We start from the raw sequence: 57,465 nt of genomic DNA on the forward strand, positions 1-57,465 counted from the left end.
GTCGTCGTCCTTTTGCTGGTGACCGCGATCGCGGCGTTCGGGTCGGGATACCTCAACTCGACGCACTGGAGCCAGCTGGCCAAGAACATCATCTACGGCGTCATCTGGGGCATCTGGCTGGTGATCGTCGGCTGGCTGACGCTGTGGCCGTTCTTGAGCTGGCTGACCACCCATTTCGTCGTGACGAACCGGCGGGTGATGTTTCGGCACGGGGTGCTGACCCGCACCGGAATCGATATCCCGCTGGCGCGGATCAACAGCGTGGAATTCCGCGACCGGATCACCGAGCGGATGTTTCGCACCGGGACGTTGATTATCGAATCGGCGTCACAAGACCCGTTGGAGTTCTACGACATACCGCGGCTGCGCGAGGTGCACGCGCTGCTGTATCACGAAGTCTTCGACACCCTGGGTTCCGAGGAGTCGCCCGGCTGAGTCAGCCGGCCGGCCCGGTTGCGCCAGGACCGCAGCAGCGTGACGTTGCCGCCCTCGATCTCGTCCTCGAGCATTTCGGCGATACCACCCGCGGTGAGGGCGGATTCCAGCGCCTTGTCCGGGTTGCGCGCGAACTCGTCGGGGAACACCCAGCGCCGGAACGCATAGAAGCGGAACGCCATCTGCAGCAGGTTGCCGATGATGTAGGCCGAGATGAAGTCGGCGATGTTCTCCACGGTCAGCGACACCATCGGCTCCCGCAGCTGCAGGACGTAGCTGGAGAACCACAGCGGCGCCATCGACAGCAGCACGCCCACCCCGCTGAACGCGAAGAACAGCAGCGCCTCGTGGTGACGCTCCCGGCCGCCGCGATCGCGGAAGCTCCACTCCCGGTTCAGCACGTAGGACGCGATGACCGCGACGATGCCGGCGATGACCTTCGCGGTGACCGGCTTGGAGTCCAGAATTGTCAGTTTCAGCGTGTAGAAAATCGCCGAGTCGATCACGAACGTGGTACCGCCGACGATGGCGAATTTGATCAGTTCGTGGTGGCGCAGCAAATAGGGCTGAATAAAGCCGGGCATGCGCTCGATTGCGGCGTCGGCGAAGGGCACAAGTGGTCAGTGTACGGACGGACACAAAATAGACGCAAAATCGTACATAACGATTCGGCGTCACCGCCGGTCAACACGCCGCCCGCGCCGTGACACCATGATGGCCGTGCCGAACATACGCCCTCCCGGGGCCGCACCCACGATAGCGCCGGTGGTCGCCATGGTCGGCGGCGGACAGCTGGCCCGGATGACCCACCAGGCCGCGATCGCCCTCGGGCAGACGCTGCGCGTGCTGGCCACCGCCGCCGACGAGCCGGCCGCGCAGGTCACGCCCGACGTCGTGATCGGTTCGCACACCGAGCTGGACGACCTGCGCCGGGTCGCGGCCGGGGCCCATGTGCTGACGTTCGACCACGAGCACGTGCCGAACGAGCTGCTGGAGAAGCTGGTTGCCGAGGGGGTGAACGTCGCGCCGCCGCCGGAGGCGCTGGTGCACGCCCAGGACAAGCTGGTGATGCGCCGGCGGCTGGACGCGATGGGCGCCCCGGTCCCGCGCTACGCCGGCATCGCGAATCTCGAGGAGCTGGACGCCTTCGCGCAGCTCGTCGGCGGCCCCGTGGTGGTGAAGGCCGTCCGCGGCGGCTACGACGGGCGCGGGGTGCGGATGGCGCGCGACCCCTCGCACGCCCGCGATATCGCGACCAGCTTCCTGGCCGATGGCGTGCCGGTGATGGCCGAGGAGCAGGTGAACCTGCGCCGCGAACTGTCGGCGCTGGTGGCGCGGTCGCCGTTCGGCCAGGGCGCGGCCTGGCCGGTGGTGGAGACGGTCCAGCGCGACGGGATCTGCGTCCAGGTGATCGCGCCCGCCCCGAACCTGCCCGAGCACGTGGCCGCGGCCGCGCAGCAGCTGGCGTTGCGGCTGGCCGCCGAACTCGGCGTGGTCGGGGTGCTCGCGGTGGAGCTGTTCGAGACCGTCCAGGGTGAGCTGCTGGTCAACGAGCTCGCGATGCGGCCGCACAACTCCGGGCACTGGACCATGGACGGGGCGCGCACCAGCCAGTTCGAACAGCACGTGCGGGCGGTGCTGGACTACCCGCTCGGCGACACCGATGCCATCGCCCCGGTGACGGTGATGGCGAACGTCCTGGGCGCCGCGCAGCGGCCGGCGATGACGGTCGACGAGCGGTTGCACCACCTGTTCGCGCGGATGCCCGACGCGCGGGTTCACCTCTACGGCAAGGAGGAACGGCCCGGCCGCAAGGTCGGCCACGTCAATTTCCTGGGCTCCGACATGGCGCAGCTGGCCGCGCTGCGGGAGCGCGCCGAGCTCGCGGCACACTGGTTGTCACACGGGCAATGGACGGACGGATGGGATCCGCATGACTAGCAACCCCAGGGTCGGCGTGATCATGGGCAGCGACAGCGACTGGTCGGTGATGAAGGACGCGGCCGAGGCGCTCGCCGAGTTCGACATTCCGGCCGAGGTTCGGGTGGTCTCCGCGCACCGGACCCCACAGGTGATGTTCGACTATGCGCGCGGCGCGGCCGACCGCGGCATCGAGGTGATCATCGCGGGCGCCGGCGGCGCCGCACACCTGCCGGGGATGGTCGCGTCGGCGACGCCGCTGCCGGTGATCGGGGTGCCCGTCCCGCTGGCGCGGCTGGACGGCCTCGACTCGCTGCTGTCGATCGTGCAGATGCCGGCGGGCGTGCCGGTGGCCACGGTCTCGATCGGCGGCGCCCGCAACGCGGGCCTGCTCGCCGTGCGCATGCTCGGGTCGTCCGACCCGGCGCTGCGGGCGCGCATCGTCGAGTTTCAGGGCCGGCTGGCCGAGAGCGTGCGGGCCAAGGATGAGGCGCTGCAAAAGCGCCAGGGTAAAGTTACTGGCTAGTAGCTAGAGGAGGCCACGATGGCTGGTTGGGCCGGAGACCCCACGTTCGATCTGTTCCAGTTGCCCGAGGAACACCAGGAGTTGCGGGCGGCGATCCGCGCGCTGGCGGAGAAGGAGATCGCCCCGCACGCGGCCGACGTGGATGAGAATGCGCGGTTCCCACAGGAGGCGCTCGAGGCGCTGAATGCGTCGGGGTTCAACGCCGTGCACGTGCCCGAGGAGTACGGCGGGCAGGGCGCGGATTCGGTGGCGGCGTGCATCGTGATCGAGGAAGTGGCCCGCGTCGACGCCTCGGCGTCGCTGATTCCCGCGGTGAACAAGCTGGGCACCATGGGGCTGATCCTGCGCGGCTCCGACGAGCTCAAGAAGCAGGTGCTGCCGTCGATCGCCGACGGCACCGCGATGGCGTCCTACGCCCTCTCGGAGCGGGAGGCCGGCAGCGACGCGGCCTCGATGCGGACCCGGGCCAAGGCCGACGGCGACGACTGGATTCTCAACGGCGCCAAGTGCTGGATCACCAACGGCGGCAAGTCGAGCTGGTACACCGTCATGGCGGTCACCGACCCGGACAAGGGCGCCAACGGCATCTCGTCGTTCATGGTGCACGCCGACGACGAGGGGTTCACGGTCGGTCCCAAGGAACGCAAGCTCGGCATCAAGGGCTCGCCGACCACCGAGCTGTACTTCGAGAACTGCCGCATCCCGGGCGACCGGATCATCGGCGAGCCGGGCACCGGCTTCAAGACGGCGCTGGCGACGCTGGACCACACCCGGCCCACGATCGGCGCGCAGGCGGTCGGCATCGCGCAGGGGGCGCTGGACGCCGCGATCGCCTACACCAAGGACCGCAAGCAGTTCGGCCGCCCGGTCAGCGACAACCAGGGCGTGCAGTTCATGCTCGCCGACATGGCCATGAAGCTCGAGTCCGCGCGGCTGATGGTCTACCACGCCGCCGCCCGCGCCGAGCGCGGCGAATCCAACCTGGGCTTCATCTCCGCGGCGTCCAAGTGCTGGGCGTCCGACGTGGCGATGGAGGTGACCACCGACGCCGTGCAGCTGTTCGGCGGCGCGGGCTACACCGTCGACTTCCCGGTGGAGCGAATGATGCGCGACGCCAAGATCACTCAGATCTACGAGGGCACGAATCAGATCCAACGCGTGGTCATGTCGCGGGCGCTGCTGCGCTGACCTATAGGATCTCCGTCGGTTAACCATCGGGGTGGTAGGGCCACACGTAAAGTCGAACAAATGTGTCTTACCGCGGCCAGGGGGTCTGAAGTGAACAGCGTGGCCACCTTGGCGCATCCCCGGACGACCGGGAATTGATGCCCGTGCGCGCACCAGTGACCCCGGCGGCGAGTTGGCAGTCATTGTCGTTGCTGTTGGTCGAGGACGACCGGGCGGACGCGGTGCTCGTGGAAGACCTGATCGCCGACGCCGTCGCCGATATCCGGGTGGTGTGGGCGCAGTCGATGGCCCACGCCGAACGCGAGCTGGCCTCCGCCCGGCCCGACTGCGTGCTGCTGGACCTGCACCTGCCCGACGCCAACGGCATCGACGCGCTGGACCGCATCGCCAAGCACGACGCCACCGTGCCGATCGTGGTGCTGACCGGACTGAACGACGAGTACTTCGGGGCGTCCGCGGTCGCTGCGGGCGCCCAGGACTATCTGGTCAAGGGCCGGGTCGAGCCGGAGATGCTGCGGCGCGCGCTGCTGTATGCGATCGAACGCAAGCGGGCCGAGCTGATCGCGGCCGACCTGCACGCGACCCGGCTGCGGGCGCGGGAGAACGCGCTGCTGGAGCGCGGGCTGCTGCCCTCCCCGCTGCTGCTGGACAAGCCGGGCGTCGATATCGTCGCGCGGTACCGCCCGAGCCGCGAGGACGCGTTGCTGTGCGGGGACTTCTACGACGTGGTCCAGACACCCGATCGGATCGTGCACGTCCTGATCGGTGACGTCGCCGGCCACGGGCCGCACGAGGCCGCCCTGGGTGCGGCGCTGCGGATCGCGTTTCGCGCGCTCACCTTCGCCGGCGTGCACGGGGTGGAAGTGATGCGGCAGCTCGAGCGGGTGCTGCACTCGGAGCGAACGGACACAGGCGTTTTCGCGACCGTGCTCAGCTTGGAGATCCCGCCCGACAGCACGCGCATCACCGCCATCCGCGCCGGCCATCCGGGGATGCTGTTGCAGCGCGACGGCGCCGTGGAATGGGTGGAGCCGCCGGGCGGTCCGGCGCTGGGCCTGCGCGCCGACGATGACTGGCCGCGGTTCGAGATGGACCTGCCCCCGGGTCAGGGGCTGCTGCTGCTGACCGACGGGCTGTTCGAGGGATATTCGGGACAAGGCATCCGGCGCCTCGGCGAGGACGGCCTGCTCGCGCTGGCGCGATCGCACGCGGCCAAGCCGGGCCCGGAGTTCGTCGATGCGCTCATCGACGGCGCGCAGCAGCTCGCCCAGTCGCACGGCGGGCTCACCGACGACATCGCGGTGCTGCGGGTGGAAAGGACCACCACGTGACCCCGAGGTTGCGCCGCCCGCGACTGTCGCAGCTCACCGTGCGCGGATGGCAGGCGCTCGTGTTGGTCAGCATGGGCGCGATGGTGCTCGCCGGCGCGGTGGTCGGTGCGTTGCTGCTGAATCGCACGGACCAGATGACGCGCGACCTCGTCGACAACATCCAGCCGGCGCGCGTGGCCGCCTTCCAGCTGCAGGCCGCGCTGCGCGACCAGGAGACCGGCATCCGCGGCTACCTGATCGCCGGAGACCGGCAATTCCTCACGCCGTACTACGACGGTCAGCACAGCGAACAGGCTGCGGTGGAAGAGATCCGGCGCCGGCTGGGCGGGCGTCCGGACCTGTTGGGTGACCTGGACGCGATCGAGGACGCGGCGGCCAGGTGGCGGGAAAGCTATGCCGAACCGGTGATCGCGACCGTGCTGCCGAACGGCAAGAACGTCAACAGCAAGCCGTCGGCCGAGCGCGGTAAGGCCGAATTCGACCATCTGCGAATGCTTTTCGATACCCAGAATGCGAACCTGTCAGCGGCCCGGGCGGCCGCGGCGGGCGAACTCAAACGCGTTGATGCCTGGCGCGACAGGGCTTTCGGTGCCATGGTGTTGTTGTTCTTCGTCACGGCCGGGATGCTGGGGTTCCTGATCCGGGAGACGGTCGCCCGGCCGCTCGCGGCGCTGGCCGCGGCGTGCCGCCGGATCACCCAGGGCGGCTTCGAGGAAAGCATCGCGGCGCCGAAGCGGCCCAAGGACGTTCGCGACATGGCGATCGACGTGGAGAACATGCGCAGGCGGATGGTCGAGGAGCTCGAGATCTCACACTCGGCGCAGGCGCAACTGGACGAGCAGGCGGCCGAATTGCGCCGGTCCAATACCGAACTCGAGCAGTTCGCTTACGTGGCGTCGCACGACCTGCAGGAGCCGCTGCGCAAGGTCGCCTCGTTCTGCCAGCTGCTGGAGCGGCGCTACGGCGATCAGCTCGACGAGCGCGGCATCGAATACATCGGCTTCGCGGTCGACGGGGCCAAGCGGATGCAGGCGCTGATCAACGACCTGCTCACCTTTTCGCGCGTCGGCCGGCTCGGCACCACGGAAACCGACGTCGACCTCGACACCACGCTGGACTCCGGTCTGGCCAACCTGGCCACCGCGATCGAGGAATCCGACGCCGAGGTCGTGCGACCCGACTCCCTGCCGCGGATCAAGGGCGACCCGATGCTGCTGACGATGCTGTGGCAGAACCTCATCGGCAACGCGGTGAAGTTCCGGCACAAGGACCGCAGGCCACGCGTCGTCATCGAGTGCGCACCGGGCACCGCCGCTCATGACCGCGAATGGGTGATCACCGTGTCGGACAACGGCATCGGCATCCCGGCGGAGTTCGCCGACAAGGTCTTCGTCATCTTCCAACGCCTGCACGGCCGCGACGTGTACGCCGGGACCGGCGTCGGCCTCGCGCTGGTCAAGAAGATCGTCGAGCACCACGGCGGCACCATCCGGATCGACACGACCCGCACCGAGGGCACCCGGTTCGAGTTCACCCTGCCCATGTCCATGCCCGAGCCCGAGCCCGTTGGCGAAGCAGACGCAGACGCAGACGCTTTGGAAGGAGCGCATCAATGACGTCAGAAGGTAGAGCGATCGACATCCTGCTCGTCGAAGACGACCCGGGGGACGAGCTGATCACGCGAGAAGCGTTCGAGCACAACAAACTCAACAACCGGCTTCATGTCGCGCACGACGGCGAGGAAGGCCTCGACTACCTCTACCGGCGCGGTCAGTTCTCCGACGCGCCGCGGCCCGACCTCATCCTGCTGGACCTGAACCTGCCGAAATACGACGGCCGTCAGCTGCTGGAGAAGGTCAAGTCCGACCCCGATCTGGCCCGCATCCCGGTCGTCGTGCTCACCACCTCATCGGCGGAGGAGGACATTCTGCGCAGCTACAAGCTGCACGCCAACGCGTATGTCACCAAACCCGTTGACCTGGACCAGTTCATGAAGGCCGTCCAGCAGATCGACGAGTTCTTCGTCCAGGTGGTGCGGCTGCCCAGCCAGTGACGGCTTAAGACGTGGTCTGCGGCGCGGTGAGGAACTCGTCGTTGTGCTGTCCCGGCGCGGGCGGCGGTTCGGTGGCCGCCGCGTCGAAGCTCGAGTAGCGCGCGGGCATACGGACCACCGTGACGGTGCCGTCGCCGTCGCCGACGCGCAGGGCGAGCTCGTTCTCGGCGAACAGCGGGGTGTCCACCACCTGCTTCCAGGTGTAGGCCAGGCAGGCCATCAGGCCGCCTTCTTGAAGCAGCTCGACCCATTCGGCCGCGGTCTTGGCGGCCAGCGCAGACTCGAGCTCCTCGGTCAGTTCGTGGTAATTCATTGCGCGTGAACGCTGGTCGATGAACCGTTGGTCGGTCAGCAGGTCGGGGCGGCCGATGATCTGGCACAGCTTCGCCCAGTGCTTGGGCACGTACGCGCTGATCACCAGGTACCCGTCGGCGGCCTTGAACGCGTCCGACGGCTGGGTGGCGAAGCCAACTCCCTTGCGCTTCTTGGCTTTCGGTGCCGCATCGGGTTTGGGCGCCTCGCTCGGCTTGTTCAGGTGGATCGTGAGCTGGCCGGCCTGCAGGTTGACCGCGACGTCGTACATTGCCACCCGCACCACGTCGGCCACCCCGTGGCGCTCCCGGTTGAGCAGCGCGGCCAGCACCGCCTGCGCCAGTACGTGACCGCTGGCGGCGTCGACGAGCTGGAACGGGATGATCTGGGGCTTGCCGGTCGGCGTGGGCATCCCGGTGGTCATGCCCGACTCGGCGGCGACCATCAGGTCGACGCCCGGCCTGCTGCCGTGCGGGCCGTTGCCGCCGTAGGCCGACAGCCGCGCGTAGATCAGCCTGGGGTTGCGTGCGCGCAGGTCATCGGGGCCCAGGCCCATGCGCTCCATCACGCCGGGGCGGAATCCCTCCAGCACGACGTCGGCCGTGTCGACCAGCCGCAGGATCTGCTGCTTGGCCTCGTCGTCCGTGAGGTCCACCGCCACCGACTTCTTGCCCCGGTTGTGCGGCAGAAACAACGTGGGCAGCGGCGGGCGCCCGGGCAGCACCGCGGTGATCTGCCGCGCCGCCTCACCGTGGGGCGCCTCCACTTTGATCACCTCGGCGCCCAGGTCGGCCAGCACCTGACCGGCCAGCGGCCCGGCGATGTTCTGGGTGAAATCGAGTACCCGGAATCCGTCAAGTGGCTTGGCGGGCGTGCTGTCTGCCATCGGTGGCCTTCCGTCAACGGGCCGCGTGCAACTCTGCGATGCAGTAGTAGTTCTGGGCGAACGGCGCACCGGGATCGGTGCGCTGCAAAGGTAACCCGTTGTCGGCCAACAGCTGATTCAGGGGTGTGCGAGTCGGGCGCCAGCCGTGCCGCTCCAGGTGGGTCGCCGCGTCGTTGCGCTCGCCCGGAAAGCCCAGGTCGCCGAGCGCGATGTCGAGGCCGTTGTCCCGCCACTTCTGGCTGGCGGCGTTCAGGGCGTCCCCGTTCGCGCCGGAATTGATGAAGACCTCGGCCACCAGCCGGCTGCCGGCGGCGCTCAGCGCGGTGATGTCGTCGAGCAGCCGGTCCTGCGCCTCGGGCGGCAGGAAGCCGAGCAATCCCTCGGCGGCCCAGGCGGTGGGTCGAGCGGTGTCGAATCCGGCGTTGCGCAGCGCCGATGGCCAATCGTGGCGCAGGTCGATCGGCACGGCGCGCACCTCGGCGGTGGGCCGGGCACCGAGCTCGGCGATGGTGGCGGTCTTGAACTCGATGACCTCCGGCTGGTCGATCTCGTACACCGTGGTGCCCGCCGGCCAGGGCAGCCGGTAGGCCCGCGCGTCCAGGCCGGAGGCCAGGATCACCACCTGGCTTATCCCCGCGGCGCCGGCCTCGGCGAAGAAGGCGTCGATGTAGCGCGTGCGGGCGGCCAGCATGTCGGTCATGCGTTGCATGCCCCACGGCGCCCCGGGCTCGTCGACGTCGGCGGAGTCCAGTTCGCCGGCCGCCCAGCGCGTCATGAAGTCCACCCCGACCGCCCGCACCAGCGGCTCGGCGAACGGGTCGTCGATCAGCCCGTCGCGGGTGGCCCGGGCCCGTCCGGCGGCCACCATGGTGGCGGTCGCCCCCACACTCGTGGCCAGGTCCCAGCTGTCGTTGTCGGTGCGCGTCATCGGCAATCGTCCCCTTCCGTCTAGTCGTTAGCCAGAATAACGATGGTGACGAAAGACCCCGTCCGTAGTGGCGTTGCGCCCTTATCCGGCGCGGTGTCGGGCGGCAGCATCGACGTGTGCAAATTCTTCGGCGCGCGGGTGCGGAAGCCCGGTCACTGCTCCTCTACGCCCGGTCCGGGGGATTGCGGTGGATACCGCCCGGCCGCGTCGCGCCGGTGCTGGGCGCCGTTCGGCGCTACGGCATCCTGGGTGCGGCGACGGCGATCGCCGCCGGACGGGACCCCGACGGGGTGGCGCTGATCGACGAGCGCGGCCCGCTGACGTTCGGTGAACTTGACCGCCGGACCAACGCGCTGGCCAACGAGTGGCGCCGGCGCGGCCTGGGCCCGGGTCACGGCGTGGCCATCCTGGTCGGCAATCACCGCGGCTTTCTGGAAGCCGTCTACGCCGCAGGCAAGTGCGGCGCCGGTGTCCTGCTGCTCAACACCGGCTTCGGCGCCCCGCAGCTGGCCGGGATGCTGGCCTCCGAACGCGCCGATCTCCTGGTCTACGACGAGGAGTACGGCGCCGTCGTCGCCGACGCCCGGCCGCCGCTCGGCCGCGTCCTGGCCTGGACGGAGACGCCCGATCCCGACTCGCTCGACGCGCTGATCGAGCGGGGCGATCCCGCCCCGCCGCCGGCCTCCGGCGGGCGGCCCAAGATCGTCATCTCGACCAGCGGGACGACCGGAACGCCGAAGGGCGCCGCGCGTTCGGAGCCCTACTCGCTGATACCGGTCGGCGGCCTGCTCGGGAAGGTCCCGTTCCGCGGCCGGGAAGTCACCGAATGCTGTGTGCCGCTGTTCCATTCGATGGGTTTCAGCCATGCGATGTACGGCATGGTGCTGGGCTCGACCCTGGTGCTGCGCCGCCACTTCGATGCCCGGGAGACGCTGGCCAGCCTGGCCGCACACCGGGCCAGCGCCATGATCGTGGTGCCGATCATGTTGCGGCGCCTGCTCGACCTGGGCCCCGCCGCCCTGGCCGAGCACGACCTGTCGGCGCTGCGCATCGTGTTCATCGGCGGCTCGCAGCTGGGCGCCGCGCTGGCCACTCGCGCGCTCGAGGCGCTCGGGCCCGTGGTCTACAACATGTACGGGTCGACCGAGGTCGCCTACGCCACCATCGCCACGCCCGCGGATCTGGCCGTCGCGCCGGGCTGCGTGGGTGCGGTGGTGCCCGGCTCGGTGGTCAAGGTCTTCACCGCCGACGGGCGTGAGGCGCCGCCGGGGACGCCGGGGCGCATCTTCGTCGGCAACGTGCTGGCCTTCGAGGGCTACACCGGTGGGGGCACCAAGGAGTCGATCCGGGGCCTGATGTCCACCGGCGACGTCGGTCACTTCGACGGCGACGGCCGGCTCTTCATCGACGGGCGCGACGACGAGATGATCGTCTCCGGCGGGGAGAACGTCTACCCGGGCGAGGTCGAGGAGGCGCTCTCACACCACCCCGACGTCCTCGACGTCGCGGTGGTCGGGGTCGGCGACGAGGAGTTCGGGCAGCGGTTGCGTGCCTACGTCGTGGTGCGGCCGGGCGCGACGCTGACGGAGGATGACGTCAGGCAGTACGTGCGGGACCGGCTGGCCCGCTTCAAGGTCCCCCGCGACGTGCTGTTCGTCGACGCACTGCCCCGCAACGCGGGCGGAAAGGTGCTCAAGCGGGTGCTGACCGGTCAGGTTTGACACGGTTGTGTTACTAGCTGGTGTCCGGGACTGCCGCCGGGCGCGATCGCCGCTAGCCTCGCGCCATGACCACCTTCTCGCTCACCGCCGGCGGCCAAGCCCTCGCCGCGGCGCGGGACGCCGGTTGGCGGCGCAGCGCCGAGTGGGCGCGGCGCCTGGCGTGGATCAGCCTGGTCGCGGTGCTGGTCGAGGGCGCCGTCGGGCTGTGGCAGGGCCTGGCGGTCGGGTCGGTGGCGCTGACCGGCTGGGCGCTCGGCGGGGTGTCCGAGGCGCTGGGCAGCGCGATGGTGGTGTGGCGGTTCAGCGGAGCCAGGACCTTCTCGGCAGACGCCGAGCGGCGCGCGCAACGCGGTGTCGCGGTGTCGTTCTGGCTGACCGCCCCGTACATCGCCGCGGAATCCGTCCGGGAGCTGATCGGTGAGCACCGCGCCGAGGCGTCGGCGATCGGGCTCGCGCTGACCGCCGCCGGGTTGCTGCTGATGCCGATCCTCGGCCGGGCCAACCGCCGACTGGGCGCGCGGCTGGACTCGGGCGCCACCGAGGCCGAGGGGATGCAGAACTACCTGTGCGCCGCCCAGGCGGCCGGGGTGCTCGTCGGGCTGGCGACGATGGCGCTGTGGTCCGGCGGCTGGTGGATCGACCCGGCGGTCGGGCTCGGGATCGCAGGCGTCGCGGCCTGGCAGGGTGTGCGGGCCTGGCGCGGCCACGACTGCGGCTGCTGCTGAGCTAGTCGAGCCGGTACCGGATCAGCCGGGAGCTGTTGGCCACCACCGCGACCGACGACGCGTTGTGCAGGATCGCGGCCAGCACGGGGGACAGCGCGCCGCCCGCGCCGATGATCAGCCCGGCGGCGTTGACCGCGATCGACATGCCGTAGTTCTCCCGGATGACGTCGACGGCCCGGGCGCCCAGATCCCGGACGTCGAGCAGGCGATGCAGGTCGTCGTTGGCCAGCGCCACATCGGCGGTCTCCACCGCGACGTCCGTTCCGGCCAGGCCCATCGCGATCCCGATGTCGGCCGCCGCCAGTGCCGGGGCGTCGTTGATGCCGTCACCGACCATGCCGACCACGTAGCCGTCGTTCTGCAGGCCGCGCACCACCTCGAGCTTGTCCTCCGGCATCACCTCGGCGCGCCACTCGTCGATCCCCAGTTCCTCGGCGACCACCTGGGCGATGTCGGGATGGTCGCCGGTGAGCATGACGATGCGGCGAATCCCATTGTCCCGCAACTGCTTAAGCACCTCGACCGCTTCGGTGCGCACCTCGTCGCGCAGGCTGATCAAGCCCACCAGCTTGCCGTCGACCGCGAGCAACAGCGGGGTCTCGGCCTGGCGCCGCAGCCTGTCCACCCACTCCGAGGCCTTCTTCGACACCCGCACCTTCTCGGCGCGCAGCAGGCCGGGGCTGCCGAGCAGCAGGGTGCGGCCGTCGGCCCAGGTGCGCATGCCCAGGCCGACCAGGACCTCGCACTCCTCGTGCGGCGGGATGGTGATGTGGCGCTCCTCGGTCGAGCGGATCACCGCCTCGGCCAGTGGATGGCGGGAGTGGATCTCCGAGCTGGCCGCGTAGGCCAGCACCTGCTCGGGCTCCCAATCCTTATGCAGGGCAATGATGTTGGTGACCACCGGACGGCCGACGGTCAGCGTGCCGGTCTTGTCGAACACGATCGCGTCCACCCGGCCGGCCTGCTCGAGGTGCGATCCGCCCTTGATCAGGATGCCGCGGCGCGCGCCGTTGCCGATCGCGGCGCTGATGGCCGTCGGGGTGGACAGGCCCACCGCGCAGGGGCAGGCGATCAGCAGCATGGTCATCGCGCGGCGCACGTCCCCGGTGACCGCCAGGGTGAGCGCCGAGACGATGAACGAGGTGGGAACGAAACGGCGGGAGAAGTTTTCGCCGACGGTCTGGATGGGCGCCCGGTCGTGCTGCGCCTCCTCGACGCGGGTGATGATGCGTCCGATCGCCGTCTGGTTGCCGACGGCCTCGGCCCGCACCACGAGGCGCCCGCGCACCACGACCGACCCGGCGTGCACGTGCGCGCCCACCGCGACCGAAACGGGCAGGTTCTCACCGGTGATCGCGGACTGGTTGACGATCGCCTCGCCGTCGACGACCTCGCCGTCGACCGGGATCGCGACGTGGTCGTGAATGATCACCTCGTCGCCGATCTCCACGCTGTCGATGGGGACCTGGACCTCCGCCCCGTCGGCGAGCCGGATCCAGGCCGTGTCCTGGCTGCCGCGCAGCAGCTCCGAGATCGCCCGCCGGGTGCGGCGCAAAGTCAGGTCCTGCAGGTACTCACCGATGTTGAGCAGCCACAGCACGGTGAGCGCCACCACGTTCTCGCGCAGCACCAGGCTCGCCACCGTCGCGGCCGACACCAGGGCGTCGGTGCCGGCCCGGCCCGAGCGCAACGAGCGCAGCGCCCCGCGCAGGAACGGGTAGCCGGTGAAGATGGTGACGCCGGTGGCCAGGATCCGGCCGTTCGGGCCCAACAGCGGCGGCCGGGCGAACACGTAGCGGCGCACGCCGAGCAGGGCCAGCGCCGCGCCGCCGATGACCATCCGCAGCACGTCGGTGTTGCGGATCTCCGACGAATGCGGAGCGCGGGCCGGGATCAGCTCGGCGGCGACGTGCGCGGCGGAGGCGATCGCCGCCAGCACCGCGGCGCGGTCACACCGCCGGGGCGAGTACCAGACGACGACCGATCCGGTGCGCGGGTAGGCGTGCACCACACGCACGCCGTCCTCCTTGGCGACGGCCTCCTCGACCGCCACCGCGCGCCGGGAGTCGCACCGCAGCCAGTCGACGGAAACCCGCATGCGCCCGGCCGCATCCGAAATGACCTGCAGCGCAGGGTCTTTCGAGCGGACCGGCTCGAGGGCGGTGGCGAGCGCCATCTAAACGGGATTCAGTGGTCGTGCTGGTGGACGTCGGCGACGGCCGGGGTGGGCGCTTCCTCGCCGATGCGCTCGCGGGCTTCTGCCATGACGTCGGCGATCTTGAGCCGGGCCGACTCGGCAGCCTCCTCGGCCTTGCGGGTTCCGCGCAGCCCGAGCTCCGCCGCCGACACCGCGGTCTCGTGCAGCGGCGCCTTGGCCACGGCCTTGCGCACCACCTCGTAAGCCGTCACGCCGACGAGGCCGGTGACCACAGTCGATGCCGCCTTTGCCAAGAGCGCGTACCCCGCCATTGCCCGGACCTCCTTGTCGTCGCCGCGTCAACCGACGCTCGCTCGACGTTAACATTGAAATATAGCGATATCAATATGAATCGCGCGTCCCTAGAGCACCCGGGTGACCTTCTCGGTCTCGATCCGGCGCGCCAGCGCCGACGGGTCGGGATGGGCGACCTGCACCAGCGACGCGCCGACGGCCAGGATCGCCAGCAGGCCGTCCACCAGTTCCCGGGGGCCCGGCCACGCGGCGGTGGAAAGCACCCGGTCCTTGGCGGTCAATTCCCTTGCGGCGGCGGAGCTTTGGCAGTCGGCCAGCACCTCGTCGACGGACCGGCCGGCCAGCGCCGGGCCGGGATGGCGTTCGGCGACGATTTGGTCGCCGTGCACGCGCACGGCGGTGGCGTAGTCGGTGACGCCGATCGGGAGGTCCCCGGCCGGACGACCGAACGGGTCCAGCGACAGCACCGCCACCTCACCGGCCATCGAGTCCGCCTCGTCCAGCCGCCCGGCGGTGCACAGCGCGATGTCCGCCGCGCCCGGTTCGAGCACCGCCTCGGCGCCGATCCACCACACGCCGAACAACACGGCCGCGGTCTGCCAGTGCGCCGGCAGCAGGATCGCGACCCGGCTGCCCGGCCCGGCGCCCAGCTCGTCGCGCAACAGGTTGCCGGTCTTGGCCGCCCAGTTGGCCAGCGTGACCGCGGACAACTCGATGCGCTCGCCGGTGGCGTCGTCGTAATAGGTGATGCGCGGGCCGACCGGATCGGCCCGCAGCATCGGGTCCAGGATGGCGCCGGAAAGCGTGCTCAGTTGATGCACTCGGGCTTGTCGGAACCGGCGGTCAGGATCGGCGAGGGCGCCGGGACGTTGGGGTCCGCCGCCACCGAACCGACGTTGGACACCCGGGCGGGCATCACCGTCCCGGTGCCGGACAGGCCCGAACCGGGGCCGCTGTAGTCGTTGCCCAGCACCACCCGAACCGAGCCCGGTGCCAGGGACGGATCAGCGACCACCGGCAACCCGCCCAGCTCCTTGGACACCTCCTGGGCGCCCACGTCGTCGGTCTTGGCGGCCCGCACCTGGCTGCCCTTGACGTGGCCGCCGTCGTTGTTGCCAACCGTGCCCGCACCAAATCCCTTGGACGTCAACACCTGTGACACCGCCGACGCCAGCCCGTTGATGTCGGTGTCGTTGACCACGCTGGCGGTGGTCTTCGCCGGGGTGTAGGCGATCTCCTCGGTCTTGCCCTGCTCCTGGTCGTGCAGCAGCCCGCTGACCCAGTCGGCGACCTGGTGCGGATCCACCCGCACCACGCTCTGCATGCCGTCGTCGCTCCAGCCGGCGCCGTCGAGCACCGGGATGGTGGCGAACGCGACATTGCCACCGGCCAGTTTCTGCATCTGCTGCACGAAGTCCATGACGTCCCAACCCGACGAGATCACCACCGAGCGCTGCACGGCCGCCTCGAGCCTCTTGACCGTGGTGGGGCTGGACAGCGTCTTGCCGGAGATGACCCGGTGGGCCAGCGAGGCCATCACCACCTGCTGGCGCACCACCCGGTCCAGGTCGCCGCGCGGCAGCTCGTGCCGCTGGCGGACGAAGCTCAGCGCCTCCGGCCCGTCGAGCCGCTGCGGGCCGGCCGGGAAGTCGGCACCCGAAAGTGGTTCGAACACCGGCTCTTTGAGGCAGACGTCCACGCCGCCGAGCGCGTCGGTGATCAACGAGAACCCGAGCAGGCCGATCTCGGCGTAGTGGTCCACGGTGACGCCGGTGAGGTCGGCGACGGTCTTGATCAGCGCTTCGCGCCCGGCCTCGGTGCCCTGCGCGGCGGCGTCCTCGGCCGAGTCGCCGGCCTTGACCAGGCTGGTGCGCTTGGCCTCGCGGGTCTGGCCGTAGACGCCGTTGATCTTCGTCTTGCCCAGGCCGGGGGCCGCGACGTAGGAGTCGCGGGGGATCGAGATGGCGGTCGCCGACTTCCCGTTGTTGGGGATCCGGATCAGGATGATCGTGTCGGTGTTGGTCGCTTCCTCGTCGCCGGCGCGCAGGGTGGCCAGTTCCTCCTGCGACAGCGGGTTGCCGTGGGCGTCGGTGCGGCTGTCGAGGCCGACCAGCAGGATGTCGATCGCGCCGTCGTCGCCGCCCTTGCCGAGCGAGGGTGCGGACATGTGGAAGATGCCGTCCTCGAAGGAGCGGACGTTGCTCCACGCCAGCCCGGTGCCGAGGACGACAACGAGCGTGAGCGCAGTGGCAATCACACGAACCACACGTTGCACAGGCATCCCACTAGGTTACTTGCGACACAGACGCTTCGCTGGTAGCGAACCCCCGCGCGCCCCGGCCGTCGCCCGCGCTTTTGCGCGCATGCCAAACTCAAACCATGTCGAGCAGGATCGTGATCGCCGGTGCCGGGGGCCAACTGGGCCGCTACTTGCGCTCGCTCGCGGCCGGTCAGGGCCGTGACGTGCTGGCCCTCACGTCGTCGGAGTGGGACATCACCGACCCCGCCGCCGCCGAGCGGATCGTCCGCGGTGGCGACGTGGTGATCAACTGCGCGGCGTACACCGACGTCGACGGCGCCGAGAGCGACGAGGCCGGCGCCTACGCCGTCAACTCCACCGGCCCGGAGAACATCGCCCGCGCCTGCGCGCGCGTCGGCGCCCGGTTCATCCACGTCTCCACCGACTACGTCTTCAACGGGGACTTCGACGGCGCCGACCCGCGCCCGTATGAGCCCAGCGACCGGACCGCGCCGTCGGGGGTCTACGGGCGCAGCAAGCTCGCCGGGGAGCAGGCCGTGCTGGCGGCGCTTCCCGAGGCCGTCATCGTCCGCACCGCCTGGGTCTACACCGGCGCCGACGGCAAGGACTTCGTCGCCGTCATGCGCCGGCTGGCCGCCGGGGACGGCCCGGTCAACGTGGTCGACGACCAGGTCGGGTCGCCCACCTACGTGGGCGACCTGGCGGAGGCGCTACTGCAGATCGCCGACGACGGCGTGCCCGGGCCGATCCTGCACGCCGCCAACGAGGGCGCGGTGTCCCGCTTCGAGCAGACCCGCGCGATCTTCGAGGCATGCGGCGCCGACCCCGAGCGCGTCCGGCCGGTCAGCACCGCCGAGTTTCCCAGGCCCGCGCCGCGCCCGGCCTACTCCGCGCTGTCGGGCCGCGAGTCCGCCGCGGCGGGCCTGCGGCCGTTACGGCCCTGGCGCCCCGCGCTTGTCGCGGCGCTCGCGGCCGCCGACCGACCGTTACCCTCGACGCGTGACTGACGTCCTGCCGGTCGTGACGGTGACCTACTCACCGGGCCCACACCTCGAGCGCTTCCTGGCCTCGCTGTCGCTGGCCACCGAGCGGCCCGTGTGCGTGCTGATGGCCGACAACGGCTCCACCGACGGGACGCCGGAGGCCGCCGTCGAGCGCTACCCGAACGTTCGGCTGTTCCACACCGGGGCCAACCTCGGGTACGGCACCGCGGTGAACCGGGCGGTCGAACAACTCGACCCGGGCGACGACTGGGTGATCGTGGCAAACCCGGACGTGCAATGGGGTCCGGGCAGCATCGACGCCCTGCTGGACGCCGCGACCCGCTGGCCGCGCGCCGGCGCACTCGGCCCGCTGATTCGCGACCCGGACGGCTCGGTGTACCCGTCGGCGCGGCACCTGCCCAGCCTGGTCCGCGGCGGCATGCACGCGGTCGTCGGCCCGGTCTGGAAGCGCAACCCGTGGTCGGCGGCCTACCGGCAGGAGCGGCTGGAGCCCACCGAACGCCCGGTGGGCTGGTTGTCCGGGTCTTGTCTGCTGGTCCGCCGGTCCGCCTTCGCCCAGGTCGGCGGGTTCGACGAGCGCTACTTCATGTATATGGAAGACGTCGACCTCGGGGACCGGCTCGGCCGGGCCGGCTGGCTGAGCGTCTACGTGCCGTCGGCCGAGGTGTTGCACCACAAGGGCCACTCCACCGGGGACGACCCGGCGAGCCACCTGGCCGCGCATCACGAGAGCACCTACCTGTTCCTGGCCGACCGGCACGCGGGGTGGTGGCGGGCGCCGCTGCGCTGGGTGCTGCGGGGCTCGTTGGCGTTGCGGTCCCGCCTGATGGTGCGCGGCGCGCTGCGGGATCGGAGACGGAAACTGGCGGAAGGGCGGCGCGCAAATGGCTAACCCGCAAGTCGATGCGGTGATTCTGGTCGGCGGCAAGGGCACCCGGCTGCGGCCGCTGACGCTCTCGGCGCCCAAGCCGATGCTGCCCACCGCCGGTCTGCCGTTCCTGACCCACCTGCTGTCGAGGATCGCCGCAGCGGGCATCGAGCACGTCATCCTGAGCACCTCGTACCAGGCCGCGGTGTTCGAGGCGGAGTTCGGCGACGGATCCAAGCTGGGCCTGCAGATCGAATACGTCACCGAGGACAGCCCCCTGGGGACCGGCGGCGGCATCGCCAACGTCGCCGGCCACCTGCGCCACGACACCGTGCTGGTGTTCAACGGCGACGTGCTCTCGGGCTCGGACCTCAACCAGATGATCGACTTCCACCGGGCCCAGCAGTCCGACGTCACGCTGCACCTGGTGCGGGTGGGCGACCCCCGGGCCTTCGGCTGCGTCACCACCGACGAGAACGGCCGGGTCACCGCCTTCGTGGAGAAGACGCAGGACCCGCCGACCGACCAGATCAACGCGGGCACTTACGTGTTCGCCCGCGGCATCATCGACCGGATCCCCCGGGGCCGCGAGGTGTCGGTCGAACGCGAGGTGTTCCCGGCCCTGCTCAAGGACCCGGACGTCAAGGTCTGCGGCTACGTCGACGCCACCTACTGGCGGGACATGGGCACACCGGAGGACTTCGTGCGCGGCTCGGCGGACCTGGTGCGCGGCATCGCGCCGTCACCCGCGCTGCACGGCCACCGCGGCGAGCAGCTGGTGCACGACGGCGCGGCGGTGTCGCCGGGCGCGGTGCTGGTCGGCGGCACCGTCGTCGGGCGGGGCGCCGAGATCGGGCCCGGCGTGCGGCTGGACGGCGCGGTGATCTTCGACGGCGTCAAGGTCGAGGCCGGCAGCGTGATCGAGCGCTCGATCATCGGCTTCGGCGCGCGCATCGGCCCGCGGGCGCTGATCCGCGACGGCGTGATCGGCGACGGCGCCGACATCGGCGCGCGCTGCGAGCTGCTGCGCGGCGCCCGGGTCTGGCCCGGCGTTGCGATCCCCGACGGCGGGATCCGCTACTCGAGCGACGTCTAAGGCGCACGCCCTCTTCCGCCGAGGGTCACGCCAGCGTGGCGCCCGGCGCCGTCGGTCACGCTAGCGTGACCCGCGCGACCGGGTGGTGCCCCGAGCGCGCGCGACCAAATACGCCAGCGCGTGGTCGGTCCCGTCCGGCAGGGCGTCGGCCGGCCACCACCGCAGGTCATCCGACTCGTCGCTGATCGCGATTCGCGCGCCGGCCGGCGCGTGCGCCACGAACTGCAGATCCAGGTGGCGGGTGGGCACGCCCAGCGAGCAGGTGACCGGGTGGACGTGCACCGCGGCCAGCCGGGGTTCGATGCGCAGGCCGTCGACGCCGGACTCCTCGGTGGCCTCGCGCAGGGCGGCGGCGGCGATGTCGCGGTCGTCATCGTCGCAGTGGCCGCCCAGCTGCACCCAGCGGCCCAGCCGCGGATGCAACGTCAGCAGCACGCGGTCGCCGGTGTGGTCGACCACCAGCGCCGACGCCGTGACGTGGCCGGGCACGCACTCGCGGCGGCACGCGTCGGGACGGGCGAGCACGAAGGCAAGCACCGCGTGCCGCAACGAATCCTGCCCGGCGTCGGGCGCCTGCCAGTCGGACAGCAGCGCGATAGCCGACTCCCGGACGCTCACCGGGCGCCCCGCCGCTTCCGGCGATCCCGCAGCGAGGCCCATGCCGCGCGGCACCGCGCCACCACCTCGGGTTGCAGACCCAGGCGGTCGATCAGGACGTGGCGGTCGACGAGGTCCAGCGCCTTATCGATCTCGTTGGCCCTCAACAGCAGGTCGACGTCGCCGGCCAGCCCCGGGCCGGCCAGCGCCGGTGGGGGAATGGGCAGCTGCTCGGCCTCGCGGGGTTCCAGCTCCAAGATCCCCCCGCCGTAACTGCGGCCGATGATCTCGGCGAAGGCGAACGTCACGCTGTTGTGGAAGGCGGTGGCCAGCGCGGCCGCCTCGACGCCGGGGGAGAGCCGGACCCGGTGCACGGTGTCGGTGCTCGTCGCGTCGGCGGCGTTGACGGTCAGCCGCGGCGCCAGGTGAATCTGTCGCAGCAGGAACAGATCCGGGACCCACGGCGACGGAGTGCTCCACCACGGCTTGCGGATCGAGCATTTGTAGCCCCGGTGCACGCCGGCGGACTCACCGGCCCGGATGTGTGCGATCAGCGCGGGGTCGTCCGGCTCGCGCGGCGCGTCGAGCAGCCAGGTCCGACGCCCGGCCGCGACATCGCCTGCCCGGCAGTCGGTGTCGTAGAACAGCCCGGATAGCTGCGCGCTGCGCGAGACGAGCGGCACGCAGTGGGGCAGCAGCGCGAGTTCGCGGGCCTGCGCGTCGGTGAACGTGAAGAAGCTGTTGCGGCCCGTGACGATGCCGACGTCCACGTCGGCGACCGAGCCGAGGCGGGTCATGGCCGCCGATCCCTTGAGCGTTCGCAGCGCCCGGATCGCGTCAGGGCGCAGAAAATATTTGGTCCACTTCTCGTTCTCGTGCAGCAGCGCGGGAGCCCAGTCGACGTCCAGGGCCGCGCGCGCGAGCGCGTCGGCGTCGGTGAGGTGCAGGGTGCGGATGCGGGCCGGCCCGGCGCCGGCGACCCCGCAGAACAGCACGACCTCCTGCAGGATGCCGTCGAACACCAAGCGCTCGAACGTCACCAGGGTGATGTCGCTGAACCGGCTCAGCAGGAACTCGCGCAGCTGCGCGGCGTAGGTGACCTGAAGCAATTCGGCCGGCAGCACCAGTCCCACCCGGCCGCCGTCGCGCACCAAGATCGAGCTCGCCACCACGAAGGGGACCCAGGCGTTGGTCAGGCGGCTGGGCCGCAGGCCCGCGCGCCTCATCAGTTCTAGCGCGGGCTCGCGCTGCTCGGCCGCCCAGTTGCCGAACCGGATGTAGGGCGGGTTCCCGGCGACGCCGTCCCAGGCGCCGGGTTCGGTGGTGGCGAGCCAGCCGAACAGGTTCGCGGCGTCGACGGGCGCGAATTGCCTTGCCTTGGCCGCCTCCTCGCCGACGAGTTCGACGCCGCGGGGCCGTCCGCCGAGGGCGGCCAGCTCGCGCAGGATGGCACCGTCGCCGCAGGAGGGTTCGACGATGCGCGGTCCGGCTTCGCGAACCCAGCCGGCCAGGAACAGGGCCACGGGCGCGGGCGTGTAGTAGCCGCCGCGGGCCTTGTCGGCGGACGCCGCCGCCTTGCCCGCGAATCTCATGGGGCCAGTATCACTTGCGGATCAACAAATCCCCGGCGTCCGCGGCGTCGCGCGGGCCGGCGGGTTCCTCGGGGTAACCGATCGCGATGGCGCCCAACGGCTCCCAATCGGCGGGCAATTCGAGTTCGGCGCGCACCAGGTCGGGGGCGAAGATGGTCGAGCCGATCCAGCAGCTGCCCACCCCCCGCACGGCCAGGGCGACGAGCAGGGCCTGCACGGCCGCCCCGACGGCGACGGTGAACATGGTGTGCTCGGCCTCGGTGCGGGCGGCGTCGGGGTACGTGTGCGCGCCGTCGCGAGCCAGCATCGGGATGACGACCTCGGGTGCGTCGTAGAGGATCTGGCCCCGCGCCACCCGGCGTTCCACCGAGTCGGCGGGCCGGCCGTCGCCGGCGAGGTCGGAGCGCCACTTGTCCTTCATCCGGTCCAGCAGCCGCAGCCGGACGTCGGGAGTCCGCAACCAGACGAACCGGACCGGGCGGGTGTGGTGCGGGGCCGGGGCGGTGAGGGCTTCTGCGACGGCGTCTTCGATCAGCCCGGGCGCGACGGGCTCGGCGCTGAACCGGCGCACGGACCGGCGCAGCAGCTGGGCCTGCCGGCGCCCCATGTCGAGGGCCTCGGCGGTGCCGAGCCAGAACAGGTCCTCCTCGCCGGGCCGCAACAGCTGCCGGGCCGTCGAGCCGTCGTCGGCCACCGTGAGGCCGCGCACCACGGCGACCGGCATGGCGGTCAGCTTGCCCTTCACCAGATCGGCCGCGGCCGCGACCTCGTCGGCGACCGCGATCTCGGTGACCACCAGCTCGTTGCCGTGCCGGTCGACGGCCCCCGAATACCCGTGCAGCACAGCCAGACCCGACGAGCCCACCGCGGCGTCGATCTGGCCGTTGCGCCAGGCGCGGCCCATCGTGTCGGTGATGACCACCGCCACGTCGACGCCCAGTCGCTCGCGCAGCCCGGCCCGCAGCGCCGCGGCGCTGGCGTCGGGGTCGACCGGCAGCAGCGCGAGTTCGTCGCGGCCCACGTTGGATCCGTCCACGCCCGCGGCGGCCTGGATCAGGCCGATGCGGTTCTCGGTGATCAGGGTGCGGCCCTTGCGCGCCAGCACCCGCACGGCCTCGTCGTCGACGAGCTTGCGCCGCAGTTCGTCGCGCTGCTCGGCGTCCTGCGGGGCCGGCACCAGCCGGCCCTCGCACTTGGACACCACCTTGCTGGTCACCACGACGACGTCGCGGTCGCGCAGCCAGGGCGCGGCCGAGGCCAGCGCCGCGCTCAGGTCGTCGCCGGGCCGGAACTCGGGAAGCCCGGTCACGGGCAGGATCTCGATCGCCGCGGCGGCGCCGTGTTCGGTCATGGGGTGACGCCCGCGAGCTCGAGACCGGCCCGCACCATCTCGGCCGTCGCCTTGGGGTCGGTCATCAACAGCGGCACGGCGGTCACCGCGACGCCGTCGACGTCGGCGTGATCGCCCTCGTGCACCAGCCAGCAGTCCAGTATCCCGGTGCCGCCGCGCGCCCCGTAGTGCCGGCCGACCGCCTCCGCGGTGGATTCCACCCCGATCACCGACAGGCACGCATCGGCCATGCCGCGCAAGGGTTTTCCACCGATGATCGGGGAGTAGCCGACGACCGGGGCGGTCGCCGAGCGCAACGCCGCGCGAATCCCGGGGACCGCAAGGATGGCGCCGACGCTGACCACCGGGTTCGACGGCGCCAGCAGGATGGCGTCGGCGTCGGCGATGGCCGCCACCGCTTCACTTGTGGCGGTGGCCTTTTCGGCGCCGACGAAGGCGAAGCTGTGCGTGGGCACCTCGGCCCGGTAGCGCACCCACCACTCCTGGAAGTGGATCGCGCGGCGGGTGCCGTCGTCGGGATCGGTGATCACCACGTGCGTCTCGCAGCGGTCGTCGCTCGCCGGCAGCAATCGAGCGCCGGGTTGCCAGCGGTCGCACAGCGCGGTGGTGATCTGTGACAGCGGGTAGCCGGCGTTGAGCATCTGGGTGCGCACCAGGTGGGTGGCGATATCCCGGTCGCCGAGCCCGAACCAGTCCGGCTGCACGCCGTAGCGCGCCAATTCCTCTTTGGCGTGCCAGGTTTCGTCGCGGTGACCCCACCCGCGCTCCGGGTCTACCCCTCCACCTAAGGTGTACATGCAGGTGTCCAAATCCGGGCAGACCCGCAGTCCATGAATCCAAGCGTCGTCGCCGATGTTGACGATTGCGTTAAGTTCGTGGTTGCCGGTTCCCGCTTCTGGGTGCTGTTGCGTTCCGAACGGACCGAGCCCGAGCAGCTGTTGAATCCCCAGCAGGAATCGGGCGCCGCCAACCCCACCGACCAGAACGGTGACCTTCACGTGGACGACAGTACTGCCCGGCGACCTTGCGGTGGCGGGGCCGTTACGCGGCCCTTAAGCGTAGTCGTGGTCGGTGTGATCGACACGCCGAATGCGCAAAACAACGGAAACGCCGTAATTCGGTCACGAGATGGTATGGAAATGCGCCGTAATGCTTGACCCGGCTGGTCAACCCGTGTCTAATCACAACAGTGTCATTTCCCGGTTGGCCGGCCGGTTCCGGTGTCGCAGACCGAGATTCGATCACTTGTTCGAATTGTCTGTACACATCAGAAATAGTGGGAACCACTCACTCTCTCAATCAAACTGAGGAGGCGGACGACCGTATGTCTTACGAACATCTTCGAGGAGTCATGGCGAGCACGCCGCACACCCCCATCGTCTCGGCGCCGGTCCGACCGGCCCGGCCGCACTTGACCGTGGTTCCTGATGCGCCAGTCGCATTCGAACCCGAGCCGATGCCGGCCCCCGTCGCGGACCAGTGGCAGGACCGGGCGTTGTGCGCCCAAACCGATCCCGAGGCGTTCTTCCCGGAGAAGGGCGGCTCCACCCGCGAGGCCAAGAAGATCTGCCTGGGGTGCGAGGTACGCCACGAGTGCCTGGAGTACGCCCTGGAGCACGACGAGCGCTTCGGCATTTGGGGCGGGCTCTCCGAGCGCGAGCGCCGCCGCCTCAAGCGCGGCATCATCTGACGCCGCGCCGCAACATCATTCGTCGTCGATCGTCGGGTCGATGATCGACGGCTCCACGTCGAGGTAGATGGCCACCTGGGCCACCAATATTTCGTGCAACAAATCACCGAGCTCGACGGTGTCCTTGGCCCGTCGCTCAATCGGCTTGCGGAACAGAACGATTCGCGCCCGCGTGGCGTTGCCGCGGACGTCGACACCGGCCGGGATCAATCGCGCCAGCGGGATCGGCCCGTCGGCGATGACCTCCGGCGGCCACTGCACGCTGTCGGGATCCTTGGCCGCGATGCGGGGAATCTCGTCGACCGCCACGTCGAGATCGGCGAGGCGCGCCTGCCAATTCCGCTCGATGGGTTCGTAGGCCTCCAGCACCGCCATGTCGAATCGCTCGGCCCGGCTGCGCCACCCGGGCACCGTCGGCGGCAGCAGCGGGCCGCGCACATCGCGGCCCCGGCGGGAGGACCGGTGGGAAGCGAATCGGCCCTGGGGCCGATCCCTCCGCGGGAAGCTGCGCGAATCGCCCACGCGCCGATGGTAACGGTTGAACATCGGGGGCCCGCCGGTTGCGCGTGTCCGGCGCTTCACCGGCGTTTGCGCACGATAGCCTTTCGCTCGTGAACGTTCCCCGTCGCTGTTGCCGGCCCGGGTGTCCGCACTACGCCGTGGCGACCTTGACGTTCGTCTACTCGGACTCGACGGCAGTGGTGGGGCCACTCGCGACCGCGCGGGAGCCGCATTCGTGGGACCTGTGCGTCGGCCATGCCGGCCGGATCACCGCACCCCGCGGATGGGATCTCGTGCGCCACGCCGGTCCCCTGCATGCTGAGCCCACGCACCCCGACGAGGACGACCTGGTCGCCCTCGCCGACGCGGTGCGCGAAGGCGGCCAGGTCGAGCGCGCCGTGCCCTATGGCGGCACCGGCACGCCCCTGAACGGCTTCGCGGACCCGCACATTCATCACGGCGGGGCCACCGCGCCAAGCAGCAGTGTGCTGGCGCCACCCGAGCATCGGTCGGGCCGGCGCCGCGGACACCTGCGGGTGTTGCCCGACCCCAAGGACTAGCCGTTCGGGTGTGGCGCGCGGCCCCCGCGCACCGCTGCGGCCCGTGTTTCCCTGGGGCCGATAGGCTGACGGCCAAGAGGCGAAGGAACGCGAACCCTTTCAAGGCGTCAGGAGGCCCCCGCATGTCTCGGCTCGCCGCGACCGTGCACCGCGTCGTCAAGGCTTACGACGTGCGGGGGTTGGTCGGCGAAGAACTCGACGAGCCGCTGGTCACCGCCTTGGGCGCGGCGTTCGCCAAGCTGATGCGCGACGAGGGCGCCCGGCAGGTGGTGATCGGTTACGACATGCGGGACAGTTCGCCCACGCTGGCCGCGGCCTTCGCTTCCGGTGTGACGGGCCAGGGCCTGGACGTGGTCCGCATCGGTCTGGCCTCCACGGATCAGCTCTACTTCGCCTCCGGGTTGCTGGACTGCCCGGGCGCGATGTTCACCGCGAGCCACAACCCGGCGGCCTACAACGGCATCAAGTTGTGCCGGGCGGCCGCGAAGCCGGTCGGCGCCGACAGCGGCCTGCGCACCGTCAGCGAGTCCGTGATCGCCGGGGTCGAGCGCTATGACGGACAGCCCGGAACCGTGAGCGACCGCGACGTGCTGGACGACTACGGGAAGTTTCTGCGCTCGCTGGTCAGCACCTCGGGGCTGCGCCCCCTGCGGGTGGCGGTGGACGCGGGCAACGGCATGGCCGGCCTCACCGCGCCCGCGGTGCTCGGGGCGATCGACTCGATCACGTTGCTGCCGTTGTACTTCGAGCTCGACGGCTCGTTCCCCAATCACGAGGCCAACCCGCTCGACCCGGCCAACCTGGTGGACCTGCAGGCCTACGTCCGCGAGACGGGCGCCGATATCGGTTTGGCCTTCGACGGGGACGCCGACCGCTGCTTCGTCGTCGACGAACGCGGCCGGCCGGTGTCCCCCTCGACCGTGACCAGCCTGGTCGCCGCGCGCGAGTTGAGCCGGGAGATCGGCGCCACCATCATCCACAACGTGATCACGTCCCGGGCGGTGCCGGAGTTGGTCACCGAGCGCGGCGGCACACCGCTGCGCTCGCGCGTCGGGCACTCCTATATCAAGGCGATGATGGCCGACACCGGCGCCATCTTCGGCGGCGAGCATTCGGCGCACTATTACTTCCGCGACTTCTGGGGCGCGGACTCCGGGATGCTGGCGGCGCTGTACGTGCTGGCGGCCCTGGGCGAGCAGGACCGGCCGCTGTCGGAGCTGACCGCCGACTACCAGCGCTACGAGTCGTCAGGCGAGATCAACTTCACCGTGGCGGACGCCGCGCTGTGCACCGAGGCGGTGCTGAAGTCCTTCGGCAGCCGCATCCACGCGATCGACCACGTGGACGGCGTGACGGTCGACCTCGGCGACGGCAGCTGGTTCAACCTGCGCAGCTCCAACACCGAGCCGTTGCTGCGGCTCAACGTCGAGGCGCGCAGCACCGACGACGTAGACGCGGTGGTCGCGCAGATCAGCGCTCAGATCCAGGCGCAGTCGGCGCCCGCCGGGGCCGCGCCGTGAACACCGTCCGGGCGATCGATCTCGAAGACACCGAGGGCCTGCTCGCCGCCGACCGGGACGGCCTGCTGCGCTCCGCGTCGTCGGCGGGCGCGCAGGTGCGCGCGATCGCCGCGGCCGTCGACGAGGGTGCCCTGGATCCGCTGCGGGCCGACGACCGGCCGCGCAGCCTGATCTGGGTCGCCGGCCGCGGGACCGCCGACAACGCCGGCGCGATGGTCGCGGCGACGGTGGCCGGAGCGGCCTCCGAGCCAATCACGCTGACCGCCGAGGTACCGCCGTGGATCGGCCCGCTCGACGTGCTGATCGTCGCGGGCGACGATCCCGGCGATCCGGCGCTGGTCACCGCGGCCGCCACCGGGGTGCGCCGCGGGGCGCGGGTCGTCGTCGTCGCGCCGTACGAGGGTCCGCTGCGGGACGCCACCGCCGGCCGCGCGGCGGTGCTGGCGCCGCGGCTTCCGATCCCCGACGAGTTCGGGTTGTGCCGCTACCTGGCCGCCGCCCTGGCGGTGGTGCAGGCGGTCGACCAGCGACCCAGCGTCGACCTGCGGGCGCTGGCCGACGAGCTGGCCGCCGAGGCGCTGCGCAACAGTGCGGCCCGCGAGCTGTTCACCAACCCGGCCAAGACGATTGCCGCGCGCATCGCCGATCGGCAGGTGGCGCTGGCCGGCGACTGCGCCGCGACGCTCGCGCTGGCCCGGCACGGCAGTTCCGTCCTGCTGCGGATCGCCCACCAGGTGGTTGCCGCGACCGGGCTGTCGGATGCCGTCGTCGCGCTGCGGGCCGGGGTCTCCGGCGGCTTCGCCGATCCCGCCGACGCGCTCTTCCACGACGAACAGATCGACGGGCCGCTGCCGCGGCGGCTGCTGGTGCTGGCCCTCACGTTGTCCGCCGAGCAGACCATCGTGGCGGCCCGGACCGCCGGGCTCGACGACGTGTACCTGCTCGCCGCCGAGGACGTGCCCGACGGTCCCGGCGGCTCTGCCGGGTCGACGGTCGCGCCCGCGTTGGGCGGCGCCATCAGCGCCGAGCAGCAACTGGCAGTATTGGCCGTTCGACTGGAGATGGCCGCGGTTTACGCGCGCCTGGCGCGGGGATAGATAACACAGTGGAACTGCTTCGCGGGGCCTTACGCACGTACGCCTGGGGATCGCGTACCGCCATCGCCGAATTCACCGGGCGGACGGTCCCGGCTGCCCATCCGGAGGCCGAACTCTGGTTCGGGGCGCATCCGGGCGACCCTGCCTGGCTGGAAACGGACGCCGGCGAGATCTCGTTGCTCGACGCGCTGGTCGCCGACCCGGAAGGCCAGCTGGGCCCCGGGGCCCGCGCCCGGTTCGGCGACGTGCTGCCGTTCCTGGTCAAGGTGCTCGCGGCCGACGAGCCGCTGTCGCTGCAGGCCCACCCGAGCGCGGCGCAGGCGGCCGAGGGTTACCTGCGGGAGGAGCGGCTGGGCATTCCGCTGAACTCGCCGGTCCGCAACTATCGCGACACCTCGCACAAGCCCGAATTGCTGGTGGCGCTGCAGCCATTCGAGGCGCTCGCCGGATTCCGGCAGGCCTCCCGCACGGTCGAGTTGCTGCGGGCGCTGTCCGTCTCCGACCTCGACCCCTTCATCGACCTGCTCAACGACCAGTCCGACGCCGATGGCCTGCGCGCGCTGTTCACCACCTGGATCACCGCGCCGCAGCCTGACATCGACGTGCTGGTGCCCGCGGTGCTGGACGGCGCCATCCAGTACATCAGCTCCGGGGCAACGGAATTCGCCGGCGAGGTCAAGACGGTGCTGGAGCTCGGGGAACGCTACCCCGGCGACGCCGGGGTGCTGGCCGCGCTGTTGCTGAACCGCATCACGCTGGCCCCGGGCGAGGCGATCTTCGTGTCGGCCGGCAGCCTGCACACCTACCTGCGCGGTTTCGCCCTGGAGGTGATGGCCAACTCCGACAACGTGTTACGCGGCGGCCTGACCCCCAAGCACGTCGACGTCCCCGAACTGCTACGGGTGCTCGACTTCACCCCGACCACCGAGGAACAGGTGCGCCCCCACGTGCGCCGCGAGGGCTTCGGCCTGATCTACGAGACTCCGGCCGAGGAATTCGCGGTCGCGCTGCTGGAGCTCGACGGCGACTACCTGGGCCACGAGGTCGACGCCTCGTGCAGCCACGAGGGTCCGCAGATCCTGCTGTGCACCGAGGGGTGCACGACGGTGCACGGCAAGTCCGGGTCGCTGACGCTGCAGCGGGGGATGGCCGCCTGGGTGGCGGCCGACGACGCCCCGATCCGGCTGGTCGCGCGCGAGCCCACCAAGCTGTTCAGGGCGACCGTAGGGCTGTAGGGGTGCGCCGGCGATCGCCACGGGCGGCCTGACGGCGTTCGCCCAGCCACAGCCGCAGATTGTGGGCGATCGTGCGGCCGACGATGCGCGGCGGCGGGACCATGTAGAGGCTGTCGAGCAGCGAGAACCGGCGCAAAAACCATTCGGCCAGAACGGGATCGGTCTCGGCGGCCCCGAGGAACTGGTCGAACAGCGCGCCCGAGGGCCGCCACCACCAGGGAATGGGCCCCTTGGTCTCGGCGTGGTGGAAGGTGACGTCGCCGATGGCGTTCATCGTCCACACCGGGAAGGTCGACTTGGCGGTGGCCCGACTGAGTTCGGCGGCCAGCTGGTCGTCGGGCAGTTTCAGCGCGCGACGCAGATGGCCGGCCTGCAGCGAGGTCATCGTCATGCCCTGCCCGAAGGTGGGGTTGAAGCTGGCCACGGCGTCGCCGAGGGGGATGATGCCGGCGGGGAAGCGGTCCAGCTTGTCGTAGCGGCGCCACTTGCTGGCCGGAAAGGCGTGGAACGCCGGCTCGCCGATGGGATCGGCCTGCTTCAGCGCCGCGTTGACGTGGGGCGGGACCAGCTCCTCGGCCAGTTCCAGCATCTCCGGAAACGTCTGCGGCGGCTTGACGTTCGCCACCCCGAACGTCGTCAGCACCCAGGTGCCGTCCTCGTAGCAGAGCATGCCGAGCCCCAGCGACTTGTCGTGCGACGCGCCGGCGACCACTACCTTCTCCGCTATCAAGCCGTCCGGGATGCGAAATTGCTGGGTCGCGTAGTAGATGCCGATGTCGAGGAGGTCTTCCCGCGGGCGCTCGTAGCCCCACTGCGTCAGCCACGTCGGCAGCCGGGTGCCCCTGCCTGCCGCGTCGACGACGAGGTCGGCCGCGACGAATTCCGGATCCTCGCCGTCGACGGGATCCAGCAGCACCCCGGTCACCCGCTGGCGCGCCGGGTCGAACCGCGGTTCGGCCACCGAGCGCCGCACCATCGTGACGTTGTCCGTGTTGCGGACGCGTTTGCGCAGCTGCCACTCCAGGTGCGGCCGGCTGGGCACGTACGCGGTGAATTCGTCACGCAGTGTGTGTCCGGTGCCGAGCACGTGGCCCGCGGCGCCGAGATGAATGCAGTCGGGCCGGTTCTCCAGCATGGGCACGCCCGCGGCCACCATGTCTTCCAGCAGCCCGGGGAAAAGGCTCTCGAACTCCATTGCGCCGCGGGCCATCAGCATGTGCAGGTGCCGGTCCTGCGGAACGGTCGCCCGGCTCGACGGTGTGCTCGGCAACTCGTCGCGCTCGTAGACCGTGACCCGGGAGAACGCATCCGAGAGCACCTGCGCGGCGCACAGCCCGGCGATGCTGCCGCCGATGACCACCGCATGGTCCCTGGTGTTTGCTTTGGTGTCCGCCATCTCGGCAGAGTACCCAGTACTGTGACGGACCAATGGGTCCCCTTCGTAGAGGGAAAGGGCGACGGATGGCCAACCGATGGCGCATGAAGTCGGTCGAACAATCGATCGCCGACACCGACGAGCCAGACACCCGGTTACGCAAGGAATTGACCTGGTTGGACCTGGTCGTCTTCGGGGTTGCCGTGGTGATCGGCGCCGGTATCTTCACCGTCACCGCGTCGACGACCGGTGACATCACCGGCCCGGCGATCTGGATCTCGTTCGTGATCGCGGCGGTCACGTGCGCGCTGGCGGCGCTGTGTTACGCCGAGTTCGCCTCCACGCTGCCGGTCGCCGGCAGCGCCTACACGTTCTCCTACGCCACCTTCGGGGAGTTCCTCGCCTGGATCATCGGCTGGAACCTGCTGCTCGAGTTGGCGATCGGCGCCGCGGTCGTGGCCAAGGGCTGGTCGAGCTACCTGGGCAACGTGTTCGGGTTTGCCGGCGGCACAACGCAGCTCGGTTCGGTCAGCCTGGACTGGGGCGCGCTGCTGATCGTCACCGGGGTTGCCGTGCTGATCGCCCTGGGCACCAAGCTGTCGTCGCGGTTCTCCGCGGTGATCACCGGCATCAAAGTGTCGGTGGTGCTGCTGGTCGTCGTCGTCGGCGCCTTCTACATCAAGGGCTCCAACTATTCGCCGTTCATCCCCAAGCCGGAGGCGGGGCACGAGGCGTCGGGCGTCAACCAGTCGGTGCTGTCGCTGATGACCGGGGCGCACAGCAGCCACTACGGCTGGTACGGGGTGCTGGCGGGAGCGTCGATCGTGTTCTTCGCGTTCATCGGGTTCGACATCGTCGCGACCATGGCCGAGGAGACCAAGCGGCCCCAGCGCGACGTTCCGCGGGGCATCCTGGCGTCGCTGGCGATCGTGACCGTGCTCTACGTGGCGGTCTCGGTGGTGCTGTCCGGGATGGTCTCCTACACCCAGCTCAAGACCATGCCCGGCCACAAGCCGGCCAACCTCGCCACGGCGTTCACCGCGAACGGCATCCATTGGGCCAGCAAGATCATCGCGATCGGGGCGCTGGCCGGATTGACCACCGTGGTGATGGTGCTGATGCTCGGCCAATGCCGCGTGCTGTTCGCGATGGCGCGCGACGGCTTGCTGCCGCGCCAGTTGGCGAAGACCGGCTCCCACGGCACCCCGGTCCGGATCACCGTGCTCGTCGCGGTGGTGGTGGCCGCGACGGCCTCGGTGTTCCCGATCGCCAAGCTCGAGGAGATGGTCAACGTCGGCACGCTGTTCGCGTTCGTCCTGGTCTCGGCCGGCGTGATGGTGTTGCGCCGCACCCGCCCGGACCTGGAGCGGGGCTTCCGCGCCCCGTGGGTGCCGGTCCTGCCGATCGCGTCGATCGCCGCGTGCGTCTGGCTGATGGTCAACCTGACTGCGCTGACCTGGGTGCGGTTCGGCGTCTGGCTGGCGGTCGGCACCGCGATCTATGTCGGCTACGGCTATCGGCACTCCGTGCAGGGCCGCCGCGAGGCGGAGGGCGTCGCACCGCCCGCCCGGGCCGAGCCCGACGCCGTGCCCTAGCGAATCCGTTTACAAAAGCACCTCTTGTGTCTAGACACGAGACGCTGATGGCGATATTGTCAATCTCCAACGTGGTGTGACTCACAAGGAGGTTTGGCATATGACCACACTCGAACGGCAGGCAGACGCCGAGGCGGTGGAGCCGCCCGTCTGGCGGGACAAGAAGCGACGCCTCTGGCTGATGGGACTGATCGCCCCGACGGCGCTCTTCGTGATGCTGCCGATCGTCTGGGGGCTCAACCAGCTCGGCTGGCACGCCGCCGCGCAGGCGCCGCTGTGGATCGGGCCGATCCTCGTCTACGTGCTGCTGCCGATCCTCGACCTGCGCTTTGGGCCCGACGGGCAGAACCCGCCCGACGAGGCGATGGAGCAGCTGGAGAACGACAAGTACTACCGCTACTGCACCTACATCTTCATCCCGTTCCAGTACCTCAGCGTGGTCTTCGGCGCGTACCTGTTCACCGCCTCCAACCTGAGCTGGCTGGGCTATGACGGCGCGCTGGGCTGGGCGGGCAAGCTGGGCGTGGCGCTGTCGGTCGGCGTCCTCGGCGGCGTCGGCATCAACACCGCCCACGAAATGGGCCACAAGAAGGACTCGCTGGAGCGGTGGCTGTCCAAGATCACCCTGGCGCAGACCTGCTACGGCCACTTCTACATCGAGCACAACCGCGGCCACCACGTGCGGGTGTCCACGCCCGAGGACCCCGCGTCGGCCCGTTTCGGGGAGACCTTCTGGGAGTTCCTGCCGCGCAGCGTGTTCGGCAGCCTGCGCTCGTCGCTGCGGCTGGAGGCCCAGCGCCTGCGCCGGCTGGACAAGAACCCGTGGAACCCCGCGACGTACCTGTCCAACGACGTGCTCAACGCGTGGCTGCTGTCGATCGTGTTGTGGGGCGTGCTGATCGCGGTCTTCGGCCCGGCGCTCATCCCGTTCGTCATCATCCAGGCCGTCTTCGGCTTCAGCCTGCTCGAGGCGGTCAACTACCTGGAGCATTACGGGCTGCTGCGGCAGAAGAACGCTAGCGGTCGCTACGAGCGGTGCGCACCGGTGCACAGCTGGAACTCCGACCACGTCGTCACCAACTTGTTCCTGTACCACCTGCAGCGGCACAGCGATCACCACGCCAACCCGACGCGGCGTTACCAGACGCTGCGCAGCATGGCGGGCGCGCCCAACCTGCCCAGCGGGTACGCGTCGATGATCTCGCTGACCTACGTCCCGCCGCTGTGGCGCAAGGTGATGGACCACCGGGTGCTCGAACACTACGACGGCGACATCACCAAGGTGAACATCCACCCGCGGGTGCGTAAGCGGGTGCTGGCCCGCTACGGGGTGAGGGCATGAGCGCCTACCGCTGCCCGGGCTGCGACTACATCTACGACGAGGCGAAAGGCGCTCCGCGGGAAGGCTTTCCCGCGGGCACGCCCTTCGCCGAGATTCCCGACGACTGGTGCTGCCCCGACTGTTCGGTGCGCGAAAAGATCGATTTCCAGGAGACAGGAGCCATCCGATGACCGATTACAAGCTCTTCATCTGCGTGCAGTGCGGATTCGAATACGACGAGGCCAAGGGCTGGCCGGAGGACGGCATCGCGCCCGGGACCCGCTGGGACGACATCCCCGAAGACTGGAGCTGCCCGGACTGCGGCGCGGCGAAATCCGACTTCGAGATGGTCGAGATAGCCCGGGCGTGATCGGCACCAACGGCATGGCCGAAGCGGCTATTGTCGCGCCTGTGAAGCGGATGCCCTACCCCGAGGCGTCGCGCGCCCTGCTGCGCGACTCGGTGCTGGACGCGATGCGCGAGCTGCTGCTGACCCGCGACTGGTCCGCCATCACGCTCTCGGACGTGGCCCGCGCCGCGGGCATCAGCCGGCAGACCATCTACAACGAGTTCGGGTCGCGGCAGGGTCTGGCGCAGGGTTACGCCCTGCGCCTGGCCGACCGGCTGGTCGACGCCGTCCATACCGCCATCGTCGCCAACGTCGGCAAGATCTACGAGGCGTTCCTGCAGGGCTTTCGGGCCTTCTTCGCGGAGTCGGCGGCGGACCCGCTGGTGATCTCGCTGCTGACCGGGGTCGCCAAGCCGGACCTGCTGCAGATCATCACCACCGACAGCGGGCCCATCATCACCCGGGCGTCGGAACGGCTGAGCACGGCGTTCACCCAGAGCTGGGTGGCCACCAGCGACGAGGATGCCGGCGTGCTGGCGCGGGCCATCGTGCGGCTGGCGATGAGCTACGTCTCGATGCCGCCCGAGGCCGACCATGACGTGGCGGCGGACCTCGCGCGGCTGATGACGCCGTTCGCCGAGCGTCACGGCGTCGTCAACGTCCCCTGACGACGGCCGGCGCCTGGGCCGCCGACTACAGTGGCGCAAGAGCGTATACCTAAGCTAAGTAATCCTCTTTCGAACCAAGCCGCAGAAGGAATGGAACTTTAATGACGACGACTGAAAGTTCGCTGACCGCCGACGTCCGCAACGGCATCGACTTCAAGGTCGCCGACCTGTCGCTCGCGGACTACGGTCGCCGGGACATCGAGCTCTCCGAGCAGGAGATGCCAGGTCTGATGTCGCTGCGCCGCGAATACGCCGACGTGCAGCCGCTCAAGGGGGCGCGGATCTCGGGCTCGCTGCACATGACGGTGCAGACCGCGGTCCTCATCGAGACCCTCGTTTCGCTGGGCGCGCAGGTCCGCTGGGCGTCGTGCAACATCTTCTCCACCCAGGACCACGCCGCCGCCGCGGTGGTCGTCGGCCCGTACGGCACGCCCGAGGAGCCCAAGGGTGTTCCGGTGTTCGCCTGGAAGGGCGAGACGCTGGAGGAGTACTGGTGGGCCGCCGAGCAGATGCTGACCTGGCCCGACGAGCCGGCCAATATGATCCTCGACGACGGCGGTGACGCCACCATGCTGGTGCTGCGCGGCGCGCAATACGAGAAGGCCGGCGTGGTGCCGCCCGCCGAGGAGGACGACCCCACCGAATGGAAGGTCTTCCTGGAGCTGCTGCGCAACCGCTTCGAGACCGACAAGGACAAGTGGACCAAGATCTCCGAGTCGGTCAAGGGTGTCACCGAGGAGACCACCACCGGCGTGCTGCGCCTGTACCAGTTCGCCGCGGCCGGTGACCTGGCGTTCCCGGCGATCAATGTCAACGACTCGGTGACCAAGTCCAAGTTCGACAACAAGTACGGCTGCCGGCACTCGCTGATCGACGGGATCAACCGCGGCACCGACGTGCTGATCGGCGGCAAGAAGGTGCTGGTCTGCGGCTACGGCGACGTCGGCAAGGGCTGCGCCGACTCGGTCAAGGGTCAGGGCGCGCGCGTCGTCGTCACGGAGATCGACCCGATCAACGCGCTGCAGGCCCTGATGGAGGGCTACGACGTCGAGACGGTCGAGGACGCGATCGGGACGGCGGACATCGTCATCACCGCCACCGGCAACAAGGACATCATCACCCTCGAGCACATGAAGGCGATGAAGGACTACGCCGTCCTCGGCAACATCGGGCACTTCGACAACGAGATCCAGGTCGCCCAGCTGGAGCGCTCCGGCGCGACCAAGACCAACATCCGGCCGCAGGTCGATGTGTGGACGTTCCCCGACAGCGGCAAGTCGATCATCCTGCTCTCCGAGGGCCGGCTGCTGAACCTGGGCAACGCCACCGGCCACCCGTCGTTCGTGATGAGCAACAGCTTCTCCAACCAGGTGATCGCGCAGATCGAGCTGTGGACCAAGAACGACGAGTACGACAACGAGGTGTACCGGCTGCCCAAGCACCTCGACGAGAAGGTGGCCCGCATCCACGTGGAGGCGCTCGGCGGAAAGCTGACCAAGCTGACCAAGGAGCAGGCCGAGTACATCGGCGTCGACGTCGACGGTCCCTACAAGGCCGACCACTACCGCTACTGAGTCATTGCTGGCCCGCCGAGCGTCGCGCCAGCGCGGCGTTCGGCGTCGCGCTTAGGCTGGCGCCGTGCTGATCGCGATCGAAGGGGTTGACGGCGCGGGCAAGCGGACGCTGTCCGACGGCTTGCGCAGGGCTTTCGAGGCGACCGGGAAGTCGGTGGCGATCATGGCCTTCCCCCGCTACGGGAAATCGGTGACCGCCGACGTCGCGGCCGAGGCCCTGCACGGCGACCACGGGGACCTGTCGTCGTCGGTCTACGGGATGGCGATGCTGTTCGCGCTCGACCGGGCGGGCGCCGTCGACGACATCGAGGCGTTGCGCCGCGACCACGACGTCGTGATCCTGGATCGCTACGTCGCCTCGAACGCGGCCTACAGCGCCGCGCGCCTGCACCAGGACGCGGGCGGGCCGGCGGTCGAGTGGGTGCGGCGGCTGGAATATGAGCGGCTGGGCCTGCCGTCGCCCGACTGGCAGTTGCTGCTCGGAGTGCCGGTCGAGCTCGCCGCGCGGCGCGCCCGGCACCGGGCCGAGCACGAGCCGGGGCGGGCCCGGGACAGCTACGAACGCGACGACGGCCTCCAGCGGCGCACCGGCGCCGTCTACGCCGGACTCGCCGAAGCGGACTGGGGCGGCCCGTGGCTGGTGGTCGACGCGGACGTCGATCCTGGCCGGTTGGCCGTCTCTTTGGACGCCGGTTAGCACAATTTGGTCTCGATTCGCCCTTATCGGGGAAGAAACACCCGTGTGGTGTCCGAGTTTTGTCCCGATCTGGTGACACCATGGACTCCATGAGGCAAAGGATTCTCGTCGTCGATGACGACGCTTCGCTGGCCGAGATGCTCACCATCGTGTTGCGTGGGGAGGGTTTCGACACCGCGGTCATCGGTGACGGCACCCAGGCCCTGACTGCGGTGCGCGAACTGCGCCCCGATCTGGTGTTGTTGGACCTGATGCTGCCGGGCATGAATGGCATCGACGTCTGTCGCGTGCTGCGCGCCGATTCGGGCGTCCCGATCGTGATGCTCACGGCCAAGACCGACACCGTGGACGTGGTCCTCGGCCTCGAGTCGGGTGCCGACGACTACATCATGAAGCCGTTCAAGCCCAAGGAGCTGGTGGCCCGGGTGCGGGCGCGGCTGCGGCGCAACGACGACGAGCCGGCCGAGATGCTGTCCATCGCCGACGTGGAGATCGACGTGCCGGCCCACAAGGTGACGCGCAACGGCGAGCAGATCTCCCTGACGCCGCTCGAGTTCGACCTGCTGGTCGCGTTGGCGCGCAAACCGCGGCAGGTGTTTACTCGTGATGTGCTGCTCGAACAGGTGTGGGGCTACCGGCACCCGGCGGACACCCGCCTGGTGAACGTGCATGTCCAGCGTCTGCGGGCCAAGGTTGAGAAGGACCCGGAGAACCCGACCGTGGTGCTGACCGTTCGAGGAGTGGGATACAAGGCCGGACCTCCGTGATCCGGGAGCGTCCTTGATTTGGCGCTCGCCGCGACGGACTAGGAGCCGCTGGGGGCGTTCGGGTCCCATGACCCGCGGCATGGGTGCGGTGAGTCGCGCCGTTGCCGTCGCGTGGCGCCGGTCGTTGCAGCTGCGCGTCGTCGCGCTGACGCTCGGAATGTCACTGGCGGTGATTCTCGCGCTCGGCTTCGTGCTGACTTCTCAGGTCACCAATCGGGTGCTCGACGTCAAGGTCAAGGCGGGCATCGAACAGATCGAGCGGGCGCGAACCACCGTCGGCGGGATCGTCAGCGGCGAGGAAACCCGCTCCCTGGACAGCAGCCTGCAACTGGCCCGCAACACGCTGACGTCCAAGACCGACCCCGCGTCGGGCGCCGGGTTGGCCGGCGCGTTCGACGCGGTGCTGATCGTGCCGGGCGATGGGCCGCGCGCGGCGTCCACGGCCGGACCCGTAGACCAGGTGCCCAATTCGCTGCGCGGCTTCGTCAAGGCCGGGCAGGCGTCCTACCAGTACGCGACCGTACACACCGACGGCTTCTCCGGGCCGGCGCTGATCATGGGCACCCCCGCCTCGTCGCAGGTGGCCAACCTGGAGCTGTACCTGATCTTCCCGCTGAAGAACGAGCAGGCCACCATCACGCTGGTCCGCGGCACGATGATCACCGGCGGCGCCGTGCTGCTGGTGCTGCTCGCCGGGATCGCCCTGCTGGTGTCCCGCCAGGTGGTGGTGCCGGTGCGGTCGGCGTCGCGGATCGCCGAACGGTTCGCCGAGGGGCACCTGTCCGAACGGATGCCGGTGCGCGGCGAGGACGACATGGCCCGGCTCGCGGTGTCGTTCAACGACATGGCGGAGAGCCTGTCCCGCCAGATCACCCAGCTCGAGGAGTTCGGCAACCTGCAGCGCCGGTTCACCTCAGACGTCAGCCACGAACTCCGCACGCCGCTGACCACGGTCCGGATGGCCGCCGACCTCATCTATGACCACAGCGCCGACCTCGACCCCACCCTGGCGCGCTCCACCGAGCTGATGGTCAACGAACTCGACCGGTTCGAGTCGCTGCTCAACGACCTGCTGGAGATCTCCCGCCACGACGCGGGCGTGGCCGAATTGTCCGTCGAGGCGGTGGATTTGCGAAGCACCGTGCAAAGCGCGCTCGGCAATGTGGGCCACCTGGCCGAGGACGCCGGCATCGAGCTGCTCGTCGACCTGCCCGACGAGGAGGTGATCGCCGAGGTGGACACCCGGCGGGTGGAGCGGATCCTGCGCAACCTGATCGCCAACGCCATCGACCACGCCGAACACAAGCCGGTGCAGATCCGGATGGGCGCCGACGAGGACACCGTCGCGGTCACCGTCCGCGACTACGGGGTGGGGCTGCGGCCGGGCGAGGAGAAGCTGGTGTTCAGCCGGTTCTGGCGGGCCGACCCTTCGCGGGTGCGCCGGTCGGGCGGCACCGGCCTGGGCCTGGCGATCAGCGTCGAGGACGCGCGCCTGCACCAGGGCCGGCTGGAGGCGTGGGGCGAGCCCGGCGAGGGCTCGTGCTTCCGGCTCACGCTGCCGCTGGTCCGCGGGCACAAGGTCACCACCAGCCCGCTGCCCATGAAACCCATCCCGCCGACCGCCAACACCGGCCCGCAACCCAAAGACCGTTCGCGGCAACGCGAACACGCGGAGAGGAGCGGATGATGCGCCGGCTGCTGGGCCTGCTGATGCTGGCCTTGCTGCTGGCCGGTTGCGCGGGCGTGCCCAGCTCGTCGGCGCCGCAGGCCATCGGCACGGTCGAGCGACCCGCGCCGTCGAACCTGCCCAAGCCGACCCCCGGCATGGACCCCGACGTCCTGCTGCGCGAATTCCTCAAGGCCACAGCCGATCCCGCGAACCGGCACCTGGCGGCCCGCCAGTTCCTCACCCAGTCGGCGTCCAACGCCTGGGACGACGCCGGTAGCGCCCTGCTGATCGACCACGTGGTGTTCGTGGAAACCCGTGCCGCCGAACGGGTTTCGGCGAATATGCGGGCCGACATCCTGGGGTCGCTTTCGGACATGGGGGTGTTCGAGACCGCGGAGGGGGTACTGCCCGACCCCGGCCCGATCGAGTTGGTCAAGACCTCGGGCGGGTGGCGGATCGACCGCCTGCCCAACGGGGTGTTCCTGGACTGGCAGCAGTTCCAGTCGACGTACAAGCGCAACACGCTCTACTTCGCCGACCCGACCGGCAAGACGGTGGTGCCCGATCCGCGCTACGTGGCGGTGGCCGACCACGACCAATTGGCGACCGAGCTGGTCTCCAAGCTGATCGGCGGGCCGCGCCCCGAGATGGCGCACACGGTGCGCAACCTGCTCGCCCCGCCGCTGCGGCTGCGCGGGCCGGTGACCCGGGCCGACGGCGGCAAGAACGGGATCGGGCGCGGTTATGGGGGCGCGCGCATCGACCTGGAGAAGCTGTCCACCACCGACCCGCACAGCAGGGCTTTGCTTGCCGCGCAGATCATTTGGACGCTGGCGCGGGCCGACATCAGGGGCCCGTACGTGATCAACGCCGACGGCGCCCCGCTCGACGACCGGTTCGCGGAGGGCTGGACGACCTCCGACGTCGCCGCCACCGACCCGGGCGTCGCCGACGGCGCGGGCGCCGGGCTGCATGCGCTGGTGAACGGGTCGCTGGTCTCCCTGGACGGCCAGCACTTCGCCAATGTGCCCGGGGCCTTCGGGCGGATGGGCGACCAGACCGGCGCCGCGCTGTCGCGCAGCGGGCGACAGGTCGCGTCCGTCGTCACCCTGCACCGCGGCGCGCCGGACGAGGCGGCCTCGCTGTGGATCGGCGACCTGGGCGGCGAGGCGGTCCAGTCCGCCGACGGGCACGGCCTGACGCGGCCCAGCTGGTCGCTGGACGATGCCGTGTGGGTGGTGGTGGACGGCAACAACGTTTTGCGCGCGATCCAGGAACCGGCGTCGGGGCAGCCCGCCCGCATTCCCGTCGATTCCGTCGCCGTGTCCACCCGCTTCCCGGGTCCGATCACCGACCTGCAGCTGTCCCGCGACAGCACGCGCGCCGCGATGGTGATCGGTGGCCAGGTGATCCTGGCCAGCGTCGAGCAGACCCAGGCCGGCCAGTACGCCCTGGCCTACCCGCGGCGGCTCGGCTTCGGGCTGGGCAACTCGGTGGTGTCGCTGTCCTGGCGCACCGGTGACGACATCGTGGTGACCCGCACGGACGCCAGCCATCCGGTGTCGTACGTCAACCTCGACGGGGTGAACTCCGACGCGCCGTCCCGGGGTCTGCAGATGCCGGTGCTGACGGTCGCCGCCAACCCGTCGACGGTCTACGTCGGGGCTCCCCAAGGGGTGCTGCAGTATTCGGCGGCCGCCGCCGAAAGCCAGCAGGGGTGGTCGGAGGTGCCGGGCCTGATGGTGTTCGGGGCGGCGCCGGTCCTGCCTGGCTAGTGGCGATCGCGAGCGCGGCGGAGCCGGGCGTGGCGGGTCGCCACCGTGGGGCTAGTGGCGATCGCGAGCGCGGCGGGTCGCCACCATCACCCCGGTTGTCGGTCCCGCCGGCGACACTGACCCCGTGCTGGATCTCATCCTGCCGCTGCAGTGCGGCGGCTGCGGGGCGCCGTCGACCCGTTGGTGCGCCGCCTGCACACGGGAGCTATCGGTGGCCGCCGACCAACCCCATGTGGTGACCCCGCGCGTCGATCCGCAGGTGCCGGTGTTCGCGCTCGGCCGCTACGCGGGCGCCCGCCGCCAGGCGATCTTGGCGCTCAAGGAGCACGGCCGCACGGATCTCGTCGGGCCGTTGGCGGGGGCGCTGGCCGCCGGTGTGCACCGGCTGCTCTCCTGGGGCATCGTCGAGCTCCCGCTGACCGTCGTGCCGGCCCCGACGCGCCGTTCGGCGGCGCGCCGACGCGGCGGCGACCCGGTCACCCGGCTCGCGCGCGCGGCGGTGGCCGGCCATCCCGCGATCGCCGTCGCCCCGGCGCTGCGGATGAGGGCGCTGGTGCGCGACTCGGTGGGCCTGGGCACCGCGGCCCGCGAGCGCAACGTCGCGGGCCGGGTGCGGCTGCGGCGCGCGGCGCCGCCCACCGAGGTCTTGATCGTCGACGACATCGTCACCACCGGGGCCACGGCACGGGAGTCGGTGCGGGTACTGCGGGCGGCGGGGGTCCGGGTCACCGCAGTGCTGACGGTCGCGGCCGCGTGAGGCTGTGCGGTCGCCAAGAGTATGTGAAGAACTCGCAACAGCTCCGCGAAATCAGTGGCATGGCGAGGCGAACAAGAGCTAACGTCGAGAACAACGTTAATCGACTCACTGGTCTGACTCACTGGTCGCGACATTCCCAGGTTGAGACCCCACTCGCGGGAAGGGGTGAGTATTCGACACCTTGCATCGGCGAGCAGCCTGCAGCGGTGATTCAGGTGAAAAGACCCGCTCTCCCCACCTCGTCGGCGCGTCGTCAGCAAGCCGGGCACGCAGGGCGCGTGCGACGTGAAAGAGAAACGAGTTGTCACGTATGTCAAGGCTATCCGTGGATTCCGGTCAAATTCTCGACCAACCGCCGACGCAAACCGACGGCCAAGTTCAACCGATGACCAACGCCGAAGTCGTCTTCAAGGGCCGCAACGTAGAAATCCCCGACCACTATCGGGTGTACGTCTCCCAGAAACTCGCCCGCCTCGAGCGGTTCGATCGCTCCATCTATCTCTTCGATGTCGAGCTCAAGCACGCGCCCAACCGGCGACAGCGCAAATCGTGTCAACGCGTCGAGATCACCGCCCGCGGCCGCGGGCCGGTAAGCCGGGCGGAGGCCTGCGCCGACAGCTTCTACGCGGCATTCGAGTCCGCGGTCGACAAGCTGGAGAACCGGCTGCGCCGCGCCAAGGATCGCCGCAAGGTCCACTACGGCGACAAGACGCCGGTGTCGCTGGCCGCCGCCACCGCGGTCGTGCCGCCGCCGGCGCAGGAACGTGCGCCCGAACCGCCGGCCGAGCATGACGGCGCCGAGGCCGGCCACGAGCCCGGTCGGATCGTGCGGACCAAGGAACACCCGGCTACGCCGATGACGGTCGACGACGCGCTCTACGAGATGGAGCTCGTCGGGCACGACTTCTTCCTCTTCCACGACAAGCAGACCGAGCGGCCCTGCGTGGTCTACCGGCGGCACGCCTACGACTACGGGCTGATCAGGCTCTCCTGAGGTACGACGGCCATCACGGCGTCGTCACCTACGATGGGAGTCGCCTTAAGAGAAGAGACTCCTAACCAACAGGGGACATAGCTGTGCTGTCGAAGTTGCTGCGCCTTGGCGAAGGTCGCATGCTCAAGCGTCTCAAGCGGGTGGCTGACTACGTCAACACCCTGTCCGACGAGGTCGAAAAGCTGACCGACGCGGAGCTGCGGGCCAAGACCGACGAGTTCAAGAAGCGGCATGCCGACGGCGAAAGCCTCGACGACCTGCTGCCCGAGGCCTTCGCGGTGGCCCGCGAGGCGGCCTGGCGGGTGCTCGACCAGCGCCCGTTCGACGTGCAGGTGATGGGCGCGGCGGCGCTGCACTTCGGCAACGTGGCGGAGATGAAGACCGGTGAGGGCAAGACCCTGACCTCGGTGTTGCCGGCCTACCTCAACGGCATCGGCGGCAAGGGCGTGCACGTCGTCACCGTCAACGACTACCTGGCCAAACGCGACAGCGAGTGGATGGGCCGCGTGCACCGCTTCCTCGGTCTCGAGGTCGGCGTGATACTCGCCCAGATGACCCCCGACGAGCGCCGGGTGGCGTATGCCGCCGACATCACCTACGGCACCAACAACGAATTCGGCTTCGACTACCTGCGCGACAACATGGCGCATTCGCTCGACGACCTGGTGCAGCGCGGGCACAACTTCGCCATCGTCGACGAGGTCGACTCCATCCTGATCGACGAGGCCCGCACCCCGCTGATCATCTCCGGCCCCGCCGACGGCGCCTCCAACTGGTACCTCGAGTTCGCCCGGCTGGCGCCATTGATGGAAAAGGACGTCCACTACGAGGTCGACCTGCGCAAGCGCACCGTCGGGGTGCACGAACTGGGTGTGGAGTTCGTCGAGGATCAGCTCGGCATCGACAACCTCTACGAGGCCGCCAACTCGCCGCTGGTCAGCTACCTCAACAACGCGCTGAAGGCCAAGGAGCTGTTCAACCGCGACAAGGACTACATCGTCCGCGACGGCGAGGTGCTGATCGTCGACGAGTTCACCGGCCGCGTGCTCTACGGCCGCCGCTACAACGAGGGCATGCACCAGGCCATCGAGGCCAAGGAGCACGTCGAGATCAAGGCCGAGAACCAGACGCTGGCCACCATCACGCTGCAGAACTACTTCCGGCTCTACGACAAGCTCGCCGGCATGACCGGTACCGCTCAGACCGAGGCGGCCGAGCTGCACGAGATCTACAAGCTGGGCGTGGTGCCCATCCCGACCAACAAGCCGATGGTCCGCACCGACCAGTCCGACCTCATCTACAAGACCGAGGAGGCCAAGTACATCGCGGTGGTCGACGACGTCGTCGAGCGCTACGAGAAGGGCCAGCCGGTCCTGATCGGTACCACCAGCGTCGAGCGCTCCGAGTACCTGTCGCGCCAGTTCCAGAAGCGCCGCGTCCCGCACAACGTGCTCAACGCCAAGTACCACGAGCAGGAGGCGGGCATCGTCGCCGTGGCGGGCCGCCGCGGCGGGGTCACGGTGGCGACCAACATGGCCGGCCGCGGTACCGACATCGTGCTGGGCGGCAACGTCGACTTCCTCACCGACCAGCGGCTGCGCGAGCGCGGCCTCGACCCGGTGGAGACGCCCGAGGAGTACGAGGCGGCCTGGCACGAGGAGCTGCCCAAGGTCAAGGAGGAGGCCGGCAAGGAGGCCGCCGAGGTGGTCGAGGCCGGCGGCCTGTACGTGCTGGGCACCGAGCGGCACGAGTCGCGGCGCATCGACAACCAGCTGCGCGGCCGCTCCGGCCGCCAGGGCGACCCAGGCGAGTCCCGCTTCTATCTGTCACTGGGCGACGAGCTCATGCGCCGGTTCAACGGCGCCGCGCTGGAGGCGATGCTCAACCGGCTCAACCTGCCCGACGACGTGCCCATCGAAGCCAAGATGGTCACCCGCGCGATCAAGAGTGCCCAGACCCAGGTCGAGCAGCAGAACTTCGAGGTCCGCAAGAACGTCCTCAAGTACGACGAGGTGATGAACCAGCAGCGCAAGGTGATCTACGCCGAGCGCCGCCGCATCCTGGAGGGCGAGAACCTCAAGGAGCAGGCGCTGGACATGGTCCGCGACGTGGTCACCGCCTACGTCAACGGTGCGACCGCCGACGGCTACGCCGAGGACTGGGACCTCGAGGCGTTGTGGACCGCGCTCAAGACCCTGTACCCGGTCGGCATCGACCACGAGACGTTGATGCGCGTGGACGCCGACTCCGACCGCGACGACCTCACCCGCGAGGAGCTGCTCGACGAGCTGCTCAAGGACGCCGAACGGGCTTATGCCGCAAGGGAAGCCGAGCTGGAAGAGATCGCCGGCGAGGGCGCGATGCGCCAGCTGGAACGCAACGTGTTGCTCAACGTCATCGACCGCAAGTGGCGCGAGCACCTCTACGAGATGGACTACCTCAAGGAAGGCATCGGGCTGCGCGCAATGGCGCAGCGCGACCCGCTGGTGGAGTACCAGCGCGAGGGCTACGACATGTTCATGGCGATGCTCGACGGCATGAAAGAGGAGTCGGTCGGATTCCTCTTCAACGTCACGGTCGAGGCGGTGCCCACCCCACAGGTCGCGCCGGTGGAAACGCCGGAGGGGCTCAAGGATCTGGGAACCGCGGCGGACCAGGGCGAGGCCGTCCCGCCCGCGCGGGAAGAGCCGCCAACCCAGTTGCGCGCCAAGGGGATTGACAACGAGGCGCCGGCGATGACCTACTCCGGCCCGTCGGAGGACGGCTCGGCGCAGGTGCAACGCAACGGCGGCGACGGTCAGCGGACGCCGGCGGGCGTGGCGGGCGGCGGTTCCCGGCGCGAGCGCCGCGCGGCCGCCAGGCAGCAAGGCCGCGGCGCCAAGCCGCCGAAGTCGGTCAAGCGCCGCTAGCGCGCGCCTTTCTCGCCGAGTGTGCGGCTAGCTTCACGCTCGGCGCCGAAGGTGCGGCTCGCTTCACGCTCGCCACGGCCCGGGGATTTGAGGCAGTCGCCCCATGCGTCGACGGCACCCCCGCGCGCACGATTCCCGCATGATCACTTCGCCTTTGGCGGCCGCCACGGCCGTCCTGCAGAACCCCCGCCTGCCGTCCGGAGACGACGAACGGTTCGTCGGCTTCGGCGTGATGGGCCTTCCGTTCGCCAGCGGACACTATCTGGCGTTGCGGGTATTTCCGGCCACGTCGTTTTCGCCCGGCTATCGGTCGGTGTGGCACCGCGACCCCGACGGCGCGTGGACCTTCTACGCAACGACGCCGGGCCCGCAGAGCTGCGCCCGGTTCTTCAGCTCGGCGACGCCCAACGATGCGGTGCAGTGCGACATCGACGTCGCCTGGGTCACCCCGTGGTCGCTGTTCGTCGAGATCCCGGGATTGCTGGCCTGGCACATCGATATCGGCACCACCGCGTCCACCCGACTGATGAGCACGGTCGGCGGGCGGTTGCCGGCGCGGGCGTGGACCAACCGCGCGCTGCTGGCCGCCCTCGGCCGGGCCGCGGGCCCGACGCTGAGGGCCGGCCGGGTCCGCCTGTCCGGCACCGCGCCCAACGGGCAGCGGTTCATGATCGCCCCCGCGCAAGTGTGGGCGGTGGCGGGTTCGCGCGCGGCATGGCGCGGGGTGGACCTCGGGCCGGTCGGGCCGCTGCCGCACCAACCGCGGCTGGCCGGTTTCCGGCCGCCGCAGCGCGGCCTGTTCGTGGTGGGTTCGGGCCATTTCGAAACCTTCGACGCCGGCCGCCATCACGCCGTCGGACGCACTGTGCCAATCGGCTGACCGCGGACCGATGAGCTGGGCACAATGAGGCCCATGTCGGAGCCCGAACTGCCGACCCGGGCGGAGCTGCTGGCCGCGCTGTCGGTGGCGATCGACCTGGGTTTGGGCCAGCCCGCCGAGCACATGCTCCGGGCGGCGCTGATCGCGACCAGGCTTGCCGACCGGCTCGGGCTCGACACCGACGAACGGGATTGCACCTATTACACGACCCTGATCATGTGGATCGGCTGTCACGCCGACTCCCACGAATACGCGCGGTGGTTCGGCGACGACATCGCCGTGCGCCACGACTCGTATCTCGTCGACTGGTCCGGGCTGCCCTACCTGCGGTTCCTGGCCGGCAACGTGGGGCGCGGCCAGCCGCTGACGCACCGATTGAGCGTCATGGCAACGCTTTTCGCCAACGCGCGCGGCCACATCTCCCGCCTGATCCACTCGCATTGCACCTCGGCGGCCGTCCTGGCCGACCGAATGGGGCTGGGGCCCGACGTGCAGGCGGCCGTGGCGTTCGCCTTCGAGCGCTACGACGGCGGCGGGTTGCCCGCAGGCGCCCGGGGCGACGAGATCCCGATCCAGATGCGCATCGCTCAGCTGGCCGACATGGTCGAGGTGCACCATCGCACCTACGGCGTCGCGGGGGCCGAGGCCATGGTGCGTGATCGGCGCGGCGGGCAATTCGACCCCCAGGTCGCCGACGCCTTCCTGCGTCACGGCGAGCAGATCCTGGCCGGCCCGCAGGCCGGCGACTCCTGGGCCGCGGCACTGGCCGCCGCGCCCGATCGGGATCAGCGGCTCGACGACCGGTCGCTGGACGCCCTGCTCGTCGCCCTCGGCGACTTCGTCGACCTGAAATGCCCGTTCACCCTTGGGCATTCGCGCGCGGTCGCCCGGCTCGCCGGGGACGCCGCGCGGGCCGCGGGCGTCGACGCCGACGCGGTGGCCCTGACGCGACGCGCGGGTCACGTCCACGACCTGGGCCGCATCGGGGTGTCGAACCAGATCTGGTCCCGGGAGGGGCCGCTGACGGCCTCGGAATTCGAACGCGTGCGGCTGCACCCGTATCTGACGGTCCGCATCCTCAACCAGGTGCCCGGCCTGCGGCAGCTCGCGGAGGTCGCGGGCAATCACCATGAATGCCTGGACGGTTCGGGGTATCCGCGTGGGCTCGCCGGCTCCGCGCTCGGTCTGCCGGACCGGATCCTGGCCGCCGCGGTCTGCTATCAGTCCGCCTGCGAGCCCAGGCCGTATCGCGAGCAGATGTCGCCGGACGCGGCGGCCAGGCGGCTGCGCGGCCGGGCGCGGGCCGGTGAACTGGAATCGGTCGCCGTCGAAGCGGTGCTGCACGCGGCCGGTCAACCCGCGCAGCGGCCCAAAATGCGGCCGGACGGGTTGACCCCCAGGGAGATCGAAGTGCTGTGCCTGGTCGCGCGCGGCGCCTCCAACAAGGACATCGCGGCGTCGCTGGTGATCAGCGAGAAGACCGCCCGCAACCACGTCGAGCGCACCTACGCCAAGATCGGCGTTTCGAACCGCATCGGCGCCAGCATGTACGCGCTGCGCAACGGACTGGTCAAAAATACCTAGTGCCCCGCCCGGGGAAGATGAGGCAAACGACCTATGGTCGAGCGCTCGCACGCGGCGGACACTTAGCCCATGAAGCGATATCTGACGCTTGGTTACGGCGCCGCGGCGTACCTGCTCTTCCTCGCGGCGTTCCTGTATCTCATCGGTTTCGTGGGCAATTTCGCGGTGCCCCGAAGCGTCGATCATGGGCTCGCCGCGCCCATCGTCCAGGCCATCCCGATCAACGCGGTCCTGGTCGCCCTCTTCGGGGTGCAGCACAGCGTGATGGCCCGGCCCGCGTTCAAGCGGTGGTGGGCACGCTTCGTGCCGTCGTCGATCGAGCGCAGCACCTACGTGGTGTTCTCGAGCGTCGTGCTCGCCCTGATGTACTGGCAATGGCGGACGATGCCGACAGTCGTCTGGGAGGTGCGGATGCCGGCGGCCCGCGCGCTGCTGTGGGCGCTGTTCTGGCTCGGCTGGGCGATCGCGCTGCTGGCGACGTTCCTGATCAACCACTTCGACCTGTTCGGGCTCCGGCAGGTGTACCTGGCATCGCGCCAACAGCCTTACACCAGCGTCGAATTCCGCGTCCGGCTCCTCTACCGCGTGGTGCGGCACCCCCTGATGCTCGGGATGGGCATCGCGTTCTGGGCCGCGCCCGTCATGACGGCCGGGCATCTGTTGTTCTCGGTCGGCATGACGCTCTACATCCTGGTCGCCACCCAGCTGGAGGAGCGGGACCTGGTCGCGTCGCTGGGCCACCAATACCTCGATTACCGCCGCGAGGTGTCGATGCTTGTGCCTATTCCGCGACGCCGAGCTGCGGGGATGGCGCGGCAGGGCTGAGTCTCTAGCAGTTCCGTAGGAGGTCGGCGATCCGGCGCCCGCGCCCCCGTCCCACCTGTCAGGATTGACGGTATGGATGTCAAGGAGGTGCTGCTGCCGGGCGTCGGTCTTCGCTACGAGTTCACCGATCACAAGGGCGACCGCATCGGCATCATCGCCCGGCGAGGCGGCGATTTCGAGGTCGTCGTCTACGCCCGGGAGGATCCCGACGAGGCCCGCCCGCTCCTGCACCTCAGCGAGGAAGAGGCCGAGGTGGTGGCCGCGATCCTCGGGGCGCCCCGGATCGCCGAGCGGTTCACCGAACTGGCCCGGGAAATACCCGGGCTCGAGACCGGGCAGGTTCACATCCTGGCCGGCAGCCCGTTCGTCGACCACCCCTTGGGCGACACCCACGCCCGCACCCGCACCGGCGCCTCCATCGTCGCGATCGTGCGCAACGACGAAGTGCTCGCCTCGCCCGGGCCGGCCGAAATGCTCCATGCCCGAGACGTTTTGATTGTCATCGGAACCCAGGACGGCATCGCCGGCGTCGAGCAGATAATCGACAAAGGCTGAGCCGGTGCAAATTTCGTGGGCGCTGCTGCTACAGCTCGGCGCCCTCCTGGCCACGCTGGCCGTATTGGGCGCCGTGGCAAGGCGATTCGCTTTGTCGCCGATACCGGTCTACCTGCTCGCGGGCCTGTCCCTCGGTAAGGGCGGCATCCTGCCGTTGGACGCGGGCGGCCAGTTCATCACGACGAGCGCGCCCATCGGCGTCGTGCTGCTGCTGCTGACCCTGGGCCTGGAGTTCTCCGCGGCCGAGTTCGCCACCAGCCTGCGCCACCACCTGCCGTCGGCGGGCGTCGACATCGTGCTCAACGCGGCGCCCGGCGCGGTCGCGGGCTGGCTGCTCGGACTGGACGGCGTCGCGATCCTGTGCCTGGCCGGCGTCACCTACATCTCCTCGTCCGGTGTGATCGCGCGCCTGCTGGAGGACCTGCACCGCCTCGGTAACCGGGAGACGCCGGCGGTGCTGTCCGTGCTGGTGCTCGAGGACTTCGCGATGGCGGCCTACCTGCCGCTGTTCGCCGTGCTCGCCGCGGGCGGCGGATGGCTGCACGCGGTCGGCGGCATGGTGGTGGCGGTGGCCGCGCTGCTGGCGGCGTTCGCCGCGTCCTACCGCTGGGGCCACCACGTGGGACGGCTGGTCGAACACCCCGACTCCGAACAGCTGCTGCTCCGCGTGCTCGGCATCACCCTGATCGTGGCGGCGTTGGCCGAGTCCCTGCACGCATCCGCCGCCGTGGGCGCGTTCCTGGTGGGGCTCACGCTGACCGGCGAGACGGCGGAACGCGCCCGTCAGGTGCTGGGCCCCCTGCGGGACCTGTTCGCCGCGATCTTCTTCCTGGCGATCGGCTTTTCGGTCGACCCGCACGCGCTGATCCCGATGCTTCCGGCGGCGCTGATATTGGCCGCGGTGACGGCGGCGACCAAGGTGGCCACCGGGATCTTCGCCGCCCGGCGCGACGGGGTGGCGCGGCGCGGGCAGCTGCGGGCGGGCACGGCGCTCGTCGCCCGCGGCGAATTCTCGCTGATCATCATCGGCTTGGCCGGCACGTCGATCCCCGCGGTCGCCGCGCTGGCGACGTCGTACGTGTTCGTCATGGCGATTCTGGGTCCAGTGCTCACCCGCTACACGCCGGCGGCCCGCTGACGCCCGCGGCCGGGCCTTGATCACCGGCGGTCAACCGATGTGGAGGGCCACCACCAGCCACCGGGCGCCGGCGTCGGCGGGCATCCGCTCGACACGGCAGGCGATGGCATGGACCCGGTTCCCCCGGCTGTAGGAGCCGGACACCTCGGCGGCGGCATCCGGGTCCCGATGACCGGCCGGCTGCAGCCGCACCCGGCGCAACACCGCGGCGCCCGCGCGCCCGGTGGCCGACTGACTCACCGCGACAACGGAATCCACCAGGCTGGGCGTCAGCAAGGGGCGCAGTTGCGCGGCCGGTCGGCGGCGGTCGATGACCTCCAGCACCCGGCGCAGCGCAGCGTCGGCGAACGCCGCCGCCTGGCGCATCTGCGGCGACGTGGCCGCGCGGACCGGCTCCGCGGGTTGCCGCCCGGGCGGGTAGGGGCGGGGGCCGCGGCGGCGCAGCGGTGCCCGCGCCGATGGCCGGCACGCGGGAACGCTCGGCGGGACGTCTTGCGGGGGAGGCTCGTAGTCGACGACGGGCAGGACGGCGAAGGCGTCGGACGGACCCGCGACAGGACTGCTGTTCACCACGCACTCTCCAACTCTTCGGTCGAACCGTGAGCCCGCTGGAGAGGGGCAGGCAGTGGTCATCATGGCACAACCGCGGCCCGCGCGTACCCGCGCTCGGCCGGGACCCGTCGAGACGATTACCGTGGGCGGGGCATCTCCTTAAGCAACAGGGCGATGATTCGACGAGGAGGACTGCGCCCTTATGGTGACCCGGCTGTCCCCATCGGACGCGTCGTTTTTTCGGCTGGAAAACACGGCCACCCCGATGTACGTCGGATCGCTGTCGATCCTGCGCAAGCCGCGCGCGGGATTGAGCTATGAGACGCTGCTGGCCACCGTCGAACAACGGCTGCCGCAGATCCCGCGCTACCGGCAGAAGGTCCGGGAGGTCCGGGTCGGTTCGGCCCGCCCGGTGTGGGTCGACGACGCCGACTTCGACATCACCTATCACGTGCGGCGCTCCGCGTTGCCGTCGCCGGGCAGCGACGAACAGCTGCACGAGCTGATCGCCCGCCTGGCCGCCCGGCCGCTGGACAAGACGCGGCCGCTGTGGGAGATGTATCTGGTCGAGGGCCTGGCCAAGAACCGGGTCGCCCTGTACACGAAGTCGCATCAAGCCTTGATCAACGGCATGGCGGCGCTGGAGATCAACCACGTCATCGCCGACCGCACCAGGCGTCCCCCGGCGCTGCCCGAGGACATCTGGGTCCCGGAGCGCGACCCGGGTAACGCGCGGCTGATCTTCGGCGCCATCGGCGACTGGTTCGTGGGGCCGGGCACCCAGCTGCAGGCCGTCGGGTCGGCCGTCGGCGGCCTGGTGACCAACCATGGCGAGCTCCTCGCGGCCGGCCGGCGGGTCGTCGATTTCGCGCGGGCGGTGGCGCGCGGCACCGCGCCGAGCAGCCCGCTCAACGCCACCGTCTCGCGCCACCGGCGGTTCACGGTGGCGAGCTGCAACCTCGAGGACTACCGCACGGTGCGCGCGCGGTATGACTGCGACGTCAACGACGTGGTGCTCGCGGTGATCACCGGGGCGCTGGGCAACTGGCTGATGTCACGCGGAGTGGCGGTGTCGCCGACGGCGACGGTGCGGGCCATGGCGCCGCTGCCGGTCTACGCCGACGGCCAGCTCGACGCGACCGGCCCCGGCCAGGCCATCAGCCAGGTGACGCCCTTCCTGGTCGACCTGCCGGTGGGGGAGCCGAACGCGGTGGTGCGGCTGTCGCAGATCGCGCACGCCACCGAATCCAACCCGACGGGTGCGCGCCTGGTGGACGCCAGGACCATCGTCACCCTGTCGGGCTTCGCGCCGCCCACGCTGCACGCCATGGGTATCCGCGTCGCCACCAGCTTCCCCACCTTCTCCCGGCGGACGTTCAACCTGCTGATCACCAACGCGCCCGGGGCCCAGTCGCAGATGTATGTCGCGGGCACCAAGCTGCTGGAGACCTACTCCGTGCCGCCGTTGCTGCACAACCAGGCGCTGGCCATCAGCGTGACGTCGTACAACGGCATGCTGTATTTCGGCATCAACGCCGACCGCGAAGCGATGAGCGACGTGGAACTGCTGCCCGGCCTGTTGAGCCAATCGCTCGAGGAATTGCTGGAAGCTTCCCGGTAATTAGTCCAGGTGAAAACCTGTGGCCGGTTCTATCATTCGTTGATGTGAGCACCGCGACGAAAAGCCCCAAGGCGAAACCGGCGAAATCGGCGGAGCCGAAAGCGCCCAAGATTTCCGAAGAGGTATACCGCGCCGAATTGTTCCGCCTGCAAACGGAATTCGTGAAGCTGCAAGAGTGGGTACGGCACACCGGCCAGCGCCTCGTGGTGATCTTCGAAGGCCGCGACGGGGCGGGCAAGGGCGGCACCATCAAGCGGATCACCGAATATCTCAACCCGCGCGTCGCCCGCATCGCGGCGTTGCCCTCGCCGACGGAACGCGAACGCGGCCAGTGGTACTACCAGCGCTACATCGCCCATCTGCCCGCCAAAGGGGAGATCGTGCTGTTCGACCGGTCCTGGTACAACCGCGCCGGCGTCGAAAAGGTCATGGGATTTTGCACGCCGCAGGAGCATGCGCTGTTCTTGCGGCAGACGCCGATCTTCGAGCAGATGCTGATCGACGACGGGATACTGCTGCGCAAATATTGGTTCTCGGTCTCCGCTAACGAGCAGCTGCGCCGGTTCAAGGCGCGCCTGAGTGACCCTGTGCGGCAATGGAAACTCAGCCCGATGGACACCGAGTCGCTGTATCGGCGGGAGGACTATTCACGCGCCAAGGACGAAATGATGGTGCACACCGACACCCCCGTCAGCCCTTGGTACGTCGTGGAATCGGATATCAAGAAGCATGCGCGGCTGAACATGATGGCGCATCTGCTGGCTACCATCGAATACCACGACGTCGAGCGGCCCCACGTCAAACTGCCCAAGACCCCGGTGGTGAGCGGGAACTACCAGCGCCCGCCGCGTGAGCTGTCCAAGTACGTCGACGACTACGCGGCCACACTGATGGGGGATACGTGACGCTGGTCTACATCCCGGCCACGCTGGCCATGTTGCAGCATCTGGTCGCCGACGGCTCGTTGATGCCCGTCAACGGCACCGCGTTCGCGCTGACGCCGACGTTGCGGGAGTCCTACGCCGAGGGTGACGACGACGAACTCGCCGAGGTCGCGCTGCGCGAGGCCGCGCTGGCGTCGCTACGCCTGCTGGCCGAATCGGAAGCGGAGGGGGGCTTGCCGCCGCGGCGCGCGGTGCTGGCCGCCGAGGTCGGCGACGTCACCTTCCGTCCCGACCTCGACGACGCCGTGGTGAGGCTCGGCGCGCCCGTCGCACTCGACGAAGTGGTCGCCGCCTACGTCGACAACGCGGCGGCCGAGCCGGATGTGACGAAGGCCATCGAGGTCATCGACGCCGCCGACTTGGGTGACGAGGACGCCGAGCTGGTAGTCGGTGACGCTCAGGACCACGATCTGGCCTGGTACGCAAACCAGGAGCTGCCGTTCCTGCTCGAGCTGCTCTGACGCCGAATGTGACGCGTTCGGGGCGTGCCACCCTGGCTACGCAACCGTAGGTTACGGTACCGTAGGTTTCGTGAGGCCCCAGGAATCGACCACAATGGTGAGCGCAACCAAGACGCCGCGTAGTGAGCAGGAGCTTCCGCTGGGCAGACGTAACCCCGCTATCAAGGGCAACGTCGTCGAGACCAAGCGACCCGTTGTCGCGGGCGCGGACCGGCATCCCGGCTGGCACGCGCTGCGCAAGATCGCCGCGCGCATCACCACACCGTTGCTGCCCGACGACTACCTGCACCTGGCGAACCCCCTGTGGTCCGCGCGAGAACTGCGGGGCCGCATCCTCGAGGTGCGCCGCGAGACGGAGGATTCCGCGACCCTGGTGATCAAGCCGGGGTGGGGCTTCGACTTCGACTACCAGCCGGGTCAGTACATCGGGATCGGCCTGCTGGTCGACGGACGCTGGCGCTGGCGGTCGTATTCGCTGACGTCCAGCCCTGCCGCAACGTCCGGATCCGGCTCCGCGCGCACCGTCACCATCACCGTCAAGGCGATGCCCGAGGGTTTCCTCTCGACCCACCTGGTGGCCGGCGTCGCGCGCGGGACCATCGTCCGGCTGGCCGCGCCCCAGGGCAACTTCGTGCTGCCCGACCCGGCGCCGTCGTCGATCCTGTTCCTCACCGCCGGATCCGGGATCACGCCGGTGATGTCGATGCTGCGAACCCTGCTGCGGCGCAACCAGATCGGTGACATCACGCACGTGCATTCGGCGCCCACCGAATCCGACGTGATGTTTCGCGCCGAGCTGGCCACGCTCGCGGCCGAGCACCCGGGCTACCGACTGAAGCTGCGGGAGACCCGCTCGCAGGGCCGGCTCGACCTCGCCCTGCTCGACCACGAGGTGCCGGACTGGCGCGAACGCCACACCTGGGCCTGCGGGCCGGAGGGCATGCTGGCCCAGGCCGAGAAGATCTGGTCGGCCGCGGGCATCGGCGACCGGCTGCACCTGGAGCGGTTCGCGGTGTCCAAGGCCGCGCCGGCCGGCGCGGGCGGAACGGTCACCTTCGCGCAGAGCGGCCGCGCCGTCGCCGCCGACGCCGCCACGTCGTTGATGGACGCGGGGGAGGGGGCCGGCGTGCAGATGCCGTTCGGCTGCCGAATGGGTATATGTCAGTCGTGCGTGGTGGGTCTGGTGGAAGGTCACGTTCGCGACCTGCGCACCGGCGTGGAACACGATCCGGGCACCCGGATTCAGACGTGTGTCTCGGCCGCCTCGGGCGACTGCGTGCTCGACATCTAAAGGCTACTCACAGGTAACCTACGGGTTCGTAGGTTACGATAGCGTAGGTCTTGACCTGTTCAGGACGGACAAATCAAACCGTAGGGAGAAGAAGACGATGGCGATCACCGACGTCGACGTATTCGCCCATCTGACGGACGCCGACATCGAAAACCTGGCCGTTGAGCTGGACGCCATCCGCCAGGACATCGAAGACTCGCGCGGCGAGCGGGACGCCCACTACATCCGCCGCACCATCGCGGCCCAGCGTGCGCTGGAGGTATCCGGCCGGCTGCTGCTGGCCGCCAGTTCTCGCCGCTCGGCCTGGTGGGCCGGCACCGTAACGCTGGGCGTGGCCAAGATCATCGAGAACATGGAGATCGGCCACAACGTCATGCACGGCCAGTGGGACTGGATGAACGACCCCGAGATTCACTCCTCGACGTGGGAGTGGGACATGAGCGGGTCGTCCAAGCACTGGCGCTACACCCACAACTTCGTGCACCACAAGTACACGAACATCCTCGGGATGGACGACGATGTCGGCTACGGCCTGCTGCGCGTCACCCGCGACCAGCGCTGGAAGCGCTTCAACATCTTCAACCTGGTCTACAACACCATGCTGGCGCTGCTCTTCGAGTGGGGCGTCGGCCTGCAGCACGTGGAGATCGGCAAGATCGTCAAGAAGCGGATGGAGCACGACGACGCCCGGCAGCGGGTCGACGAGTTCCTGGCCAAGGCCGGCCGGCAGGTGGTGAAGGACTATGTCGCGTTCCCGGCGCTGACCGCGCTGTCGCCCGGCGCCACGTACCGATCCACGCTGAAGGCCAACGCGGTGGCCAACATCATCCGCAACGTGTGGGCCAATGCGGTCATCTTCTGCGGCCATTTCCCCGATGGCGCAGAGAAATTCACCAAGACCGACATGATCGGCGAAACCAAGGGGCAGTGGTACCTGCGCCAGATGCTGGGCAGCGCCAACTTCGAGGCGGGGCCTGCGCTGCGGTTCATGAGCGGCAACCTGTCCCACCAGATCGAGCACCACCTGTTCCCGGACCTGCCGAGCAACCGATATGCGGAGATCGCGGTGCGGGTGCGCGAAATCTGCGACAAGTACGACCTGCCCTACACGACCGGGTCGTTCCTGGTGCAGTACGGCAAGACGTGGCGCACGCTGGCCAAGCTGTCGCTGCCGAACAAATACCTGCGCGACGACGCCGACAATGCGCCGGAAACCCGCAGCGAGCGGATGTTCGACGAGCTGGGGCCCGAATTCGCGGGCACCGACCCGGAGACCGGCCGCCGGCGCGGGCTGAAGACCGCCATCGAGACCGTGC

General features: G+C 69.8%; 54 protein-coding genes (1 of these 54 only partly in view). 40 read left to right on the forward strand and 14 right to left on the reverse strand.

Going from position 1 to position 57,465, the window contains the following annotated elements:
• Positions 1-435 (forward strand): PH domain-containing protein (locus tag A5691_RS12405; RefSeq protein WP_067758941.1); only part of this gene is annotated, 435 nt, incomplete at its 5' end.
• Here the strand turns inward: A5691_RS12405 and A5691_RS12410 are convergent.
• Complete coding sequence (locus A5691_RS12410; protein ID WP_067758944.1) at positions 390-1,049, reverse strand: GtrA family protein; 660 nt, start codon at positions 1,047-1,049, stop codon at positions 390-392. The genes A5691_RS12405 and A5691_RS12410 overlap by 46 nt on opposite strands.
• Before the next feature lie 97 nt (positions 1,050-1,146).
• Here A5691_RS12410 and A5691_RS12415 point away from each other — a divergent pair, with 97 nt between their 5' ends.
• The 6 genes from A5691_RS12415 to A5691_RS12440 all read left to right on the forward strand — a co-directional run bounded on the left by A5691_RS12415 (position 1,147) and on the right by A5691_RS12440 (position 7,453).
• Positions 1,147-2,376 carry a 5-(carboxyamino)imidazole ribonucleotide synthase gene (locus A5691_RS12415; RefSeq protein WP_082950278.1) on the forward strand — a complete coding sequence of 410 codons (1,230 nt, stop codon included), beginning with the start codon at positions 1,147-1,149 and terminating at the stop codon, positions 2,374-2,376.
• Positions 2,369-2,881 (forward strand): 5-(carboxyamino)imidazole ribonucleotide mutase, encoded by a 513-nt coding sequence (purE, locus tag A5691_RS12420; protein ID WP_067758950.1) that lies wholly within the window; start codon positions 2,369-2,371, stop codon positions 2,879-2,881. Before A5691_RS12415 ends, purE begins: the two co-directional genes overlap by 8 nt.
• Positions 2,882-2,899: 18 nt before the next feature.
• Positions 2,900-4,069 carry an acyl-CoA dehydrogenase gene (locus A5691_RS12425; RefSeq protein WP_067758953.1) on the forward strand — a complete coding sequence of 390 codons (1,170 nt, stop codon included), beginning with the start codon at positions 2,900-2,902 and terminating at the stop codon, positions 4,067-4,069.
• A gap of 137 nt (positions 4,070-4,206) precedes the next feature.
• Entirely contained in the window at positions 4,207-5,400 is a 1,194-nt protein-coding gene (locus A5691_RS12430; RefSeq protein WP_067758956.1) for a PP2C family protein-serine/threonine phosphatase, read from the forward strand.
• Between the two features lie 71 nt (positions 5,401-5,471).
• Positions 5,472-7,016, forward strand: a complete 1,545-nt coding sequence (locus A5691_RS12435) for a CHASE3 domain-containing protein (protein ID WP_082950283.1) — start codon at positions 5,472-5,474, stop codon at positions 7,014-7,016.
• Positions 7,013-7,453: a response regulator gene (locus A5691_RS12440; protein ID WP_067758960.1), complete on the forward strand. Its 441-nt coding sequence runs from the start codon at positions 7,013-7,015 to the stop codon at positions 7,451-7,453. Before A5691_RS12435 ends, A5691_RS12440 begins: the two co-directional genes overlap by 4 nt.
• A gap of 4 nt (positions 7,454-7,457) precedes the next feature.
• On the opposite strand, the gene A5691_RS12445 is transcribed toward A5691_RS12440, so the two are convergent.
• Complete coding sequence (locus tag A5691_RS12445; RefSeq protein ID WP_068019028.1) at positions 7,458-8,651, reverse strand: CoA transferase; 1,194 nt, start codon at positions 8,649-8,651, stop codon at positions 7,458-7,460.
• A gap of 13 nt (positions 8,652-8,664) precedes the next feature.
• Positions 8,665-9,579, reverse strand: a complete 915-nt coding sequence (locus A5691_RS12450; RefSeq protein ID WP_068019030.1) for a class I SAM-dependent methyltransferase — start codon at positions 9,577-9,579, stop codon at positions 8,665-8,667.
• 116 nt (positions 9,580-9,695) lie between these two features.
• Between A5691_RS12450 and A5691_RS12455 the strand changes: the two genes are divergently transcribed.
• Positions 9,696-11,300, forward strand: coding sequence for an AMP-binding protein (locus A5691_RS12455; protein WP_068019034.1), 1,605 nt, complete (start codon positions 9,696-9,698; stop codon positions 11,298-11,300).
• A gap of 65 nt (positions 11,301-11,365) precedes the next feature.
• Positions 11,366-12,025: a cation transporter gene (locus A5691_RS12460; protein ID WP_068019036.1), complete on the forward strand. Its 660-nt coding sequence runs from the start codon at positions 11,366-11,368 to the stop codon at positions 12,023-12,025.
• A 1-nt stretch (position 12,026) separates the two neighbouring features.
• On the opposite strand, the gene ctpC is transcribed toward A5691_RS12460, so the two are convergent.
• The 4 genes from ctpC to A5691_RS12480 all read right to left on the reverse strand — a co-directional run bounded on the left by ctpC (position 12,027) and on the right by A5691_RS12480 (position 16,758).
• Entirely contained in the window at positions 12,027-14,201 is a 2,175-nt protein-coding gene (ctpC, locus tag A5691_RS12465; RefSeq protein WP_068019039.1) for a manganese-exporting P-type ATPase CtpC, read from the reverse strand.
• 11 nt (positions 14,202-14,212) lie between these two features.
• A complete protein-coding gene (locus A5691_RS12470) occupies positions 14,213-14,494 on the reverse strand; it encodes a DUF1490 family protein (RefSeq protein WP_066949897.1) in 282 nt (93 codons plus the stop codon).
• Between the two features lie 90 nt (positions 14,495-14,584).
• On the reverse strand, positions 14,585-15,298 hold the full coding sequence (locus A5691_RS12475; protein ID WP_197694464.1) for a TIGR03089 family protein: 714 nt from the start codon (positions 15,296-15,298) through the stop codon (positions 14,585-14,587).
• Complete coding sequence (locus A5691_RS12480; RefSeq protein WP_067758979.1) at positions 15,286-16,758, reverse strand: LCP family protein; 1,473 nt, start codon at positions 16,756-16,758, stop codon at positions 15,286-15,288. Before A5691_RS12480 ends, A5691_RS12475 begins: the two co-directional genes overlap by 13 nt.
• A 98-nt stretch (positions 16,759-16,856) precedes the next feature.
• Here A5691_RS12480 and rfbD point away from each other — a divergent pair, with 98 nt between their 5' ends.
• The 3 genes from rfbD to A5691_RS12495 are packed head-to-tail and all read left to right on the forward strand — an operon-like array spanning position 16,857 to position 19,705.
• Entirely contained in the window at positions 16,857-17,744 is an 888-nt protein-coding gene (gene rfbD, locus A5691_RS12485; protein WP_067758982.1) for a dTDP-4-dehydrorhamnose reductase, read from the forward strand.
• Positions 17,737-18,633 carry a glycosyltransferase family 2 protein gene (locus tag A5691_RS12490; protein ID WP_067758985.1) on the forward strand — a complete coding sequence of 299 codons (897 nt, stop codon included), beginning with the start codon at positions 17,737-17,739 and terminating at the stop codon, positions 18,631-18,633. The genes rfbD and A5691_RS12490 overlap by 8 nt, the downstream gene beginning before the upstream one ends.
• Positions 18,626-19,705 (forward strand): sugar phosphate nucleotidyltransferase, encoded by a 1,080-nt coding sequence (locus A5691_RS12495; protein ID WP_068019042.1) that lies wholly within the window; start codon positions 18,626-18,628, stop codon positions 19,703-19,705. Before A5691_RS12490 ends, A5691_RS12495 begins: the two co-directional genes overlap by 8 nt.
• Positions 19,706-19,765: 60 nt before the next feature.
• Here the strand turns inward: A5691_RS12495 and A5691_RS12500 are convergent, their stop codons facing one another.
• The 4 genes from A5691_RS12500 to cofD are packed head-to-tail and all read right to left on the reverse strand — an operon-like array spanning position 19,766 to position 24,243.
• Positions 19,766-20,323, reverse strand: a complete 558-nt coding sequence (locus A5691_RS12500; protein ID WP_197498887.1) for an NUDIX hydrolase — start codon at positions 20,321-20,323, stop codon at positions 19,766-19,768.
• Entirely contained in the window at positions 20,320-21,894 is a 1,575-nt protein-coding gene (locus tag A5691_RS12505) for a class I SAM-dependent methyltransferase (protein WP_068019046.1), read from the reverse strand. The genes A5691_RS12500 and A5691_RS12505 overlap by 4 nt, the downstream gene beginning before the upstream one ends.
• A 10-nt stretch (positions 21,895-21,904) precedes the next feature.
• Positions 21,905-23,245 carry a coenzyme F420-0:L-glutamate ligase gene (locus A5691_RS12510; protein ID WP_068019049.1) on the reverse strand — a complete coding sequence of 447 codons (1,341 nt, stop codon included), beginning with the start codon at positions 23,243-23,245 and terminating at the stop codon, positions 21,905-21,907.
• The gene (gene cofD, locus A5691_RS12515; RefSeq protein ID WP_068019052.1) at positions 23,242-24,243 is read right to left on the reverse strand and encodes a 2-phospho-L-lactate transferase; all 1,002 of its coding nucleotides are present in this window, start codon (positions 24,241-24,243) and stop codon (positions 23,242-23,244) included. The genes A5691_RS12510 and cofD overlap by 4 nt, the downstream gene beginning before the upstream one ends.
• A gap of 353 nt (positions 24,244-24,596) precedes the next feature.
• On the opposite strand from cofD, the gene A5691_RS12520 reads away from it, so the two are divergent.
• Complete coding sequence (locus A5691_RS12520; protein ID WP_007168083.1) at positions 24,597-24,935, forward strand: WhiB family transcriptional regulator; 339 nt, start codon at positions 24,597-24,599, stop codon at positions 24,933-24,935.
• A 15-nt stretch (positions 24,936-24,950) separates the two neighbouring features.
• Here A5691_RS12520 and A5691_RS12525 read toward each other — a convergent pair whose 3' ends face one another.
• On the reverse strand, positions 24,951-25,373 hold the full coding sequence (locus A5691_RS12525; RefSeq protein ID WP_067758997.1) for a metallopeptidase family protein: 423 nt from the start codon (positions 25,371-25,373) through the stop codon (positions 24,951-24,953).
• A 173-nt stretch (positions 25,374-25,546) separates the two neighbouring features.
• On the opposite strand from A5691_RS12525, the gene A5691_RS12530 reads away from it, so the two are divergent.
• The 4 genes from A5691_RS12530 (at position 25,547) to manA (ending at position 29,848) form a co-directional block, all read left to right on the forward strand.
• Positions 25,547-25,996 (forward strand): DUF3499 domain-containing protein, encoded by a 450-nt coding sequence (locus tag A5691_RS12530; protein WP_197498888.1) that lies wholly within the window; start codon positions 25,547-25,549, stop codon positions 25,994-25,996.
• 122 nt (positions 25,997-26,118) lie between these two features.
• Complete coding sequence (locus A5691_RS12535; RefSeq protein ID WP_068019055.1) at positions 26,119-27,516, forward strand: phosphomannomutase/phosphoglucomutase; 1,398 nt, start codon at positions 26,119-26,121, stop codon at positions 27,514-27,516.
• Positions 27,513-28,613: a TobH protein gene (locus tag A5691_RS12540; protein ID WP_068266613.1), complete on the forward strand. Its 1,101-nt coding sequence runs from the start codon at positions 27,513-27,515 to the stop codon at positions 28,611-28,613. The genes A5691_RS12535 and A5691_RS12540 overlap by 4 nt, the downstream gene beginning before the upstream one ends.
• Positions 28,614-28,621: 8 nt before the next feature.
• Positions 28,622-29,848: a mannose-6-phosphate isomerase, class I gene (gene manA / locus A5691_RS12545; RefSeq protein ID WP_067759007.1), complete on the forward strand. Its 1,227-nt coding sequence runs from the start codon at positions 28,622-28,624 to the stop codon at positions 29,846-29,848.
• Here manA and A5691_RS12550 read toward each other — a convergent pair.
• The gene (locus A5691_RS12550; RefSeq protein WP_197505037.1) at positions 29,826-31,208 is read right to left on the reverse strand and encodes an NAD(P)/FAD-dependent oxidoreductase; all 1,383 of its coding nucleotides are present in this window, start codon (positions 31,206-31,208) and stop codon (positions 29,826-29,828) included. The two genes, manA and A5691_RS12550, sit on opposite strands and share 23 nt — an antisense overlap.
• Before the next feature lie 101 nt (positions 31,209-31,309).
• On the opposite strand from A5691_RS12550, the gene A5691_RS12555 reads away from it, so the two are divergent.
• The 18 genes from A5691_RS12555 (at position 31,310) to A5691_RS12640 (ending at position 51,280) form a co-directional block, all read left to right on the forward strand.
• Positions 31,310-32,818: an APC family permease gene (locus tag A5691_RS12555; RefSeq protein ID WP_067759012.1), complete on the forward strand. Its 1,509-nt coding sequence runs from the start codon at positions 31,310-31,312 to the stop codon at positions 32,816-32,818.
• Between the two features lie 100 nt (positions 32,819-32,918).
• Positions 32,919-34,160, forward strand: a complete 1,242-nt coding sequence (locus A5691_RS12560; protein ID WP_068019056.1) for an alkane 1-monooxygenase — start codon at positions 32,919-32,921, stop codon at positions 34,158-34,160.
• A complete protein-coding gene (locus tag A5691_RS12565) occupies positions 34,157-34,330 on the forward strand; it encodes a rubredoxin (RefSeq protein ID WP_067781571.1) in 174 nt (57 codons plus the stop codon). Before A5691_RS12560 ends, A5691_RS12565 begins: the two co-directional genes overlap by 4 nt.
• Positions 34,327-34,509: a rubredoxin gene (locus tag A5691_RS12570; RefSeq protein WP_067759022.1), complete on the forward strand. Its 183-nt coding sequence runs from the start codon at positions 34,327-34,329 to the stop codon at positions 34,507-34,509. Before A5691_RS12565 ends, A5691_RS12570 begins: the two co-directional genes overlap by 4 nt.
• Before the next feature lie 14 nt (positions 34,510-34,523).
• Entirely contained in the window at positions 34,524-35,156 is a 633-nt protein-coding gene (locus A5691_RS12575; RefSeq protein WP_067759081.1) for a TetR family transcriptional regulator, read from the forward strand.
• Positions 35,157-35,257: 101 nt separating this feature from the next.
• A complete protein-coding gene (gene ahcY / locus A5691_RS12580; protein WP_067759025.1) occupies positions 35,258-36,730 on the forward strand; it encodes an adenosylhomocysteinase in 1,473 nt (490 codons plus the stop codon).
• Between the two features lie 64 nt (positions 36,731-36,794).
• Positions 36,795-37,427, forward strand: a complete 633-nt coding sequence (locus A5691_RS12585) for a dTMP kinase (protein ID WP_068019059.1) — start codon at positions 36,795-36,797, stop codon at positions 37,425-37,427.
• 80 nt (positions 37,428-37,507) lie between these two features.
• Positions 37,508-38,194, forward strand: coding sequence for a two-component system response regulator MtrA (gene mtrA / locus A5691_RS12590; RefSeq protein WP_007168097.1), 687 nt, complete (start codon positions 37,508-37,510; stop codon positions 38,192-38,194).
• 13 nt (positions 38,195-38,207) lie between these two features.
• Entirely contained in the window at positions 38,208-39,881 is a 1,674-nt protein-coding gene (mtrB, locus tag A5691_RS12595) for an MtrAB system histidine kinase MtrB (protein ID WP_082950280.1), read from the forward strand.
• Entirely contained in the window at positions 39,878-41,638 is a 1,761-nt protein-coding gene (gene lpqB, locus A5691_RS12600) for an MtrAB system accessory lipoprotein LpqB (protein ID WP_067889432.1), read from the forward strand. Before mtrB ends, lpqB begins: the two co-directional genes overlap by 4 nt.
• A gap of 124 nt (positions 41,639-41,762) precedes the next feature.
• Complete coding sequence (locus A5691_RS12605) at positions 41,763-42,395, forward strand: ComF family protein (RefSeq protein ID WP_067759037.1); 633 nt, start codon at positions 41,763-41,765, stop codon at positions 42,393-42,395.
• A gap of 325 nt (positions 42,396-42,720) precedes the next feature.
• The gene (gene hpf, locus A5691_RS12610) at positions 42,721-43,389 is read left to right on the forward strand and encodes a ribosome hibernation-promoting factor, HPF/YfiA family (RefSeq protein WP_067759040.1); all 669 of its coding nucleotides are present in this window, start codon (positions 42,721-42,723) and stop codon (positions 43,387-43,389) included.
• Positions 43,390-43,472: 83 nt separating this feature from the next.
• The gene (gene secA / locus A5691_RS12615) at positions 43,473-46,298 is read left to right on the forward strand and encodes a preprotein translocase subunit SecA (protein WP_067781565.1); all 2,826 of its coding nucleotides are present in this window, start codon (positions 43,473-43,475) and stop codon (positions 46,296-46,298) included.
• 139 nt (positions 46,299-46,437) lie between these two features.
• Positions 46,438-47,178 (forward strand): hypothetical protein, encoded by a 741-nt coding sequence (locus tag A5691_RS12620; protein WP_067781562.1) that lies wholly within the window; start codon positions 46,438-46,440, stop codon positions 47,176-47,178.
• Positions 47,179-47,211: 33 nt separating this feature from the next.
• Complete coding sequence (locus tag A5691_RS12625) at positions 47,212-48,762, forward strand: HD domain-containing phosphohydrolase (protein WP_082950282.1); 1,551 nt, start codon at positions 47,212-47,214, stop codon at positions 48,760-48,762.
• Positions 48,763-48,831: 69 nt separating this feature from the next.
• Positions 48,832-49,587 carry a methanethiol S-methyltransferase gene (gene mddA / locus A5691_RS12630; RefSeq protein WP_067781559.1) on the forward strand — a complete coding sequence of 252 codons (756 nt, stop codon included), beginning with the start codon at positions 48,832-48,834 and terminating at the stop codon, positions 49,585-49,587.
• A gap of 72 nt (positions 49,588-49,659) precedes the next feature.
• Complete coding sequence (locus A5691_RS12635; RefSeq protein WP_067759055.1) at positions 49,660-50,142, forward strand: cation:proton antiporter regulatory subunit; 483 nt, start codon at positions 49,660-49,662, stop codon at positions 50,140-50,142.
• 4 nt (positions 50,143-50,146) lie between these two features.
• Positions 50,147-51,280 carry a cation:proton antiporter gene (locus A5691_RS12640; RefSeq protein WP_067781553.1) on the forward strand — a complete coding sequence of 378 codons (1,134 nt, stop codon included), beginning with the start codon at positions 50,147-50,149 and terminating at the stop codon, positions 51,278-51,280.
• A 30-nt stretch (positions 51,281-51,310) separates the two neighbouring features.
• On the opposite strand, the gene A5691_RS12645 is transcribed toward A5691_RS12640, so the two are convergent.
• A complete protein-coding gene (locus A5691_RS12645; protein ID WP_197499031.1) occupies positions 51,311-51,850 on the reverse strand; it encodes an Rv3235 family protein in 540 nt (179 codons plus the stop codon).
• A 184-nt stretch (positions 51,851-52,034) separates the two neighbouring features.
• On the opposite strand from A5691_RS12645, the gene A5691_RS12650 reads away from it, so the two are divergent.
• The 5 genes from A5691_RS12650 to A5691_RS12670 form a co-directional block, all read left to right on the forward strand.
• Complete coding sequence (locus tag A5691_RS12650; protein WP_067759060.1) at positions 52,035-53,453, forward strand: wax ester/triacylglycerol synthase family O-acyltransferase; 1,419 nt, start codon at positions 52,035-52,037, stop codon at positions 53,451-53,453.
• Between the two features lie 44 nt (positions 53,454-53,497).
• Positions 53,498-54,358: a polyphosphate kinase 2 gene (gene ppk2 / locus A5691_RS12655; RefSeq protein WP_067759063.1), complete on the forward strand. Its 861-nt coding sequence runs from the start codon at positions 53,498-53,500 to the stop codon at positions 54,356-54,358.
• Positions 54,355-54,858: a hypothetical protein gene (locus tag A5691_RS12660; RefSeq protein WP_156675742.1), complete on the forward strand. Its 504-nt coding sequence runs from the start codon at positions 54,355-54,357 to the stop codon at positions 54,856-54,858. The genes ppk2 and A5691_RS12660 overlap by 4 nt, the downstream gene beginning before the upstream one ends.
• Before the next feature lie 97 nt (positions 54,859-54,955).
• The gene (locus A5691_RS12665; RefSeq protein WP_369807440.1) at positions 54,956-56,149 is read left to right on the forward strand and encodes a ferredoxin reductase; all 1,194 of its coding nucleotides are present in this window, start codon (positions 54,956-54,958) and stop codon (positions 56,147-56,149) included.
• Between the two features lie 97 nt (positions 56,150-56,246).
• Positions 56,247-57,465: the 5' portion of a fatty acid desaturase gene (locus A5691_RS12670; protein WP_067781550.1), read on the forward strand. It continues 65 nt past the right edge of the window; the window shows 1,219 of its 1,284 coding nt (coding positions 1-1,219); its start codon is at positions 56,247-56,249; its stop codon lies off the right edge, out of view.

This window comes from Mycobacterium sp. E183, from assembly GCF_001667735.1.
Classification (GTDB): Bacteria; Actinomycetota; Actinomycetes; order Mycobacteriales; family Mycobacteriaceae; genus Mycobacterium.

Bases quoted from the DNA above. Each gene is read 5' to 3' on its own strand.
- A5691_RS12470 (WP_066949897.1), bottom strand. From the start codon at position 14,494: ATGGCGGGGTACGCGCTCTTGGCAAAGGCGGCATCGACTGTGGTCACC.
- A5691_RS12450 (WP_068019030.1), bottom strand. From the start codon at position 9,579: ATGACGCGCACCGACAACGACAGCTGGGACCTGGCCACGAGTGTGGGG.
- mtrA (WP_007168097.1), top strand. From the start codon at position 37,508: ATGGACTCCATGAGGCAAAGGATTCTCGTCGTCGATGACGACGCTTCG.
- A5691_RS12575 (WP_067759081.1), top strand. From the start codon at position 34,524: ATGGCCGAAGCGGCTATTGTCGCGCCTGTGAAGCGGATGCCCTACCCC.
- A5691_RS12430 (WP_067758956.1), top strand. From the start codon at position 4,207: ATGCCCGTGCGCGCACCAGTGACCCCGGCGGCGAGTTGGCAGTCATTG.
- A5691_RS12505 (WP_068019046.1), bottom strand. From the start codon at position 21,894: ATGAGATTCGCGGGCAAGGCGGCGGCGTCCGCCGACAAGGCCCGCGGC.
- ahcY (WP_067759025.1), top strand. From the start codon at position 35,258: ATGACGACGACTGAAAGTTCGCTGACCGCCGACGTCCGCAACGGCATC.
- A5691_RS12435 (WP_082950283.1), top strand. From the start codon at position 5,472: ATGGGCGCGATGGTGCTCGCCGGCGCGGTGGTCGGTGCGTTGCTGCTG.
- A5691_RS12620 (WP_067781562.1), top strand. From the start codon at position 46,438: ATGATCACTTCGCCTTTGGCGGCCGCCACGGCCGTCCTGCAGAACCCC.
- A5691_RS12480 (WP_067758979.1), bottom strand. From the start codon at position 16,758: ATGCCTGTGCAACGTGTGGTTCGTGTGATTGCCACTGCGCTCACGCTC.
- A5691_RS12425 (WP_067758953.1), top strand. From the start codon at position 2,900: ATGGCTGGTTGGGCCGGAGACCCCACGTTCGATCTGTTCCAGTTGCCC.
- mddA (WP_067781559.1), top strand. From the start codon at position 48,832: ATGAAGCGATATCTGACGCTTGGTTACGGCGCCGCGGCGTACCTGCTC.
- A5691_RS12440 (WP_067758960.1), top strand. From the start codon at position 7,013: ATGACGTCAGAAGGTAGAGCGATCGACATCCTGCTCGTCGAAGACGAC.
- A5691_RS12520 (WP_007168083.1), top strand. From the start codon at position 24,597: ATGGCGAGCACGCCGCACACCCCCATCGTCTCGGCGCCGGTCCGACCG.
- purE (WP_067758950.1), top strand. From the start codon at position 2,369: ATGACTAGCAACCCCAGGGTCGGCGTGATCATGGGCAGCGACAGCGAC.
- rfbD (WP_067758982.1), top strand. From the start codon at position 16,857: ATGTCGAGCAGGATCGTGATCGCCGGTGCCGGGGGCCAACTGGGCCGC.
- A5691_RS12635 (WP_067759055.1), top strand. From the start codon at position 49,660: ATGGATGTCAAGGAGGTGCTGCTGCCGGGCGTCGGTCTTCGCTACGAG.
- A5691_RS12535 (WP_068019055.1), top strand. From the start codon at position 26,119: ATGTCTCGGCTCGCCGCGACCGTGCACCGCGTCGTCAAGGCTTACGAC.
- lpqB (WP_067889432.1), top strand. From the start codon at position 39,878: ATGATGCGCCGGCTGCTGGGCCTGCTGATGCTGGCCTTGCTGCTGGCC.
- A5691_RS12560 (WP_068019056.1), top strand. From the start codon at position 32,919: ATGACCACACTCGAACGGCAGGCAGACGCCGAGGCGGTGGAGCCGCCC.
- A5691_RS12445 (WP_068019028.1), bottom strand. From the start codon at position 8,651: ATGGCAGACAGCACGCCCGCCAAGCCACTTGACGGATTCCGGGTACTC.
- A5691_RS12460 (WP_068019036.1), top strand. From the start codon at position 11,366: ATGACCACCTTCTCGCTCACCGCCGGCGGCCAAGCCCTCGCCGCGGCG.
- A5691_RS12495 (WP_068019042.1), top strand. From the start codon at position 18,626: ATGGCTAACCCGCAAGTCGATGCGGTGATTCTGGTCGGCGGCAAGGGC.
- A5691_RS12625 (WP_082950282.1), top strand. From the start codon at position 47,212: ATGTCGGAGCCCGAACTGCCGACCCGGGCGGAGCTGCTGGCCGCGCTG.
- A5691_RS12555 (WP_067759012.1), top strand. From the start codon at position 31,310: ATGGCCAACCGATGGCGCATGAAGTCGGTCGAACAATCGATCGCCGAC.
- A5691_RS12415 (WP_082950278.1), top strand. From the start codon at position 1,147: ATGATGGCCGTGCCGAACATACGCCCTCCCGGGGCCGCACCCACGATA.
- A5691_RS12650 (WP_067759060.1), top strand. From the start codon at position 52,035: ATGGTGACCCGGCTGTCCCCATCGGACGCGTCGTTTTTTCGGCTGGAA.
- A5691_RS12565 (WP_067781571.1), top strand. From the start codon at position 34,157: ATGAGCGCCTACCGCTGCCCGGGCTGCGACTACATCTACGACGAGGCG.
- ctpC (WP_068019039.1), bottom strand. From the start codon at position 14,201: ATGGCGCTCGCCACCGCCCTCGAGCCGGTCCGCTCGAAAGACCCTGCG.
- A5691_RS12510 (WP_068019049.1), bottom strand. From the start codon at position 23,245: ATGACCGAACACGGCGCCGCCGCGGCGATCGAGATCCTGCCCGTGACC.
- A5691_RS12570 (WP_067759022.1), top strand. From the start codon at position 34,327: ATGACCGATTACAAGCTCTTCATCTGCGTGCAGTGCGGATTCGAATAC.